This window comes from Algibacter sp. 2305UL17-15 (genome assembly GCF_040720935.1).
Taxonomy (GTDB): Bacteria; Bacteroidota; Bacteroidia; order Flavobacteriales; family Flavobacteriaceae; genus Jejuia.
On record NZ_JBFDAE010000007.1, the window covers coordinates 173,015 to 230,685 of the forward strand.

A 57,671-nucleotide genomic window follows, 5' to 3' on the forward strand; every position below is an offset into this window, starting at 1 on the left:
TTTAAGACACAAAGGAAAAATGGACATCAATGTTATGGGGCATAATGTTGTAATTTTAAAACAAGGTGTAAATGTTACTGTCTTTGCAGGAAAAGCGGCTACTTCTAAAGCCACAGATTATATACCTGCTGGCTCAGAAGGAGATATCATTGCACACACAAAATTAATTGGTGGCGGACAAACTACTTCCATTGAGTTTGACGCACCCGCAGCTGGCACTTACGATTTTATTTGTAGTTTCCCTGGGCATTATGCGTTAATGAAAGGGAAGTTTATTGTAGAGTAATTTCACTTTTTATAAATAACAAAAAAGCTCGTAAAATTTAAATTTTACGAGCTTTCTTATGAAGCATAGGTTTTATTTTACATACAACTCAAAACTTGAAGATTATATTCTTAATTTGAAGTAAATATTACACCTCCCTTACTCGCTCCTTTTTAGGAGGGACACTCATGCTTTAAAAAAACAATTATATTATTAATAACAGTTTCCCCTCTAAAAAGAGGGGATTAAGGGGTGTGTTATCAAAGTTAGTCATGTCAATTTTATTACTTCACAATCAATTTAGTCCGCATCGTAAAAGCATGCCCAGGAAACGTACACACAATCCAATATTCCCCAGGTTCACTTGGTGATATAAAATATATAGTTTCAGAACCTTCGGGGCCAACTGTTCCAGAGTGCGCCAATACCAAATCGGTAAAAGGGACATAGTTTAAATCTGGGCCATCCAGTCCCAAATTAAGTGCCATTTCCCCAACCTTAAGCGGAGTTTCCTTACCTTGCTTGGTAACCACAACATTGTGAATCATATCGTCATTATTATTCAAAGTCAGTTGTATCTTGCTATTTCTATGTATGGTAATTTCCTCAACATCATATTTTAAGCCGGGAACAGTTCCAATAACTAATTTTTCATCTGCACCGCGTTCTCCCCATTCCGAAGGCATTGTTGTAACCCTTTTTGGTTGCTCTATTTCTTTTTTAGATGAATTGTCAACATGCATTTGCGGAGATTTTAATTCGCCTCCAGGAACTTCATTCAATGTATAGTAGCCTTTGTCATGCAACAATAATTCCCCAGATGCCGATCTTAACTTGGGAATTTCTATCTGATGGATAAACCCTAAACGCATCCCATGCACATTCAGTTTTACCCTTAAACCATCTTCTGAAATTTCAGCTTTATGAACCATGGCATTTTGTTGGTCAATAATAGGGCTACCGTAAATGTCATGATATTTATAATTGAATGTTGAAATTTTATAGTTTGAAATATCTTGCCCCATTTTTTTGTTGATAGGCTTCGTGAATTCCAATTCAAAACCATCATCAAGGGCTTTCATGGTTTTAATCTCAAAAGGTGTTTTTCCTGTCCAAACCAAACGCTGTAACCCAAACATTTTTTTGCCTGTTGAAGCCCAACCACGACTGGTCATTCCCACGAACATGCTATTGTCGTTCCCCCAAATCATTCGTAAGATTCCTGAAGAAAACCCTTCAGCAAACGGAAAAGCTGCACCTTGATATACGCCGTTTACTTTTTCCATAAACACACGCATGATTTTACTGTGCCCTTGGTCGCCAATAAATTGCTGTCCTTCAAAAGGCCCAAATTTCCCATTGGTGGTATCATATAAAATATCAGAAGTAGAAATCCCTAAAATAGTATGTGGAAACCAGATGGCTGGTGCTTTAAGTGCTGGTTCTTTTTTGGCGTATTCGTAAAGCGTAAGTTCAGAATTAGGGTCTATATCCTCTGGTTTTAAAGAAAGTGGAGAATCAGGTTCGTCAGTCCATTTCAATCCAGAAACATGACCAGCAAAATCGCCAAGTTCTAAATGCGTCATGCGTCCAGAACCTACCCAGTCTCCTTGGTTTTCAGTATAAAAAATAGCATTTGCTTCGTTAATTTCAAATCCTGCTGGAGAACGCAGTCCGGTTGCTAAAGGTGTCATTTTTCCCTCTGGTGTAATTTTTATAAGCCAACCACGCCATTTGGCTAAACTTTTACCGCCATTATACCACGATAGGTTTAGGGTCAGAATCATATCCCCATTTTTATCAAACTTAGGGCCATAAGAATACTCGTGATAATTTCCTGAAAGTGGCCAAGAATAAATAGTTTTATAAACATCGGCAATACCATCATTAGTGTTGTCTTCCAATCGGGTCAATTCACTACGTTGCGCCAAATAAAAACCCTTGTTTTTGTAAGCAAGACCAAGTGCTTCATGTAAACCATGGGCATAACGGTTGTAAGTTGGGTTTTTGCTATAAGGATTGTCAATAAGCCAAACCTCGCCTCTTCTTGTAGATACACCCAATTTATCATCATCTGTTAATGCCAAACCGCCAACTTCTAATTTGATGTCTTTTGGAATGGGAACATCAACAATTTTATAATATTCAGCTTCCTTTTCTACTATCGATTTTGACTGCCCAAAAGTGAATTGACCAATACAGAAACATATGAATAAGCGTATTATTTTTTGTGATATTTGCATGATTGTTTCTTTTAATTTACCAGATGATACGATACTTAAATGTTTGGTTTCCCTTCGGAATTTTAACCAATAATTCGTCTTTTCCATTACTAGATCTCACAACTGTTTTAATAGCGTTATGTTCAGGAATTACAATGTAATAGCTTTCGTCGTTAATGATAAACGTATGATCTGGAAGCGGTTTTATGTTAGTGCCATCTGCAATTTTATGCCATAACGTTATAGAGGAATTAGAACTGATTGTTCGCTCTAAGCCTCTTTTTACTTGTGAAGCAGCCACGAAACGATCGGTGATTTCAGCTTCGTCCAATTTATAGGAAAACGTGGGAATGTTTTGAACATCAAACGTATAACCAGAAGATTTAAAACTGAAAGACCCATCACTAACTTTCGGCCACGTATCATCTTCGTCATTTAAAGGTGCATAATCTAAATCGCCATGAGAAGACACTACAAACCCCATAGGTTTGCCCCTTTGGTGTTCGCCTCTGGAATGCCACATTTGTGTGGCATCAAAGAAATCGCCACTCCATACATGCAACAAACTGCCGGTTGCCAAATCTAAAGTGTAATTCATGCCTTCAACCAAACCGACTGAAATACAATGTGTGCGCTTAACGCCCTTATGTCCAATAAAACTACGTTGCGTAAGCGGTGTGTCCTTAACGTCTAAAACGATAGGGTTTATGGGGTTGTTTTTATTCAATATTGAGGTGCCATCTTTTAAAAATGAATAACGCTGCATGCTTGGGCCTTCAACAAATAAATCGAAGCCGTTACGCCAAGGGAATGGTTTATTGTATAATAACTGAAAATGGGCGTTACCCTCCTTCAAATTCACCTTTTCATACTTGGTTGTATTCATGTCAAAATCTGCATTCATACCAATTATAGTATCGTTGCCTATAATTAATACAGTACTTCCGTTAACAGTAGCATCAAATATATAAGTGCCGGTAGTTGGGATGTTTAAAGTTCCAGAATAAACCAATACTTTTTGGTCGTTTCTACCCATATTTTCTAAGGGCGAAATAGCATCTGTTTTATGTTCCTCCAATAATTTAAGACTGTCTAGATGGGTTATGGGAATTTGTTTTACGGTATTGTCGTAAATTTTTAGAACCGCTTCATTTATTTTAATATGTGTGTCGTTATAGCGTTTGTATTTTATGTTTTTAAATGCAACGGCACCGTGGTCTCCTTGAATCATGAGTGGTGCCAATGGTTTTTCGTCGCCAAACGCCGCCGCTCGAGTAGGCCCTGTTACCTCTGCGTTTTCGTGTAATAACATACCATTTAACCGCACTTCTTCAAACCAGGCATTTTTTGTCTTATGTCCTTCGGCATCAAATTTTGGTGCATGGAAAATAACTTTTAAATGTTGCCAAAGTCCCGGTGCCTTTGCTGCGTTTACTTTTGGTGCATGCCCTTCAAAACCTTCTTTGCCTTTTTCGGCATCTTTGTTCCAGCGTTGGTAAATACCACCTATATCATTATATTTTGGCTTGGTAACTCCCCAACTATCAAAAAGTTGAATTTCGTATCTGCCCTGAAAATAAATCCCTGAATTCGATTCTAAAGGCATCATCACATCCAGTTCTAATTCTATATCGCCATGCTCAAAGTTGGTAAAGAGGTTGTCTTTAGTGTTTTCGTTTGGAGTATTTAATAAGATGCCAGTTCCCTTTGTTGAAGTAAAAGTGCCTTTCTTGACTCTGTCGGCCACCGGATTACCAACAATTTGCCAGTTTTTGGCAGTAGGTTTAAAAGCGGACATATCATTTAGTTCAATATGGGTAAAAGGTAAAGTGGTTTCCTCTTTTTGTTCTATGCTAGCGGCGTCTTTAATTGGTTTTTTTTCGTCTTTGGCGCAAGAAAATATCAATAAAAGAGCGATATAAAATAAAATCTTTTTCGTCATTGTATGTAGTTGTTAATTGTAGTCTGAATTTCGACTTCCATAAAAATAAATTTTTTTAAGAACTACTAGTTGTTCATATGTTCTTTTTTGCAACAGGAATGTTCGTTAAAATTTATAATTTAATGATAGCATACCTCTTCTTCTTAAAACAGGGAATACCACAAAACTTGCATCAGGATTTGCCGCAATAAATTCTGGAGTTGCGCCATTGGCATTTGCTCCAAATTCATTCGCTCCAAAAAAGTTGGCTAGTCCTTTTGAATTAAAAAGATTAGTGATGATGATATTAGCCGACAAATGTTCGTTTATTTTATAGCCCGTTCCAAGGTTGAAAATACTATATGCAGCGAGTTCAAAACCATTGGCAACATTGCCTTGTCGTTTGCCCATATATTGCCATTTGAAGAATGCGTAAAAATTGTCTTTTTCAAATTCAGTACTCACATTAAACATGATTTTTGGATTGAATGGTAGTTCATTTCCAGAGTAATCAATAATACTATCATCCTTAGTATTTACAGAACCAGCGGCGTCATAAATATGCCATTTTGTAGCTTTGGGATTTTGTAAAACACCATTAAATTTGAAGGTTACATAATTTATAGGATTAAAGGCGCTTTCCCATTCAAATCCGATCGTTTCAGAAGTATTAAATTGAATTGGTGTGTAAAAAATACTGTTATCATCGCCATCAAATTCAAAATTTGTAATGCCGATATTTTTAAGTTGACTCCAAAATACTGTTCCTGTGAATGATGCGTTTTTAGTCGCTAATTTTAAACCAACTTCAGCTTGAAATATCTTTTGAATTTCTCCTTTTTGATTGATGGGAACATTAGAAAAATTGTTGAAATAGTAATTCAGTTCAGGTGCTTTATGTCCTTTTGAAAACCTGCCGAAAATAGCAGCATTAGCATTGAATTTATAATTAATTCCTGCGGAATAGGATAAATAGGTGTAGTTATATTTGAAATCGTCCGTTACTCCAGTTGGCACATTGATACTCTTGTCATAAGCAGTTGTGTCATCGCCATCTAAACCGCCGTCCAATCCAGCGTTTTCGAATCTGTCTTTACTGCCATTGTGTGCTACATTTTCAAATCGCAATCCTAAATCTAAATGAATTTTATCTGAAACTTTCCAACGGTCATTTACAAATGAAGCTACTTGAGTGACTTTAGCTTCAGCATTTACATAAAATAAACCGCCATAATTGCTCAACCCATTTTCATCGGATAATGCCAAAACGGGTTGCCCCGGATTTTCTAAAGTTACTTGTAATATTTTAGGATTTGGTTCGTAAGTCACAAAAGCAAAACTACCTTGGGTAAACAGCGACGTATTGGCATAAGCAGCAACAAACCCTGTTGAAAAATCATGGTTTTCCCAGTTCTTTTGAAGTGTGAATTCGTTCATCCATTCATCTGCACCCATATCTTTATACCATGCCGAAGTGCCCATAATGGCGTCGTTTGGTAATCTTCCATCGGTTAAATAATTGATAGGTTCTCCCGATAATATCCCACTATTATCAAGTCTTGCCACTTCATTACCAGAACGTGCATTTTTGAAAACGACTTGTCCAATAGGGAAATCGGCACCACTAATAAAATAGGCCAAAGGATTATTCAATGACACAAAAGCATTACTAATCGAGGTTTGCCAGTTCGCATCTTTAGTTGAGAATTTAAACTTATTTTTTAAGGTTAATCGGTTTCCTAAATCGTGCTGAAAATCTATACCAAAAGCTAAATCTTTCGCATGAACGCCTTGGCTTGGATCAAAACTATTGGAGTTGTTAAAGTTCCGTCCATCGGGAATACTACCATTAAAACTAGGCATCAATAAAGAAGTCGAATTAAAATCCTGCCCAAATGCTGGTGTTGGATTGTCCCAATTTGTAGCGGCAACTCCTGTATATCTATTCGTTTTATCGTTTAATAATTTTCCGTAGAATTTAATGTACCCTTTATCGGTAGATTTAATCACATTAAATTTGAATTGCCCACCATCACTAAATGTAAAATTTGTATCTCTTGCGCCATCATCTTTTCTGTAATGGCCACCTGCGTTAAAAAACCAATTGTTTCCTAATGGGCCTCCAATATTGGTGTCAATTCTATAAAGTGCATTGTCGCCACCCTGCGCACCTGCCGATAATTGAATGTCGCCGCCAAATTCGTTTTTTGCACCATGTGAGATAAAATTGTAAATACCGCCCGGAGCATTAAGTGCAGTAATGGAAGCACTTCCACCTCGAATGGCTTCCAGTTTTTTGGTGGTTAAATCTACACGATGGAACAAATCTGGACTGTAATAAGAATGTTGTACCAAACTAACGGGAAGTCCATCTTCTTGCAGGGATACATAATACCAACCCATATCATCTTCCGCGGAAGCAGAAACACCTCTTGTGTAAACTTTAGTATAAACTTCTCCTGCCGAAGCATCCGTAAAGGTGCCTGGGATATTTTGTAGCAAACCCGCTGTTCCTTGCGGGTAGGTTTGTTGTATGCTTTTTGAACTGAGTGTGCTAATGGATGTTGTAGATTCCAATTGAGTTCTAGGGTCAAATGTGCCAGTCACCACAACGGTTTGAAGGTTTAGCAAATCGTCTTCTAAAATGAATGAAAGTGTTACATTTTTATTTTGAACAGCGATGTCTTTATTAATTGTTTTGTAACCCAAATGAGAAATTGTAATGGTATAATTTCCGTTTGAAATAGTTTCGATTTTAAAGAACCCCTCGCTGTTAGTGATTGTATTAAAATTTGAAGGCGATAATTTAACAATGACACCTTCCAAAGTATTGCCATTACTATCTGTAATAGTCCCGGAAATTTTATTTTGACAAAATGCAAAAGATGAAAATAATAATGAACAAGTGAAAAGTGATAGTGCTATAAATCTATTCATTAGGGTTGGTTTAGTTTGAATTTAATTTTGAATAAAATTAAACATCCAAACTCGTAAATTTTAGGTTAATAAATGTTCTATGGATTAATTTAGTATATATAACTTAAGTTTTTGTTTATCAATTAATTTGCAATTTTGAAGTGGTTTCAGACCCTTCAGGTTTTTGAAACCTGAAGGGTCTCATTTTTAGAAATATAACCACCATTTACAACGGTTAAACTATTTTTATAATCTACTAAAATTTATCAATTAGAAATTTATACAAAGTAAGTTAAAATAGTTGAGAAAATTAAAATCCAGCAAAAAGGAAAGTCACTTTTAAATTTAAGGTTTGCTAGTTTTTTTTAATTGATATAAAACACTAAAAGCGGCAATAAATAAACCGAGAAATTCGCGAGTACCTTCCAAATAGGGTTTTTTATAAACCATTTCGCCAAAAATTTCTTCCTTGTTTTCGGTTTGCATATACTCTATAAATAGCGAAAAGTGAAATGCGGAATATATTAACAATCCAATAATAACACTAATTAAAATGAATTTAGAAATGGCTTTAAAATTTGAAATTAAATGAATTAAAGCAACTAAAAAGTATATCGAAAACCATAAAATGCCGTCGGGGTCATTTAATTGAATAATGGCAAAAACGACGAATAAAAAGAATAACGCATAGTTTATTATTTTCATGGTTTTGCTTTTAAAATCTGTTGTCCTCATCGGCTTAATTCTCTGATTTTAGAAGGAATAATTTAAAAATTTGAAGTTGCTTTATAAGCATTAATTATGGCTAATTCGCCTTCTTTGCCTTCAATAGAATTGCCATGTTCCATACCTAAAACACCATTAAATCCTTTGTCGTGAATATGTTTGAAGATGTTTTTGTAATTGATTTCGCCAGTAGTAGGCTCGTTTCTTCCAGGATTGTCGCCAATTTGGAAATAAGCGATTTCATTCCAACAGGCATCAATATTCGGAATTAAATTCCCTTCTTGAATTTGTTGATGGTAAATATCGAATAAAATTTTACAGGAAGGCGAATCTACCGCTTTACAAATCTGATAAGCCTGAGGCGATTCGCTTAAAAACAACCCAGGATGATTGTAGAAATTAAGTGGCTCTAAAACCATAATTAAATTATGAGGTTCTAAAATTGCGGAAGCTTGTTTTAGGGTTTCAATTACATGTTCGGTTTGGTAGTTCATGTCTTGTTTCATGTCAACAAAACCTGGGACAACCGTCATCCATTTTGCATTAACGCGTTTTGCAACTTCAACAGATGCTTTTATTTCATCTAAAAAGGCATTGCGTAAATTGCTGTTTCCCGTAGTTAATGTAGGTGCTTTCCAATTGATGGTATGTGCTACAAAAACGCCCATTGTGATATTTCTATCGGTCATGGTTTTTGCCATGGCTTTTTGAGTGTCAATGCTTCTTTTCTTCATGTTATTATCCTCAAAAGCTGTAAAACCTTGATCTGCCATAAAATTTAACTGATCTATCGGATCCTTGCCGGCATGGTGTTGAAACATCCCCAAATGTGGTGCAAAGTTCATTCTAAAATCATGTCCCGATTTTAAAATGGTTTCAGATGTTGAAGTTGCATAAAGATTATGGACTCCAAGCGCTACTAATGAAGCTGCGGTAGTTCCTTTTTTTAAAAATGATCGTCTTTTCAATTGTAATGTTTTGCACGTCGTAAAACGTTTCTTTATTCAGTTAATTTGTCAATTATTTTATCCAAAATTTTTATATCTGATTGATTTTTTAAATAAACAAAATTCGGAGCCATTACATTACCAATTCCTAAAATGCCATATTCAGGGTTAAATAAAATAGGTCCAGTTCCGTCAGTTTCTGCTTCTTGCATTTCGTAATTCACGAATTCTGTACTTGAAAGTGAGAGTGCCTTAAAACCCCCGCCTTTTTTTGGAATATATTTCCATAATGCAAATTTTAATGTTTTAGTTTTTGGAATGTAAAACACATTCATATTTTTACTTTCGTCACCCAAATTTTGATAATTGTATTTAGTTAAAGTATCTCTAATTTCAATTGTCAGTTTATAGTTTTCGGTTTGTTTTATAGAATCCAAGTCAAAAATAAAAAGAGTCCTGTTTTCAGTAATGATTTCTTTTTTTGGATTCGAACAAGAAACTGAAATCAGTAAAATAAATAGTATTTGGAACGCTCTTCTCAAATTTTTCAAATGTTTTACAACTCTAAAATCTCAATATTTTTAAATTCCACAGGATGACTTTCACTTTGTAGAGAAATAAATCCAGACGTTACGGGAGTACCTTCTTTCGCTTTCCAGAAGTCTTCATTATAATCTACAGAACCACCATATTGCGGTTTGAAATAACGCATCACTTCCTCGCCATTTATAAAATGTTTGATGATGGAATCGTTTCTAACTTCAATTTCGACATTGACCCATTGTTCGCCATGAAATGTTTTAGAAGAAGAACTTATGCAATGTTCAGTTTTAAGTTCGCCGTCCATTTCAACATGGGTGCCTGGGGTACATAAATTTGCTGTGGGGCGTTCGTCTGTACCATTGCCGCCCAATAATTGCACTTCAATAGAAACTGGGAAATTTTGATCTAAACCAATTTTCATTGGGTTTTCACAATGAATCATAATACCGCTATTTCTGGTTGCCCAAGCTGCGCCATCGGCAATTTGTTCTCCTGTAAAGCGATAATCCATTCTGAATTTATAATTTGAAAACGGCTTTTTATAATAAATGTGTCCAAAAGAATTATTGAATTTCCCATCGTACCCATCATAGTTCACTTTCATAACACCATCTTCAACTATAAAGGTGTTGTTGTAGTTTTCATTTGCAGGATAGCCTTTTATTTTAACAATCCAATTGTCTAAATTTTTACCGTTGAACAATGGTACCCATTCTTCTTTAGGTGCTTCAATAACTGTATCTTTTTCCGCTTTGTTTTTGCAATTTATCGTTACTGAAACTAATAAAGCAAGCGTGAGTATTTTAAATAGTTTTCTCATAATTTGTTTTGAATGTTATAATGACCATGCTTTTCCGCCTGTGGCTTCTTCAACGGTAATGCAACCTTTTGCAGGCCCGGGAATTGGGTCGTAAGCCAATACTTTTTCGCCGACAAATTCACTTGTTTTGTATGCCCAAATAGATTTACCTCGGATATAATTGAGTGTTTCAAAAATAAGCTTGTCGGTTTCCGATGTTTTGAATTTTTCTAGTTGCGTTTTATCTGCTTTTAAATATTTAGCCAAAAGCGCATCATAATCTTCGGTTTTTAATTTTGAAGGATCTTCTTCCGGTATATTTAAAGCAGTCATGATACTTGCGAAACCTGCTCTAAGTTCAGCCTGATGCTCTTCATTTTCTCCTTTAGCCATAAATAAATCTATAAATTCTGGAACGTTAACTTCCAATGCGCCCGGTGTGTCTTCGGTTTTTGGCAGTATAAGATCTACCAAATTTTTAAGCACAACACCTTCTTCAAGCGATAGAAATATGGGCACCCAGGCTTCAACGTCGCTTTTGCAGCTTTGCAGTAAACTCAAAATACTGGGGGCAGCAAGGGTGTATCCAACTCCTAAACTTATGTTTTTAAGTGCGTCTCTTCTGTTCATAATTAACTGTTTTTAATTTGTTTTGCAGCGTGTTCTGCGGCTCTGGCTGTTAATGCCATATAGGTTAGCGACGGATTGGTACACGCCGATGAGGTCATGCAAGCACCATCTGTTACATATACATTAGGCACGGTATGAATTTGGTTATGCTTATTTAACACCGATGTTTTGGGGTCGCGCCCCATTCTTGCAGTGCCCATTTCGTGGATGCCAATACCTGGCGCATGCACATCATTACGTTCCTTAATATCGGTAAAGCCAGATTTTTCCAACATTTCTACCGCTTGGGCAATCATGTCTTTTCGCATGGCATATTCGTTGGCTTTCCATTCCGCATCAAACGTGATGGTCGGTAAACCCCATTCGTCAAGTTTATTATAATCCAACGTCATTTTATTATCGTGGTTAGGTAAACATTCCCCAAAACCTCCTAAACCCAAACGCCATTCACCGGGTTTCAAAATACGTTCTTTTAATTCTTTACCATAACCTAATTCTGCAATGGGTTCATCATAATCATTCCTACTAGCGCCCCCTTGATAGCCATAACCTCGTATAAAATCTTTTCTTTCAGATTTTTTATCGCCTAAATTTCTGAATCTCGGAAGATAAACCCCTCCAGGAATTCGTCCTTTAAAATAGTTGTCCTCAAAGCCAGAAATTTTACCCGAGGCTCCTGCACCTAAATGATGGTCCATGATATTATGCCCCAATTCACCCGAATCATTGCCAAGTCCATTAGGAAAACGCTCCGATTTAGATTGCAATAAAATAGAAGTTGATGCCATTGCCGAAGCACAACAAAAGATGACTTTAGCATTAAATACCAATTTCTCTTTGGTTTCAGCATCAATGACTCTAACACCAGTTGCTTTTTTCAAAGTATCATCATAAATAATTTCATGTACTATAGAAAACGGACGAAGTGTCATGTTTCCTGTACGTTCCGCAGCGGGTAAGGTAGAAGAATTACTGCTAAAATAAGCGCCAAACGGACAACCTCTTATACATCTGTTCCTGTGCTGACAAACACTTCTGCCCTCATGGGTTTTGTCGCCAGTAATGTGTGCCACCCGTCCATATGTAACAACACGATCATCATAATATTTTGCAATACTTTTTCTAAGATAAGCTTCAACACAATTCAATGGCATTGGAGGCGAAAAAATCCCGTCTGGTAATTGCGGTAGCCCAAGGTTTTCTCCGCATACGCCAATATAAGATTCAACATAACTGTACCAAGGTTCAATATCTTTATAGCGGATGGGCCAATCCACACCGTGTCCATCTTTTTTATTGGCTTCAAAATCTAAATCACTCAACCTGTAACTATGTTTGCCCCACATAATGGAGCGTCCGCCAACATGATAGCCTCGCATCCAATCAAAACGTTTGGTCTCATTGTAAGGATGTTTTATATCATCTACAAACCAATGTTTACTGGCAGCATCGGTTGTATAGCCTGTTCTGCTTTGTTTGTGTTGTCTTTTTAAGTCTTCTGCTGATGGGTCTCCCCGCAATTCAAAATCCCACGGATCCATGTGCATTGTGGGGTAGTCGCCATGTTTTACCATTCTACCACGCTCCAAAACCAAGGTTTTTAGCCCTTTTTCACAAAGTTCTTTTGCTGCCCATCCTCCAGAAATGCCTGTGCCAATTACTATGGCATCATATAATTCTGAAGATTCTATAATTGGATTAGTATTCATTTTTTTATAAAAAAGTTAAACAAGAATTTAATAAAGATTAAGGTTTATTTTTATTAATAATGCAGAAAATAATAAAAATTTTTATAATAAATGGAAAATTAACTATTTTGCAGTTGAGAAATGTTTAAATTCTTTCAGTAGAATAAACATTATAGATTTTATTTCCTTATTTATTTCAATTTTAATAACAAAAGAGACAACTTTTATGAAGCGTAGAGATTTTATTGTAAAAACTTCCCAAACTAGTTTGGCATTATCGGCTTTAGGACTTTATGCTTGTAAAGATTCAAAAGAGAAAAAGATATCGAAACAGGATGTACTTGAAACTATTGAAAAATCGGGAGAATTGTTCTTCAGGATTTCTCTTGCTGAGTGGTCTTTTCACAGGGCTATACAAAGTGGAAAAATGGATAACTTAGATTTTGCTGCAAAATCCAGAAGTATGGGTTGTGAAGGTGTCGAATATGTGAATGGGTTTTTTAAGGACAAGGCAAAAGACATGTCCTATTTAAAAGACATGAAAACCCGTGCCAATTCTGAAGGTCAGCAAAATGTGTTGATTATGATAGATGGCGAGGGGAATCTAGCTGATGCAGATACTTCAAAGCGATTGAAAGCGATTGAAAATCATCACAAATGGGTGGAAGCGGCACATTTTTTAGGCTGTCATGCTATTCGTGTGAATTTGGCTGGTGGACATGAAAAAGAGGAAGCCGTAAAATCTGCTGTTGACTCTTTAGAAAAATTAGCAGAATTTGCGAAAGGTTCAAATATTAATATCTTGGTTGAAAATCATGGTGGTTTTTCTTCAAACGGCGAATGGATGACCGATGTGTTTTCAAAAGTGGAACATGACAACTGTGGCACATTACCGGATTTTGGAAATTTCTGTATTAAAAAAGATAAAGATCGTAAGTGTGTAGAAGCCTATGACAAGTATAAAGGCATGCAAGAATTATTGCCGTTTGCAAAAGCGGTAAGTGCAAAATCTTATGAATTTGATAATGAAGGCAACGAAACCACAATAGATTACCACCGTATGATGAAAATGGTAAAAGATGTTGGCTATAAGGGTTTCGTAGGGATTGAATTTGAAGGCCACGGCATATCAGAGGAAGCAGGGGTAAAAGCGACAAGGGATTTGCTCCTAAAAGTAGGCAAACAACTGTCTTAACACAAACTAACCAAACCAAAATATACATGGAACAGATAAATAAAAATAGATTATTTCTAGCCAGTTGTTTAGCCTTAATTACTACCGCAATGACGTTTGCTATCCGCGCACGTTTAGAAACAGTTTTTGGGCCAGAGGGCGTAGGGCTTACACTCGAACAAATAGGCTATGCTTTTGCGCCTGCTTTTTTTGGGTTTACCATAGCCATGATTATTGGAGGGCCGCTGGTTGATTTGTTGGGGATTAAAAAAATAACGTGGATGGCGTTTTTAACCCATGCTATTGGTATTGTGTTAACACTTATGGCAGATTCTATGACGTCTCTTTTTATAGCCACTTTATTTATAGGTATTGGTAACGGTTTTGTGGAAGCCGCGCTAAACCCTATGATAGCCTCAATGTATCCCAATCAAAAAACCAAAATGCTGAATAGATTTCATGTATGGTTTCCTGGAGGCATTGTAATTGGCGCCATTTTAGGCTGGTTAATTATGGACGTTTTGGGCTTAAGTTGGGAAATTATGGTAGGCACATTATTCATTCCATTGGTTATTTATGGGCTGCTGTTTTTTGGTCAAAAAATTCCTGTTACAGAACGTGTTCAGTTGGGCATTAGCAATAAAAAGATGTTTTCAAGTGTTTTAAAACCACTATTTTTATTCATGGTTGCTTGCATGTTTTTGACCGCTGCTTCAGAATTGGGGACAACACAACGTATCGAATCGCTTCTTAAAGAATCGGTTTCTGCGCCGTTGTTGGTACTCGCATTTATAAATGGTATCATGGCGTTGGGTAGGTTATCTGCTGGTCAAGTAGTCCATAAACTAAAACCTTCGGGTATGTTGTTATATTCTGCTATTTTTACATTTATCGGTTTATGGATGCTTACGGTTACTAGTGGCGGGATGACCTTTGTTGCAGCAGCAGTTTTTGCCATTGGGGTTACATTCTTTTGGCCAACCATGTTAGGGTTTGTAGCCGAATATTTGCCGGAAACTGGCGCACTCGGACTCTCAGTAATGGGAGGCGCAGGCATGTTCTCAGTATCAATTGTATTGCCAATTATGGGAAACCTCATGGATAATGCAAGTGCTTCGGAAGCGTTAAGAACTATGTCTATTTTGCCTGCAATTTTAATTGTGGCATTTTTAGGATTACATATTTATATGAGAAAACAATACAAAATTTCAGAAGCCTAATAAACTATGAGTAGAAAATTAAGAATGGGAATGGTTGGTGGAGGCACCGGCTCATTCATTGGAGATGTCCATAGAAGAGCAGCGGCAATTGATGGCATGATTGAATTGGTGTGTGGTGCATTTAGCAGTACCGCGGAAAAATCCATTGCATCAGGAATAACCTTAAATTTAGAAGAAAGTAGATGTTATGGTACTTTTGAAGAGATGATTCAAAAGGAAAAAGAATTGCCTGAAGCCATCCGAATGGATTTTGTAGCGATTGTAACGCCAAATCATATGCACTTTCCGCCAGCAAAAATGGCTTTGGAAAATGGCTTTCATGTGGTATGTGATAAACCGGTAGCGTTGACTTTGGAAGAAGCAGAAGCACTTCAGAATATAGTTGAAAAAAGTGGAAAACTATTTGCATTGACCCACAATTATACAGGCAATTCCATGGTAAAACAAGCGAAAGCCATGGTCGCCAAAGGAGAATTGGGGAAAATCAGAAAAATACAAGCACAATATCTTCAAGGTTGGTTGTCCACCTCTTTGGAAAAAACAGGACAAAAACAAGCCGCTTGGAGAATTGATCCCAAAAAATCTGGAATTGGCGGTGCTTTAGGGGATATCGGAACACATGCTGAAAATTTAATAGAATACATCACAGGTTTAAAAATAGAAGAAATTGCTGCCGATTTAGGAAAATTTGGGGAAGGTCGCATTTTGGATGATGATGGCAATATGCTGATACGTATGGAGAATGGTGCAAAGGGCAGTATTTCTATTTCGCAAATTGCTTTAGGCGAAGAAAATAATTTGGCAATTAAAGTGTATGGCACCAAAGGAAGTTTGGAATGGCATCAAGAAAACCCGAATGAATTAATAACACGTTGGTTGGAAGCACCTAAAAAAATATTCACCCCAAATGGTAATGGTTTACATGAAGAAGCGTTGGAAGTTTCCAGAATTCCAGCAGGTCATCCAGAAGGGTATTTAGAAGCATTTGCGACGATTTACAAAAAATTCGCAACACATTTATCTGCCATTAATAATGGTGAAACCATAGAAAAACTAGATTACCCAACAGTTGAAGACGGCATCCGAGGTATGAAATTTATTTATGCTGCGGTTGAAAGTGATTCCAATAATTCAGCGTGGACAAAAATTTAAAAACAGAATCCAGACCTGTCAGGTTTTTAAAACCTGACAGGTCTCAAAATAAAATTGGCGTTACCGAGACATCGGGAATCTATAAAAATAAAGTATAATATTAAAGTACTCAGTTTCTCCCCCATGGGGAGGTTAGGAGGGCTTTTAGTTAGGTAGAGATTATGAAAACATTAAAAGGGCCAGCAGTATTTTTGGCACAATTTGCAGGAAGCGAAGCACCATTCAATTCGTTAGATGGGATGTGCAAATGGGCTGCCGATTTAGGGTATAAAGGCATACAAATCCCAACATGGGAAACGAATTTGATTGATATTGAAAAAGCTGCCGAAAGCCAGACCTATTGTGATGAACTAAAAGGAAAAGTAAACTCGTACGGCTTGGAAATTACCGAATTATCGACCCATTTACAGGGGCAATTGGTAGCAGTAAATCCAGCTTACGATACCATGTTTGATGGTTTTGCACCAGAGCATGTTAGAAAAAATCCAAAAGCAAGAACGGAATGGGCGATAGATTTTGTTAAGAAATCAGGAACTGCAAGTGCAAGATTAGGGTTGAAATCCCATGCAACGTTTTCAGGAGCGTTGATGTGGCACACCGTATATCCTTGGCCACAGCGACCAAACGGATTGGTAGAAATGGGCTTTGCGGAATTAGCAAAACGATGGACACCGATTTTAAATCATTTTGATGAAAAAGGGGTTGATGTGTGTTATGAAATCCATCCGGGCGAAGATTTACACGATGGGATTTCATTTGAGCGTTTTTTAGAAGCTACAGGAAACCATAAGCGAGCAAATATATTGTACGACCCTAGTCATTTTGTGTTACAACATTTAGATTATTTGACGTTTATAGATTATTATCACGAAAGGATTAAAGCATTTCATGTAAAAGATGCAGAATTTAATCCGACCGGAAAACAAGGAGTTTACGGCGGTTATTCCGATTGGAAAGATCGTGCAGGACGTTTTAGATCTTTGGGCGACGGACAAGTAGATTTTAAAAGCATTTTTTCAAAACTAACGAAGTATGACTGTGATGTTTGGGCGGTTATGGAATGGGAATGTTGTATAAAATCATCCGAACAAGGCGCAAGAGAAGGTGCCCCATTCATTCAAAAACATATTATTGAAGCGGCAGAACGCAGTTTTGATGATTTTGCAGGTGGAGATATTGATGAAGGGCATTTGAAATCAATTTTGGGAATTTAAACTGAACTACAAATGAAAAGAATTTTAATTTTGTTAATAGGCCTTTCGCTTTTTTCCTGTAATCAAAAGCAAAAAGAATCAAAAGAGATTTCAAAAGATCAGACAGATGAAGTGTTAGTAGAGCCAACAACTCCAGAAGAAACCGAATTCTACGAACCAGTACCGCCAACAGTAAATCCAACGGGACAAAACGGAGTGCCTAGTGATGCTATTGTATTGTTTGATGGCACTAGTTTGGAGGAATGGGTGCGCTCTAAAGATAAGGCTGAAGCAACGTGGATTTTAAATGAACAGGAAAAAAGTATGATTGTCCATCGTGCCGATGATAGCATTAATGCAACTATTCAAACTAAAAAGAAGTTTGGTTCTGTACAGCTTCATCTGGAATGGAAATCTCCTGAGCATATAAAAGGAGACGGGCAAAACCGTGGCAATAGCGGCGTGTTTCTTCAAGGAAAATACGAGGTGCAAATTTTGGATAACAATGACAATGATACTTATGTAAACGGGCAGGTTGGGTCGGTTTATAAACAATCCGTTCCGTTGGCAAAAGCCTCAGTTCCAACAGGGGAGTGGAATACTTACGATATTATTTACCATGCGCCAGAATTTAATGACGAAGGCGAAAAAACTAAATCAGCCACCATAACGGTGATGCACAATGGTGTGTTGGTTCAAGATCATTTCGAAATAAAAGGGACAACCGAATATATTGGTTGGCCCAAAAACAAACCTCATGGCAAAGGACCAATTGTGTTACAAGACCATGATAGCCCTGTGAGTTATAGGAATATTTGGGTTCGAGAAATTAAGTAATAAATAGAAAAATTAAATTTCTAACTATTGGGAGATATTTTTGATATTATCATTGCGGTTCTTGTATTCACGATTTTTATACTTTTAATTCGCTTAGCTTTTACTTACAAAACTAAAAGTGAAAGAGAGTATGAGGAGAAACTCAAAAAAAGTTTAGCAGACGAATATATTATTGACCCAGAAACAGGTGCTAAATTAACATTGGAACAAGCTGAGTCTGGATATTGGGTTGCACATGATAATGAGTTTAATACTGTTTCTGAAAAAGATATTGATAAACTACCTACCGAGGATGAGAAAATTGCCCATATTGCTTTAAACTATTTGAAAGGGAGTAGAAATTACATGAAAATTGAACTGTCTGAAATTCAGTTTAACGTTATAAAAGAGACTAAAATTTTAAACAGTTATGATGATTGGTCTTATTCAAATCCATTTAAATTTGAGAAAGGAATAGTCTTTCTTCCTGTTCCTGAGTTACATGGGAATAATCACTATCAAATTGATTATGCTGAATCTCATGTGATGTTTTGGGTTAATATTAAAAATATAAACGGACATTACCTGTTTCGGGAAAAGACATCTTCTGAGAAGTTTCTGGATTTATTAAGGAACGATGATGAAATAAAATTGCAAAATTACGAGTGCTTTACGTTTAAAAAAAGCTTGAGTTTTATTCTTATAAAACCAATAATTGAAAGTTTTAAAAATGAAAAAGGTCTAGAGGTTGAGCTTCATAATGATAATCTATTTATCAAAAACACCAAACTTGTTAATTTGAGTGATATAGAAAACATCGAAAAAATTATAAAACAAGTTTCTTAAACTCTAAACTGATGATTGTTTAGGGTAATTGTTTGAAATTTCAAGAGATGTGTCATGTATTTTTTTATCAAAACTTGTAATTTTTAAATTTTTTAAAACAAAACCTTGGAAAAAGCGAGATTTACACAATTTTTCTCAAAAACCATATCATTTTTAGGCGTTTATAAAATAAAGCCTTAGTTTTACACCATGGAAAATTTAAAAAATAAAATACGTTACGTGTTCCGCAGGTTGCCCGCAAGCAACCCCCGTCGCCGCTTTTAATCTTCATTTAAAGCAAAATAAGTACGTAATTTTAATTTTTTCATAGTGTCCAAAATTTTTTTCATAGTATATCAAAAGAGAGTTAATTTGTTAATTGACAATAATCCCATGCGCTGTATTTTTCCACGTCGCCCGCAAGGGTGTGTTTAATTTTATTGAACTAGGTGCGTCCAGTTCAGCAACTAAAAAAATAGAAAAGTAATAGACATTCAATACAAACTAAGATATGAAGGTTGTAATAGCTGATACATCACATATAAAATACGCAGAAATTATCTGTGAAACCATTGCGGAATCTGCAGCGGTAAGAGGTACTGGTATTGCTAAACGTACCCCAGAATATATTTCAACTAAAATGGAAAATGGCAATGCCGTTATTGCTTTAGATGGTGATAAATTTGCTGGATTTTGTTACATTGAGAGATGGGGACACGGTAAGTATGTTGCCAATTCAGGTCTGATTGTCCATCCAGATTATAGAGGGGCTGGACTTGCAAAACAAATAAAGCATAAGGTATTTGCGCATTCTAGAAAGAAATTTCCAGATGCTAAGGTCTTTAGTATTACCACCGGTTTTGCGGTTATGAAAATGAATACGGATTTGGGCTATAAACCTGTTCCTTTTTCAGAATTAACAGATGACCCAACATTTTGGGATGGCTGCCAAACCTGTAAAAACTATGATGTGTTGACCCGTACCAATCGAAAAATGTGTTTGTGTACAGGCATGCTTTACGACCCGAAAGCGATAAATAATTCCGAAGCAAAAAAAATAAAAGATAAAGTCTTTAAAAGATTAAAACATATTAAGGAAACCATGTTTCTGAAAAAAGATAAAAAGTAGATTACCGCCTTCGCGGAAATGACAAAAATATAGTGAAATGAAAAAATTAGTAATAGCATATAGTGGCGGTTTGGATACCTCGTATTGCGCAGTAAGTTTATCAAAGGAATATGATGTTCATGCCGTAAGTGTGAACACAGGAGGATTTACAGATGAAGAAATAAAACATATAGAAAGTAACGCTTATAAAATGGGCGTTTCAACCTATAAAAATATTGATGCAATTGCTACGTTTTACCAAAAAGTAGTAAAGTATTTGATATTTGGAAATGTATTAAAAAATAGTACGTATCCACTTTCCGTAAGTGCCGAACGTATCATTCAAGCCATCGAAATCATTGAATATGCAAAAAGCATAGGTGCCGAATATATTGCTCATGGCAGTACAGGTGCAGGAAACGACCAAGTACGTTTTGATATGATATTTCAAACATTGGCGCCAGGGATTAAAATTATCACACCGATTAGAGACCAGAAATTAACAAGACAAGAAGAAATAGACTATTTGAAATCTGAAGGTATTGATATGCCTTGGGAAAAATCAAAATATTCCGTAAACAAAGGACTTTGGGGCACAAGTGTTGGAGGTGTTGAAACTTTAGAATCTGAAAAACCATTACCTAGTGAAGCATATCCATCACAATTAGAAAAAGATGGTGAAGAAAAAGTGACTTTAACTTTCAAAAATGGTGAATTTACTGCTTTAAATGGCAAAGAAAATGCTCCTCAAATAAATATTGAAACCCTAAATGATATGGCTTCTAAATATGCCATTGGTAGAGATATTCATGTTGGAGATACCATTGTCGGTACCAAAGGGCGTGTTGGTTTTGAGGCTGCTGCTGCGTTAATTACTGTAAAAGCGCATCATTTATTAGAGAAGCATACCTTAACAAAATGGCAATTACAACATAAAGAATATGTATCTAGTTTCTATGGGATGCATTTGCATGAAGGCCAGTATTTAGACCCGGTAATGCGGGATATTGAAGCTTTTTTACAGAGTTCCCAAAAAATGGTTTCTGGAGATGTTGTTGTGAGTTTAAAACCATATCACTTTTCTTTAGACGGGATTGTTTCTAAGCATGATTTAATGTCGAGTAAGTTTAGTACTTATGGTGAGGAAAACAAAGCGTGGACAGCGGATGATGCTAAAGGGTTTATTAAAATTCTAGGAAATCAAAATAAAATATATAGACAAGTGAACTCATAATGCGTGTTTAAGGCCTGTCAGTCCCGACGCTTCGGGATTGAATCCCGAGGTTTGGGGACTGGGTTTAAAAAAAGTTAAACTTCATAAAGATCCTTCAGGTTTTAGAAACCTGAAGGGTCTGAAAAAAATATCAAAATGAAAAACATAAAAGCAGGAATAATAGGTGGTGCAGGTTACACGGCAGGAGAATTAATCAGGTTGTTAATCAATCATCCAAATACTGAAATCGATTTTGTGTTCAGCACAAGCAATGCTGGAAACAAGATTAGTAAAGTGCATCAAGATTTAGTGGGAAGTTTAGATTTGAAATTTACCGATACAGTAAATCCAGATGTTGACGTATTGTTTTTGTGTTTAGGTCATGGTAATTCGGTTAAATTTTTATCTGCGAATTCATTTTCGGACCCTACAAAAATTATCGATTTAGGAAACGATTTTAGATTAGAAGCTGATAAGGTTTTTAACGGAAAAACATTTGTGTATGGTTTACCGGAATTACAAAGAGACGACATAAAGTCCGCTAAATATATTGCAAATCCAGGATGTTTTGCAACTGCCATTCAATTAGGGTTATTGCCTTTGGCAGACGAAGGATTGTTGAATAAAGATGTGCATATCAATGCGGTAACAGGAGCAACGGGAGCAGGAACATCATTGTCTGCAACCACGCATTATACTTGGAGAGATAATAATTTTTCGTATTACAAACCGTTTACGCATCAGCATTTAGGGGAGATAAATCAGTCGGTAAATCAATTACAAAACGATTTTTCTTCGGAAATTATTTTTATGCCAAATAGGGGTAATTTTTCTAGAGGGATTTTTGCAACTATTTATACCGATTTTGAAGGTTCTGTTGAAGAAGCAAAAGAAATTTACACCTCTTTTTATAAAGACGCTAAATTTACGTTTGTATCTGATGAGTTTTTACATATGAAACAGGTAGTGAACACCAATAAATGTTTGGTGCATTTACTCAAACACAATGGTAAATTATTAATTACAAGTACTATTGATAATTTATTAAAAGGTGCTTCTGGACAGGCAGTTCAAAATATGAATTTAATGTTTGGTTTAGAAGAAACGACTGGATTAGGATTAAAAGCGACGTATTTCTAGAGCCCACCTAGCTTCCCCGAAGGGGAGGAATGGTTTGTGGCACAAAACGTTGACGGTGTGAAATAATATGAATAAGATCCTTTTCCAAAGAAGAGGAAACACAAGTGAGTAAGTGAAAAATTTAATAACTTAAAATAAAAGTGCTTTATTCCTCCCCCTTGGGGAGTCCCGATAGTTATCGGGGAAGAAGGGGCTTATTGTAATTATGAAAATAGCCATAATAGGTACAGGAAATTTAGGAAGCTCGATTGCAAAAGGGCTTATTGGTAGCAAATCGTTTACAACCTTGTATTTAAGTGATAGAAATACGATACAAGTTGATGCGTATAAAGACGTTAAAAATGTTACTGTTACAAACGATAATACGCTGGCGGTAATAAATAGCGATGTGGTAATTTTTGCCCTTCAGCCTAAGCATATTAATGGTGTCTTAGAAAGTGTGGCATCGAAAATTACAAGCAATCACGTGATAATGTCTGTTGCAGCAGGTGTTGAAATTTCTAGAATTGAAAAGTGTATTGGTAGCGACAAAACGATTATTCGTGTGATGCCCAATACCGCGATTTCTATTGGAAAATCTATGACCTGTTTGGCAGGAAATTCGAAAGGGATTGCGAAGATGGATTTTGCTAAAGGTATTTTTGATTTGCTTGGAACAACGATGGTCATTCCAGAAGAACAAATACAGGCCGCAACAGTTATTTGTGCTAGTGGTATTGCCTTTTGGATGCGTTTGGTGCGTGCAACTTCGCAAGGTGCCATCCAACTGGGTTTTGAAGCTAAAGAAGCGCATGAATTGGCGTTGCAAACCTGTTATGGTGCTGTGAGTTTATTGTTGGAATCTGGAAGACATCCTGAGGAAGAAATAGATCGTGTTACAACACCAAGTGGTTGTACTATCGAGGGTTTAAACGAGATGGAACACCAAGGTTTAAGCTCCTCTTTAATTAAAGGAATTAACGCGTCTTTTGAAAAAATTAATCAATTAAAATAGAATTAAAATGCCATTATTTGACGTTTATCCATTATATAATGTAACTCCGGTTTCGGGAAAAGGCATCCATGTTTATGATGACAAGGGTATTGAGTATTTAGATCTTTACGGAGGGCATGCTGTAATTTCAATTGGGCATGCGCATCCTAATTATGTTAAGGCAATTACGCATCAAGTGGAGACTTTAGGTTTTTATTCCAACGCAATTCAGAATCCGTTACAAGTGGAGTTAGCCGATAAGTTAGAAGCACTTTCTGGTTGTGAAGACTATGAATTGTTTTTATGTAATTCCGGAGCTGAAGCCAATGAAAATGCTTTGAAATTAGCATCTTTTAAAACAGGAAAAAAGCGGGTTGTGGCTTTTAGTAATGGGTTTCACGGACGTACGTCGGCAGCTGTTGCAGCAACCGATAATAAAAGTATTATTGCACCAATTAATGCACAACAAGCCGTAACTATTTTGCCTTTAAATGATATTGAAGGTGTGAAGGCTGAATTAGAAAAAGGAGATGTTTGTGCTGTTATTGTTGAGTTTATTCAGGGTGTTGGTGGTTTAGATCAGGGTTCAGCAGAATTCTTTGAAGCAATTGATAAACTTTGTAAAGCAAACAATACGATGTTTATTGCAGATGAGGTACAATCGGGTTACGGTAGGTCTGGGAAGTTTTTTGCATTTCAGCATTATAACGTAGCGCCAGATATTATTTCTATCGCCAAAGGCATGGGGAACGGATTCCCTATTGGAGGGATTTTAATTCATCCGGATATTGAATCTAAACATGGTATGCTAGGAACGACTTTTGGAGGAAATCACCTAGCTTGTGTTGCTGGTTTAGCGGTTTTAAATACGATTGAAGATGAAAATTTGATAGACAATGTAAATGCCATGTCTGAGTATTTTATTTCGATAGCTAAAACCATTCCTCAGATAAAAAATATTAAAGGAAGAGGTTTGATGATTGGTTTAGAATTCGATTTTGAAGTTGGTGACCTACGCAAAGATTTAATTTACAATTATAAGATATTTACCGGAGGCGCGGCTAATAAGAAGTTGTTGAGGATTTTACCGCCATTAAATATTGAGAGACAGCATATTGATCAATTTTTTGAAGCTTTGAAGAAAGCTTTGTAGAAGCTGAAGATTTTTATCACGCAAAGCCGCAAGGGCGCAAAGAAATTGAGCGTAAAATGAAGGTAAAATAAGTTGATAAATGTTGATTAACGAACAACGATTAACGATTTTTGAATACTGAATACTGAATACTGAATACTGAATACTGAATACTGAATACTGAATACTGAATACTGAATACTGAATACTGAATACTGAATACTGAAAAAATGAACACCCTATTATCCATAGAAAAAAGAAACGCTGTTTTACTTAAAATGGCAGAACTTTTAGAACAAGAACGTCAAGCAATAATTACTATAAACAAGACAGATTTAGAAGCTTACAAAGGCGACGACATTTCGATGTTTGATCGTTTAAAAGTTGATGATTCTAAGGTCGATGAAATGATTAAATCCGTAACACATTTGGCATCGCAAGAAGATCCGGTTGGTGTGGAGCGTTTTAGTTTTAAACACGATAATGGGATGCAAGTCTATAATAAAACGGCATCGTTTGGAACGGTGTTGATTATTTATGAATCGCGTCCAGATGTTACTGTAGAGGCTGCTGGTATTGCATTTAAATCAGGTAATAAAATATTATTAAAAGGTGGGAAGGAATCTTTAAATTCAAACTTAAAAATTGTTGCATTGTGGCATCAGGCTTTGAAAGAAGAAGGCGCATCTACCGATTGGGTAGAATATTTACAATTCAACAGAACCGAAACACAAGCCTTTTTAGAAAAACCAACCCAAAAAGTCGATTTGATCGTACCTCGTGGTGGCGAACGTTTAATTGCTTTTGTAAAGCAACATGCTACTTGTCCTGTAATTATTAGTGGTCGTGGCAATAACTTTGTATATGTGCATAAGGAAGCGGATTTAGATATTGCTTTGGATGTGATTCTCAATGGGAAATCAAAAATATCTGCGTGTAATGCTGTCGATAAAGTCTTAATTGATGAACATCTGCCGAATAAAGAAGAATTTATAAAACGGTTAATTTCAAAATTAAAAGCATTTAATATTGAAATTATTGGCGATAAGTCCACCTCTAAATTTGAAGAAATCAAACCTTTTGAATCTGACGATATTTGGTATCAAGAGTTTCTGGATTATAAAATTCTTATTGGAGAAATTGGGTCTAATGCAGAAACCATTGCCATGATAAATAAGTATTCTGGCGGACATTCATCAGTAATTGTCACAACAAACGAAACTGAAGCTAAACATTTTATGGAAAATGTAGATACTGCTGCGGTCTATCATAATGCATCCACGCGTTTTACAGATGGCGGACAATTAGGACTGGGTGGCGAATTGGCGATCAGTACAGATAAATTACACCAACGCGGGCCAATTGGTTTACAGCATTTGGTAACCAATAAATGGTATGTTCACGGAAACGGACAAATAAGATAAGGTGCAGGCCCATAATGGGCATTTAAGAAATAAGTCAGTATTCATCAATATCAACGAAAGATAAACTAGAACTGGTGAAGTTTTAAATAAATGAAAAAGAAACGCATATTACTAAAAGTAGGTTCTAACACGCTTACTAAAGAAACCGATAATATATCAAGAGGGAAAATTGAAGATATGGCAAATCAAATTGCAAAACTTCAAGAAAGCTGTGAGTTTATTATTGTGAGTTCTGGCGCTATAGCGGTTGCCAAACAGTTTGTGAAATTGGAAAGTAAACGCAAGGAGATTTTCGTAAAACAAGCTCTGGCTTCAATTGGTCAGCCTCATTTAATCCGTATTTATCAGGAGATTTTTAGAGAGTATGGCTTATTGAGTTCGCAATGCTTATTGTCGTATTCAGATTTTGAAAAGAAAGAAAGCAGAACCAATATTATGAACACGATCAATGTTTTGGTAAATAATAATTACATTCCGATTATTAATGAAAATGATACGGTTGCGACAGACGAAATCAAATTTGGTGATAATGATAAGCTAGGGGCTTTAACAGCTTCACTTTTAAATGTAGATTTGTTTATCATTGCAACCAATACAAACGGTATTTACACCAAAACATCCATGGAAAATGGGACACCTAAAACGATTGAAACCGTTTTAGATTTTGATGAATTGAGACAGCAAGTAGTGAATTCTAAATCATCACATGGTAGTGGTGGGATGCAGTCTAAAATTGAAGCGGCATCGGTGACCAAAAAAGCGAATATAGAAACTTGGATTGTAAACGGGTTGGAAGATGATTTTATAATAAATGCATTTGAAGATAAAGTGCCGTTTACTAAAATAAAATAAAAAATCCCAGACCTGTCAGGTTTTTAAAACCTGACAGGTCTAAAGAAGCGATTAAAAAAAATGAAACATTACACTTCCATACACGATATAGATAACATCAATTCTTGGATTGAAGAAGCGAAGCAATTAAAAGTAAATCCGCTTAAACATCATGAATTGGGTAAAAACAAGACCATTGGATTATTGTTTTTCAATTCTAGTTTACGTACCCGTTTAAGCACCCAAAAAGCAGCGTTGAATTTAGGGATGAACCCTATTGTGATGAACGTGTCAGGCGATGCTTGGGGTATCGAATTTGGAGACGGCACTATAATGAATGGCAATACAGCAGAACACATCAAAGAAGCCGCAGCGGTAGTTTCCCAGTATTGCGATATTATCGCCGTAAGAGCATTCCCGACGTTAACCGATAAGGTTAAAGATGAAAGTGAACATGTACTAAAATCATTTGTGAAATTCGCTTCCGTACCTATTGTAAACATGGAAAGTGCTACTGGACATCCATTGCAAGGATTAACCGATGCTATTACAATTTCAGAACATGCAAAAGTTGCACGTCCAAAAGTGGTTTTAAGTTGGGCACCGCATATTAAGGCTTTACCACATGCGGTAGCAAATAGTTTTGTGCAGGCGATGCAAAAAATGGATGTGGAATTTGTAATCGCAAACCCTGAAGGTTATGATTTAAACCCTGAAATTACAGGAAATACAGAAGTTTTTCACAATCAAGAAGCAGCATTTAAAGATGCCGATTTTGTCTATACTAAAAACTGGAGCAGTTATTCCGATTACGGAAAAGTTTTAAATAAAGAAACAGACTGGATGATTACCAAAGACAAAATAGGCGATGCTAAATTCATGCATTGTTTACCTGTAAGACGAAATGTTGTTGTGGAAGATGCGGTTTTGGATAGTGAGAGCTCTTTAGTAATTCAACAAGCCAATAATAGGACTTTTGCTGCACAATTGGTACTTAAAAAGATATTGGAAAGTAATAAGTAAGTTAACGTCATTGCGAATGAGGAACGATTGAAGCAATCTCTTCAAAAGAAACAGATTACTTCGTCATAAAAACTCCTCGTAATGACAAATTGAATTAGAATGGAAAAACTGTCAATTATAAAAATAGGAGGAAACATCATTGAAGATGATGCAGCCTTAAGCGCATTTCTAAAATTATTTTCAAACTTAAAAGGGCGAAAAATTTTGGTACATGGCGGCGGAAAACGTGCCACACATATCGCTTCTAAATTAGGGATTGCATCTAAAATGATAAATGGCAGACGCATTACGGATGCCGAAACCTTAAAAGTAATCACTATGGTTTACGGTGGTTTGGTTAACAAAAATGTGGTAGCGAAACTGCAGGCTTTAAACACCAATGCCATTGGATTGACTGGAGCGGATATAAATAGCATCAAATCTGAAAAACGACCGGTTAAAGAGATTGATTATGGTTTTGTTGGCGATGTTAAAAAAGTTGCTCACAAGGCTATCGATAAATTAATTCAAGCCGATTTCACACCAGTATTTTGTGCGATTACACACGATGGAAACGGACAACTCCTAAACACAAATGCAGACACGATAACGTCGCAAGTAGCAGTTGGGATGAGTAATTTATACGACACATCAATTTATTATTGTTTTGAATTGAATGGTGTTTTAGAAGATATCAACGATAAAAATTCAGTAATTAAACATATCGATTCCAAAATCTATAAAGAGCTGTTGGGTAAAGGTGTTATTGCAGATGGCATGCTGCCCAAATTAGAAAACTGTTTTGATGCTTTACGACATGGTGTCAATACGATAAACATGGGAAACACCGCGATGTTAACTCAAGAAAATGATAATTTCACTAAAATAACCTTATAACATGAGGCTAGAAGAATTAACAAACGATGCAATTTTACTTCTGAAAAAACTGATTGAAACACAATCGTTTTCTTCCGAAGAAAGCGTTACTGCATCACATATTGAAGATTGGTTTAAACGATATAATATTAGTTTTAAACGTACCAAAAATAACGTTTGGGCGATCAATAAACATTTTGACAATACTAAGCCAACACTATTATTAAATTCCCACCATGATACTGTAAAACCAAATTCAGCTTACACAAAAGATCCTTTTAAGGCAATTGTAGAAGATGGAAAATTATACGGTTTAGGAAGTAATGATGCAGGGGGGTGTTTGGTGTCGCTGATTGCAACATTTACTCATTTTTACAATCAAAAAGACTTAAAATACAATTTGGTCATTGTCGCTTCCGCGGAAGAAGAAAGCAGCGGTCCCAACGGATTAAATAGTATGTTGCCCATAATTCCGAAAGTTGATGTAGCGATTGTTGGAGAACCTACTTTAATGAATTTGGCAGTAGCTGAAAAAGGCTTGGTCGTTTTTGATGCAGTCATCGAAGGTACACCAAGTCATGCAGCACATCCAAACGATAATAACGCCATTTATAAAAGTATTGAAGCGTTAAAATGGTTCAAGGATTTTAAGTTTGAAAAGGGATCTGAAGCTTTAGGAGATGTAAAGTTAACGGTCACTCAAATTAATGCAGGGTCGCAACATAATGTGGTGCCAGGTCATGTAGATTTAGTGATTGATGTTCGTGTGAACGATGCTTATAGTAATAAGGAAGTCGCTAAGATTTTGCAAGAAAACGCACCTGTTACAAGTATCAAGCCACGTAGTTTGCACTTGAATTCATCATCAATTCCAATGGAACACGAATTAGTAAAAGCTGGTATAGCAATGGGAAGAACCACATACGGGTCGCCAACATTATCAGATCAGGCATGGTTGTCTTGTGCATCATTAAAGTTAGGACCTGGGGATAGTACACGTTCGCATTCAGCAGATGAATTTATTTATTTGAATGAAATTGAAGAAGGGATACAGATTTATGTGGAATTGTTGAATCGGGTATTAATTCCTGCGTAGGCAGGAATCTAAAATAGACCTGTCAGGTTTTATAAACCTGAAAGGTCTGGAAAGAGAAAATCTCCTATAAGGTTTCTAATCCCGATAGCCATCGGGACTTGTAGGTGTAAAATATTAACAATTAAAAATGAAGGTAGGGATTTCTGCCTTCGCAGAAATTTATGAAACTCTGGGACAAAGGCATATCAATAGATAAAAAAATAGAACAATTCACGGTTGGGAACGACCGGGAAATCGATATTCATATTGCAAAATACGACGTTATTGCATCAAAAGCGCATGCTAAAATGTTGGAAAGCATTGGCATTTTAACTTCAGAAGAATTAACAAAACTGCTGGGCGGTTTAGACGTTTTAGCCAATCAAATAGAGGCAGGTACGTTTGTGATTGATGACCAATTTGAAGATGTACATTCTAAAATAGAATTCGAACTCACAAAGTCTTTAGGCGACGTCGGAAAAAAAATCCATACCGCACGTTCTAGAAACGACCAAGTTTTAGTGGCTTGTCATTTGTACTACAAAGAAAATTTAAAGTTGATTCAAAAGAAAACAAAAACACTTTTCGATACGCTTTTAGGTTTAGCAGAAACGCATAAAAATAAAGTGCTTCCAGGCTATACACATTTGCAAGTAGCAATGCCATCATCATTTGGACTATGGTTTTCTGCCTATGCAGAATTGATGATTGATGACGTGTATTTTTTGAATGCAGCACTTAAATCGGTTGACCAAAATCCATTAGGTTCAGCAGCGGGTTATGGAAGTTCTTTTCCAATTGATAGGGAATTAACCACTAAAGAAATGGGTTTTGCAACCATGAAGTATAATGTGGTAGCCGCACAAATGGGGCGTGGTAAAAACGAACGAATTATTGCCGCAGCTTTCGGTGGCTTATGTGGAACTTTATCTCGTTTTGCAATGGATGTGTGTTTGTATATGAGTCAGAATTTCGGTTTTGTGTCCTTTCCAGATGAATTGACTACGGGGAGCAGTATTATGCCCCACAAAAAAAACCCAGATGTATTTGAATTGATTCGCGGTAAGTGCAACAAGATACAAGCCCTACAAACCGAAATGATTTTGATCACCAATAATCTGCCAAGTGGTTACCATAGGGATTTTCAATTGTTAAAGGAAAATATGATTGCTGCTTTTGAAGAGTTAAAAGATATTCTAGATATTTTTAATTTCTCTATTCAACAAATTATTGTGAAGGATATTGATGTACATAGCGATTTATACAAATACCTTTTTACAGTAGATAATATCAATACTTTGGTCGTTGAAGGACAAAGTTTCAGGGAAGCGTATCAGAAAATAGGCGGACAAGTACAAGATGGCACCTATGTTCCAGATACGTCTAAAAAGCATACACATGTGGGGAGTATTCATAACTTGTGTTTGGATAAGATTCGCGATAAGTTTCCGGACTAGTTTTGGTAAAATCATTCAAAAAAACCAGGACGTAAAGTTCTTGTTCAGTTTTTAGTTTTTTACATGCCTGGGTTATATTTATAATTCGTATAGACACGGTTGCATTAAAACTAAATTAAAAAGAAGACTTCCTTTTCCACGCACCTTGTTATTACGGGTCATGCCTCTTTAAAAACAACTTTAAAGCTAAAAACGACTACAGACGAAAATTGGGGCTTAAAAGTTATCATCAAGTAAAAAGCAGATGTGTCTAATGTTGGCGATATATACATGCAGGCAGAAATGTTTGTGGGTAAAGATCCAGATGGTTTCGTACGGTGGTATTGTTCCGATTATGTGGATTTAAATCCAAGGGAGTCTAAAACCATAACCGTAGATCTAGCTTGGACACCTTGGGCGTTTTCGCCACAACTTCATATAGTTGGTATGCGTGGGATTCCAGAGAAATTAAAAACAGATATTGATGCCATAGATGAAATATCATTTTGCTCCCGTTATGCCATTACAAACAACCAGTTTACCATTGATAATGTGAGCGCGGTTGGTAAATTAGAAGTACGAGAAACTACTTATGGGATGTATGAGTACCGAAATGGAAGCGAAGAGTAGATGCAAATATGATGATACGTTTTCTTAAAGCTACCCTAAAAATCACTAACTTTAGTCATTATGAAACAATTTATAACACTTTTTTTAAGTACTACTTTTATTTGGGTTTTTTTATTTACCACAGTTTGTTGTCAGTCATTACAAGCGCAAAAAACTGAAGTTAAACAAGTTTATGTTCTTGTGCATGGAACTTGGGGAGGAGGTTGGGCTTTTAAAGAAGTCGATTCGTTAATGACCTTTAAAAACGTAATTGTATATCGTCCAACATTAACAGGACAAGGCGAACGCGCGCATTTGGCATCCAATACGGTTGGTTTAGATACGCATATTATGGATATTGTAAATACGGTGCTTTTTGAAGATTTACACAATATTATTTTAGTAGGGCATAGTTACGGCGGAATGGTAGTTGCTGGTGTTGTCAATAAAATTCCAGAACGGATCAGTAAGCTTGTTTATTTGGATGCTGTGGTACCCGAAAATGGCGAAAGCTTAGTTACTGCAATGGGAGAGAATACACCACAAGGTCTTCTAGTAGAAGATGGTTTTTTAATACCGAAATGGGTGGCCAAAGATGCCAAGGCTCCCAAGGATGTACCGCACTCTTTAAAAACTTGGACAGACAAAATTGTTTTAGACAACCCCGATAGATTAAAAATACCAACAACCTTTATTTTGACTGTGGAAAAAGATAAAGACCCAAAAAAAGATGGATTTGCATCACAGGCAGAACGTGCTAAGAGTAAGGGATGGCCTGTTTTAATGTTGGAATCAGACCATAATGCACAATGGTCTGCGCCGAAGGAACTCACAGAGATGCTTTTAGAATTGGGAAAGTAGAGGATTGATTGCACTACTTTTTCATCAAAAAGAAAACGTTTAGGTGTCATGCAATACCGCAACCGCAGCCCCAATAATCCCTGCATGATTGCCTAAATGTGAGGCTTTTACTGGTGTTTCAACCGTAATCCACTTTTCAAATTTATCAAAATGTTTTGAGGTGCCCCCACCTAGTATTATCAAGTCTGGACAAACAATAACCTCCACTAATTCTAAAAAGGTATTAAAGCGTTTGCCCCATTTTTTATAGCTTAAATTTTTACGTTTTTTGACTGAAGCAGCTGCCCATTTTTCAATCTTTCTATGTTTCTTATAGGGAATTTGCCCAAGCTCAAAATTAGGAATCAATTTTCCGTTGTAAAATGCACCACTCCCCAACCCTGTACCAATCGTAATCATAATGACCAAACCGCCTTCGCCTTTGCCAATACCGTAATTCATAACGGCGTATCCCGCAGCATCGGCATCATTAACAACGGTAACGGGTAGTCCGGATACTTCCGAAAAAAGGGTTTTTATATTGACATTCAACCAACCTTTGTTTAAGTTACTGGTTGATTTGCAGATACCGTGTTTTGTTATTGTTGGAAAACCACATCCTACGGGCCCGTCATAATTAAAATGATCTATAATGTCCTTAAAAACCCTGGCCATGTCATCGGGTTTTCTGGATTTTGGAGTAGGGATTCTAAACCGCTCTGAGGTAAGCTCTCCTGTTTCGGAATCAACTAACGCTCCTTTCATTCCTGTTCCGCCAATATCTATACCTAATATTTCCATAAGTTTTATTTAAAAGTGTTCTTTCAAATTTACTAAAAGTATTTTGATTGATTTTTGAAGCTGATTGTAACTTATTGAAATAGGGATTGTCTATTTTAATATGCATTTTAGGAGTCTATCACCCTTCTGTATTTATTTTTAAATTTTAGAAAAAATCTTTCATAGTATTTGAATGAAAAATGAGACATCAAAATTGTAATTATTAAGCATGAAATGTTTATTAATATAATCGTTGGCGCATCTCCAATAGTATCCGAGATTTTAAATTTTTGAATCGGGAATAACACAAGGTGCAAAACAATAATGTGATACATATAAATACCGTAAGATATTTTTCCCATATAGTTTATGTTTTTGTTTGTGACAATTATTTTTTTCTCATTGGCTAGGTATAGTATTAATAAAGAAAAGGTAATAGTTACGAATAAGTTTGATAAGACTTTAGAGTCGAAAATAAACCAATCAGTAAAAAAGTATAAAATGGAAAGTATGTAGGTCGCGTATTTTAAAAATGGTTGAAATAAAAATTTAAACTTTTCCTGATGACGAAAAATAATTGCTATTATGCCTCCAATGGAAATATTAAAATAATAAAACAAATACTTTTCGAGATTGATAAAAACCTCTATGTGGAATAAAATAAAATAGATAACCGTAAAAAATATTAAACTCTTAAAAAACCATTTTTTTGGCATGAGGTAAATAAAAGGAGCGATAAATAGATAAAACTGTTCTTCAATACCTATAGACCATAATATGAGCAAGATAAAACCCGGGTCATATACTATTCTAAATACATTGGGTAAAAAACCGGCATTCCAAGCTATGCCTTCCCATAAACTATATTCTGCTCTTTGAGGCATTCCTATAAGAGGTATGATATAAATATAAAAGATTAATCCGAATATTAATACCAAATAATAGACGGGGTAGAGCCTTAAGATTCTACGTATATAAAAATTCTTTATGTTTATAGATCCGTATTTTAATTTTTCATCATAGAGCATCCCAATGATTAAAAAACCACTTAAGCTAAAAAAGACAAGAACGGCATCAAACCCTCTTTTAATGATAGGGAGGTCATCATAAAATGGAATTCCAAGGGGTTCTGATAGACGTGGGATGTGGCATATTACTACTGAAATTGCTAAAAAAGCTCTCAAAGCATCTAGGTTCGGTAATTTTTTGTTTGCCATTTATAGGGTTTATTATTAAAAAAAATGTTATTTCAGATGCTATTCAATTTTCAAAATTAAATAGAAATTGGGAGATTATAAAATGAGAACGATTTAATAAACACCTAATGGTTTTTATTTACTAGATGATATTTTTACAAGCGTAAAAACCTATATGCAATCAAGTTGAAATGCGACTTTAAATCTCAAAATCTCAGTTTTATTTCCAGTTGGGGATTGTAGAGGAAGGTTACAGCGAGGTGCGAGCGAGTCCAGAAGGGGTGCGCCAAAATAAAAAAGCATACTGATTATAACGCACTCTTAAGGGTTTTCCTCTACAAAGTGTTTGGTTTAATATGGTTGGTAACCAACTCAAAAGAATTAAATAATTGTGGACTGCCCTAAATGAATATTAGTAAAGTTCAAATTAGTTTCTTCTGGATTGTTTATAAAATCTTCAATAAAATCGCCTACTTTACTTGTAGAGATATTATCGTATTTGGTGTTTAAATCTGGTGTGGTAATATGAAGTTTCAACGATTTGTCAACAGCTTCGCGAACCAAAGCAGCTTCATCGGCCAAATCAAAATGATCCAACAACATAGCGGCAGATAAAATTGAGGCAATAGGGTTTGCAATGCCTTTGTTTTTAGCTTTTGAAAATGCACCGTGAATAGGCTCGAACATAGCATGTTTATCGCCGCGAGAAGCTGATGCCAATAACCCAATAGAACCTACGATAACACTAGCTTCTTCCGATAGGATATCGCCAAACATGTTTTCGGTTAAAATAACATCAAACTGTCTCGGGTTCATTATTAATTCCACCGCGGCATTATCAATAAACATATAATCCAACTTTACATTTGGATATTGTTTTGCCAATTCTTGTACCACACGACGCCATAATCTTGAAGTTTCTAAAACATTGGCTTTGTCAACCAGCATTAATTTGCGTTTTCTTGATTGTGCTGCCTTAAATGCTGCATGGGCAATACGCTCAATTTCAAACCGATGGTACTCACATAAATCTGATGCGGTATTCCCATCTTTACTTAATTTTCGTTCACCAAAATAAATACCACCTGTCAGCTCTCGATAGATCAAAATATTGGTGTCTTTAATCTGTTTTACCTTAAGCGAAGATTTGTTCAATAAATCGTCGTAAGCAATAACGGGTCTAATATTGGTATGTAAGCCTAATGCTTTTCGGATGCCTAAAAGTCCTTGCTCTGGACGAATCTTAGCATTTGGATCGATATCGTAAGCGGTATCACCTATGGCGCCAAATAAAACAGCATCTGCTTTTTTACAAAGGTTTATAGTTGCTTCTGGTAGCGCGCTTTTGGTCGCGTCAATAGCTGCGGCTCCAACCAATCCGTATTGAAAGGTAAACGTATGCTCAAATGCCAATGCAATAGCTTTTAGCACCTTAACTGCTTCAGAAATAACTTCCGGTCCTATGCCATCTCCTGGCAAAACGGCTATCTTTAATTTCATTAATTTAACTTTTTATCATTCTCTCGCCAGCCTGTCGGCAGACAGGAAAGCAGGAATCTCAATTTAATTAAGAATGGTACTGCAAAGTAAATCGCTTGGGTTTAGTAATGAAATTTATTCGATTAAGAGGAAACAATTTCTTTGTAAACCTTACTGCTTTCAATAATTTTATGAATATCGTTATCGTCAACTTCTTTTTTATTATCGGCAAAATCCAAGAAATTAGTATAGATTTCATCCAATTGCAATTTTGTTAACTCATATCCAATATTTTTGGCTCTGTAGGCCAAAGCGGCCCTTCCGCTTCTTGCGGTCAAAACAATTGCAGATTCGGTAACACCAACATCCTTTGGGTCGATAATTTCGTAAGTTTCACGATTTTTTATCACACCATCTTGATGAATTCCAGAACTGTGCGCAAAGGCGTTTGCGCCAACAATAGCCTTATTTGGTTGGGTGTAAATTCCCATGCTATCTGATACTAACTGGCTCACGCCATACAACATTTCGGTTTGAATTCTTGTGTCTAAATTCAAATCGGGGTGTTGTTTTAAAATCATCACTACTTCTTCCAGCGCCGTATTTCCAGCGCGCTCGCCAATACCGTTAATGGTACATTCTATTTGGCGTGCACCGTTGATGACACCTTCGATAGAATTAGCAGTTGCCAAACCTAAATCGTTATGGCAATGGCAAGATAAAATGGCCTTATCAATGCCTTTTACGTTTTCTTTTAAGTATTTAATTTTTGCACCGTACTCGCTTGGTAAACAATACCCCGTGGTATCAGGAATATTTAAAACCGTTGCTCCAGCTTTAATCACCGCTTCGCAAACACGCGCTAAATATTCGTTGTCGGTTCTACCAGCATCCTCCGCGTAGAACTCAACGCTTTCTACAAATGATTTTGCGTACTTAACGGCACTTACAGCACGTTCTATAATAGCTTCTTGAGTAGATTTGAATTTGAATTTGATATGGGAATCCGAAGTGCCAATACCTGTATGGATTCTCGGTGTTTTAGCATATTTTAAAGCTTCGGCTGCTACTTTTATATCGTTTTCAACAGAGCGGGTTAAACCACAAACCGTTGCATTTTTTACTATTTTTGATATTGCTTCAACAGATCTAAAATCACCAGGGCTAGAAACAGGAAAACCCGCCTCAATAATATCAACCCCTAATTTATCAAGCTGTTCTGCAATAATTACTTTCTGATCTGTATTTAACTTACAGCCAGGGACTTGCTCGCCATCTCGAAGAGTGGTGTCAAAAATTTGAACGTGATTATCAGACATTTATTAGAATATATTTTCTTATTGTTCTACGAATGTATAATTTGGTTTCGTAAAAAGGACTACTCCAATATTTTTTTTACGATGTTTAACCTCTGTGTATTCTATTTAAACAACTGAAAATCAGATTTATAAAACTGATTTTATGATTATGACAAAAGAGCAAAAAGATAATTTATTTATTTTGGTAAAATCGCTTTCAAAATCCGAAAAGCGACAGTTCAAACTCTATGTGGGTCGTTTGGGGGTAAATGAAGACTCTAAATTTTTAATGCTTTTTAATATTTTGGATAAACTTAAGTCTTATGATGAGGCTGCTATCTTGAAAAAAGGCATTGTAAAAAAGCAGCAGTTATCGAACTTAAAGGCGCATTTATACAAACAGATATTAATCAGTTTGCGCTTAAATCCTTCGCACCAAAACATCAGAATCCAAATTAGGGAACAACTCGATTTTGCGACAATTTTATATCATAAGGGCTTGTACAAACAGAGTTTAAAAATTCTAGATAAAGCAAAAAATTTGGCGATTGCCAATGAAGAAAAAAATGCAGCTTACGAGATTGTAGAGTTAGAAAAGGTTATTGAGTCTCAGTACATTACAAGAAGTATTAGCAATAGGGCAGATGAACTGACAATTCAGGCAAAAGAGTTGAGCTTGCAAAATGTTTTGGCAAGTAAACTCTCTAATTTATCACTACAATTATATGGTTTGTTTTTAAAGACTGGTTACGTAAAAAATGATGAAGACCATCAAATAATAACGAAATATTATAAAGATAGATTGCCCAAATATGATATTAACAAATTAGGTTTTCGCGAGAAATTGTGGTTATACAAAGCAAAATTATGGTACAGTTTTTTAACGGTAGATTTCCTGTCCTGTTATAAATATGCCTCTAAATGGGTGGATTTATTCTATGAAAATAAAAATATGATTGTATTGAATCCTGTCTTTTTTTTGAGAGGAAATCATTACTTGCTGGAGTCGTTATTTTATTTGCGTCAGCACGAAAAATTTAAGGACACACTCTCCAAATTTGAAGATATTACCAAAGAAGATTGGTTTCCGCTCGACGATAATAACGAAGCATTAGCATTTCTGTTTATCTATAACAACAAATTCAATCTTCATTTTATCGAAGGAAGTTTTCAAGACGGTTTGCCATTAATAGATACGGTTTTAGAACAATTAATAAAATACAGCAATCGTATAGACGAGCATCACGTTATGGTGTTTTATTATAAAATTGCGAGCATGTATTTTGGAGCAGGCGAAAACAAAAAGTGTATTCATTTCTTAGAAAAAATTATTAGTAACAAGTCTTTACAAATGCGCGAAGATTTATTGTGTTTTTCAAGAATTTTAAATCTTGTAGCACATTACGAAGCGGGCCTGGATTACAACTTAGACGTCTTGATTAAAAGCACTTATAAGTTTTTAATTAAAATGGAAGATTTATATGAAGTACAAAAAGAATTCATCAAGTTTTTAAGAGGTTTAGGAGATATTTATCCGCACGAAGTAAAAGGAGAATTCATTAAACTCCACAAGAAATTAAAGGAGTTTGAAGATGACCCCTATCAAAGTCGTGCCTTCCTGTATCTAGATATTATTTCTTGGCTGGAGTCTAAAATCGAGAACCGACCTATTGGCGCTATCATACGAGAAAAGTTTCATGTGTCAAGTAGTTAGTGTTTTGTTTTGGGCGTAACCTATACCCTGAATTTAGTTCAGGACCTAAGTCGGGCTTTCGGCAGTCTCCCGATTTACATTGGAATCAAACATGCCGTTCAATCTCTTACGTATCTATCTGCATAAATTGTTTCTTTAAGCTGTCTTAAGGTGTATTTATTAAAATATCTCCTCAAAAATTTGGATATTAACGTTTCAGATTCAATATTTGCATTCACAAAGTTCAAAAACTTATTGAAATGTTATCAAGAAAGGTGGAGGGATAGACCCTTTGAAACCTTAGCAACCCTTTAAACTTATTAAAGAAGGTGCTAAATTCTACTTAAATTACCGATTCATTTATCGGTGTTTGGATAGATAACCCCAAGAAAATTACGTTGTGTAATTTTAATACTTCTTTATAACATTTTTCTATTAAGTCCAAAAATGATCTAAGATGCTTTTTGCATTAAGGGTTCAATTGAATTTGTCATTCTCGCAAATGTGGGAATCTTTAAGTTTAACTAAATTAAGATACTAGAAAAATGAGCGATCAAAAATTAGCAACAAACGCATTACATGCAGGGCATGACGTGGCAGCAAATGGTGGAGCAAGAGCAGTTCCTATTTACCAAACAACTTCTTACGTTTTTAACAATTCAGACCATGCAGCAAACCTATTCTCATTACAAGAATTAGGGTTTATTTACACACGTTTAAACAACCCGACCAATCAAATTTTACAAGATCGTTTGGCTGCTGTAGAAGGTGGTATAGGAGCAGTTGTATTTGCCTCAGGAACTGCAGCAATAGCAACAGGGTTGTTAACCTTGTTAAAAGCTGGAGATCATATTGTAGCATCAAGTAGTTTATATGGCGGAACTTATAATCTATTGAGTGTGACACTTCCAAGATTGGGTATTACAACAACATTTGTAGATGCTTCAAATCCTGATAATTTTAAAGACGCAGCACAGGATAATACCAGAGCATTTTTTGTGGAATCTTTAGGAAATCCAAAACTGGATGTTTTAGATTTAGAAGCAATTGCAGCACATTCTAAAGCCGCAGAAGTTCCTTTTATAGTGGATAACACAGTTGCGACACCAGTTTTGTTAAACCCAATTGAACACGGCGCAAATATTGTAATCCACTCGTTGACAAAATATATTGGCGGCCAAGGAACATCTCTTGGTGGTGCTATTATTGATGCTGGTACTTTTAATTGGGCAAACGGAAAATTCCCAGAATTCACAGAACCTTCAGCAGGATACCATGGCTTAAAATACCACGAAGTATTGGGAGCAGCATCATATACTTTCAAATTAATTTTAGAAGGTTTAAGGGATTTTGGAGGTGCTATGAGTCCAACAAATGCATTCAACATTATTCAAGGTTTAGAAACGTTACCTGTTAGAATCAAACAACATAGTGAAAATGCTTTGGAAATCGCAAAATGGTTAGAAGCACAAGATGAAATAGCTTGGGTAAACTATCCCGGATTAAAGAGTAGCAAATACAACGCCTTAGCAAATAAATATTTACCCAAAGGACAAAGTGGCATTGTAACTTTCGGACATAAAGGTGGTTTTGATGCCGCTAAAAAAATAGCTGATAACACGAAATTATTCTCTTTATTAGCCAATATTGGAGATACAAAATCTTTAATCATCCATCCGGGAAGTACAACACATCAGCAGTTGGATGAAGCAGAACAAGAATCGGCAGGTGTATCTGGGGATTTAATTCGTTTGTCTGTTGGTATTGAAGATATCAACGATTTGAAAGCAGATTTGAAAGCGGCTTTTAAAACGGTTTAATAAAATTTTAGACCCTTCAGGTTTTTAAAACCTGAAAGGTCTTGATAAAAAATAAATAAGCAAACCAGACCTACTCCCGACGATTCGGGATTAAAATCTCGCAGGTCTAGAAAAACAATAGTGAGTATTCCTCCCCTTCGGGGAGGTTAGGAGGGGCTTTTATGAAACATCCATTACAACATATCATCATTCCAAATTACACCACCGAAAGTGGTGCGCTTAACCCTGAAATAAAGTTAAGTTACCAAGTGTTTGGTAAACCTTTGGGCACTGGACCTATCGTTTTGGTAAATCATGCATTAACGGGAAATAGCGAAGTGGCAGGAGAAAACGGCTGGTGGAAAGATGTAGTTGGCGAAAATAAAGTCATAGACACAAAACTATACACCGTTTTGGCTTTTAATATTCCTGGAAACGGATTTGATGGTTTCGTCATTGATAATTACAAAGACTTTGTAGCAAGAGATGTCGCAAAATTGTTTCTAAAAGGTTTAAAAGCATTAGATACAGGTCAGGTTTTTGCAACTATTGGAGGTTCTTTAGGTGGTGGGATTGCATGGGAAATGGCCGTTTTGCAGCCCGATTTTACCGAACATTTAGTTGTCGTGGCAACAGATTGGAAATCTACCGATTGGCTAATTGCCAATTGCCAAATTCAAGAACAATTTCTATTGAATTCCAAACATCCAGTTCACGATGCAAGAATGCACGCCATGTTGTGTTATCGCACGCCAGAGTCTTTTAAAGCTCGTTTTCAACGGTCTAAAAATGATGATTTAGAGATTTTTAATGTCGAAAGTTGGTTGTTGCACCATGGAAAGAAATTACAGGAGCGCTTTCAATTATCGGCTTATAAGTTGATGAATCAGTTGTTAAAATCCATTGATGTGACAAAAGGCAGATCGACCAATTTTAATGTGCTTGAAAATATAGAAGCGAATATTCATATTGTAGGTGTGGATTCCGATTTGTTTTTTACTGCGGAAGAAAACAGGGAAACCCACAAACAACTCGCGTTAACACACCCGAATGTAACCTATAATGAAATTCATTCGGTACACGGGCATGATGCTTTTTTAATGGAATACGACCAATTGGAAAAAATTATTGAGGGCATTTTTGTGCCACATTCTAAAAGAAAACAAATGAAGGTATTAAAATTTGGAGGTAAATCTTTAGCCAACGGAAAAGGTTTGGAAACAGTACTTTCAATTATAAAAAATAAGGTTGAGGCAGGAGAACGTATTACAGTTGTAGTTTCTGCAAGAGGTTCAGCGACAAATGATTTAGATGCTATTCTGAATAAAGCTTTGAAAGGAGAACCGTTTAAAGAAGATCTGGAAGCTTTTAAAAACTACCAAACCGAACCGTCAAAACATATTGACTTTTCAGAAGAGTTTTCAACTTTAGATAAATTGTTTGAAGGTGTAAGTCTGTTAAGAGATTTCAGCAAAAAAACGAAAGATAATATTTTGGCGCAAGGGGAATTATTATCGGTTAAGCTCATATCCAATTTATTGAACGAACAAGGCGTAAAAGCAAAAGCTACCGATGCTCGTGAGTTGATAAAAACAGATGAAACTTTTGGTAATGCACAACCAATATCAAAAGTTTCTAAAGAAAACATTAAAGCTTACTTCGGAAAAAATAACGATGTCATAAATGTAGTTACTGGCTTTATTGCTTCAAATTTAAAAAACGAAACGACTACTTTAGGAAGAAATGGAAGTAATTATACCGCAGCCTTAATTGCTAACTTTTTAGACGCCGATGAACTTCAAAATTACACACACGTAAGTGGTATTTATACGGCAGACCCAAGTTTAGTGCCAGATGCAAAACAAATTAGAGAACTGTCCTTTAGTGAAGCAAACGAATTAGCAAACTTCGGAACTTCGGTGTTACATGCAAAAACCATTATTCCGTTAGTTGAAAAAAATATTAATCTTCGGATTTTAAATACATTCAATTCAGATGATGAAGGGACGCTAATTACTGCAAAACCAAGCACAAAAGAAGTAACCTCATTATCAATTTTAGATAACGTAGCCCTATTGAATTTAGAAGGTCGTGGGCTTTTAGGGAAAATTGGCGTGGATGCCAGAATATTTGGTGCATTGAGTAGGCATGGCATTAGCGTAAGTATAGTGTCGCAGGGTTCTTCCGAAAGAGGTATCGGTTTAATTATCAATGCAGACCAAGCCACTCAAGCAGTTATTGCTTTAGAACGTGAATTTGAAAGTGATTTCTATTCGCAGGATGTGAATAAAATTGATGTTATTGATGATGTTTCGGTAATTTCTATTATTGGGATTGAATTGAGTTCATTCCATAAACCATTTAATGCCTTAATCAAAAATCAAATTACGCCATTGCTTTTCAATAACACGGTTACTGGTAAGAATGTGAGTTTGGTGGTTCGGAAATCGCAATTACATAAGGCTGTAAATGTGATTCATGGCGAAGTTTTCGGAATTTCAAAAAAGATAAATATTGCTATTTTCGGACATGGTGGTGTTGGTGGCGCACTAATCAATCAAATTTTAAAATCGAAAGGAGATATAGAAAAACGTAAAGCCATCAACTTAAATGTGTTCGCCATTGCGAATTCTAAAAAAATGGTGCTTGATAAAAATGGCGCGAATTCCAATTGGGAAACTGCCATAAAATTAAGTAGTTATGAGAGTTCTATTAATGACATTATTACTTACGCCAAAAACCATCATTTAGAGAATTTAATTGCTGTTGATAATACGGCTAGCAATGAGTTTTATAACAATTATATACCGCTAATTGAAGCTGGTTTCGACTTGGTATCATCTAACAAAATTGCAAATACCATTTCTCACGATTTCTATACAGATCTTAGAAAACAGTTGAAAGATAACAATAAGGAGTATTTATACGAAACTACGGTTGGCGCAGGTTTACCATTAATAGATACCATTAAGTTATTGCATGAATCTGGCGAAAATATCACAAGAATTAGAGGTGTGTTTTCGGGAACGTTAAGTTATTTATTCAATAATTTTTCGGTGGAAGACAAGCCGTTTAGTCAAATTATTCAAGAAACGGTGGATAAAGGATTTACAGAACCAGATCCTCGCGAAGATTTTTCAGGAAATGATGTGGCGAGAAAGTTGTTGATTTTGGCGAGAGAGTTAGATTTGCAAAATGAATTTGAAGATGTTGAAGTTTTGAATTTAATTCCAGAAGCGTATCGTGATATTTCGGTTGAAGAATTTTTAGCACAATTGAATGTTTTAGACGAACAATATCAGAAATTGAAAGATGACCAAAAAGAAGGTCATGTGTTGAGATATGTTGGCGATTTGTCTGGAGATTTATCTCAAGACAAAGGGAATTTAGAAGTGAAATTAGTATCTATTCCAGAAGATAGTACGTTGGGACATGTAAAAGGTTCTGATGCTATTTTTGAAATATTTACAGAAAGTTATGGGGAACAACCTATTGTGATTCAAGGAGCAGGAGCAGGTGCTGAGGTTACAGCACGTGGGGTTTTTGGGGATATTTTGAGGTTGAGTAAGCATATTAATTAGTGTTGTCATTCCCGCGAAAGCGGGAATCTAAAATATCCATCAGACCTGTCAGGTTTTGAAAACCTGACAGGTCTAGAGAACAATGAGGCCTGTAGAGATAGAATAAACCTTGTAGGTTAGCTAACAGATAAGATAACGCTTTTAGGTTTAAAACCAAACCCCAGCAGACTTGCGCATTAGGGATTGAACGACATGTTTGAAATCCCCGACGCAGGAGGGATTGAGTAGTGAAAGCCCGACCACGCCCCAAAGCGTGGGAATGCCCAAATAATAAAAAATTAAAAATAGTAAAGTTGAGACCTGTCAGGTTTCTAAAACCTGACAGGTCTGAAAAAGAATAAAAATGAGCAAGAAAAAACACTTTGAAACGGAAGCGATAAGAACGCAGATTGAAACATCTCAATTTTCAGAACATTCAGTTCCATTATATTTAACATCGGGATTTGTTTTTGATGATGCTGAGGACATGAGAGCCTCGTTTGCAGAGGAAAAGCAACGCGATTTATACAGCAGATATAGCAACCCGAACGTGAACGAATTTGTGGATAAAGTGTGCTTGATGGAAGGCGCGGAAGCAGGTTTTGCATTTGCAAGTGGCATGGCTGCGGTGTTTTCGACATTTGCGACGTTGTTGGATGCGGGAGACCATGTGGTATCGTGTAGTTCGGTATTTGGGGCAACCCATGGGTTGTTTACTAAATATTTTCCGAAGTGGAATATTGAGTGTTCGTATTTTAATATTAACGAGGTCGAAACTATAGAAAGTTTAATTCAGCCTAATACAAAATTTATTTATGCAGAAACACCGACAAATCCTGGGGTTGATGTATTGGATTTGGAGTTTTTGAGTGCTATTTGTAAAAAACATGATTTGTTGTTGGTTATTGATAATTGTTTTGCAACACCATATTTGCAAGCGCCAATTAAATATGGTGCGGATTTAGTGATTCATTCGGCTACTAAATTAATGGACGGTCAAGGACGTGTACTTGGTGGTATTACAGTCGGTAAAAAGGATTTGATTCGAGAAATTTATTTGTTTTCCAGATTGACGGGGCCTTCCATGAGTCCGTTTAATGCTTGGGTGTTGTCTAAATCTTTAGAGACTTTAGCGGTACGTGTTGAAAAACATTGTGAAAATGCCTTGAAATTAGCTGAATTTTTAGAAGCGCATCCTAAAGTAAAATGGGTGAAATATCCATTTTTGAAGTCACATCCCAAATATGATATTGCCAAAAAACAAATGCGATTAGGCGGTAATATTATTGCTTTTGAAGTGGCAGGTGGTTTAGATGAAGGTCGCGCCTTTTTAAATGCTATTAAAATGTGTTCGCTATCAGCCAATTTAGGAGATACCAGAACTATTGTAACGCATCCTGCAAGTACGACGCATGCAAAAGTAGAGCAAGACGTAAAAGCAGCTGCGGGAATTACGGATGGTATGGTGCGGGTTTCTGTTGGATTGGAGCATGTGGATGATATTATCGAGGATTTGGAGCAGGCTTTGGGTTAATTCCTGATGAGAAAATTTATGTCAGTTTGAGTGATTTTTGCAAAAAATCGTATCGAAAACAAATAAATTTTCACCTTTCAAGCTTCTCGATACATCACACTTATGGCGTGATACTCGAAGTGACTTGGATACTTATGTAGAGATTTGCGCCAAAATAAATTGAAAATGACAAACAACAAAACCATATATCAAGTAGATGCTTTCGCCAATGTTGCCTTTCAAGGTAATCCGGCAGGAGTGATGCTAGTTGATGGTTCATTATCTGATGAATGGATGCAAAACATGGCTTTAGAGATGAATTTATCTGAAACCGCTTTTGTTATTCCTAAGGAAGATAGTTTCGATATTCGATATTTTACGCCTACAACCGAAATTCCATTATGTGGACATGCAACTTTAGCTTCGGCTCATATTATTTATCAACTCGGTTTGAAAGATGAAAATGAAACTATTCATTTTAAAGCTAAAGGAGGAAATTTAACAATTACTAAAGAGGAAGATTTTATTGTGATGACTTTTCCGAAGTATCCATTAACCAAAACTAAAATCCCAAAAAATTTTAAAAGTAGTGTTGGCTTTCAACCTGTAGAAATATATTCCAGTTCAAATAATTGGATTGTTGCAGTTGCTAAAAATCAAAATGAAATTGAACAATCTAACCCTAATTTTGAAGCTTTAAAAACAAATGGTTTAGGGCATTTAATGGTTTCTTCCGAAGGAAAAGAATCTAATATTGATTTTGTTGTGCGATGTTTTGCACCTGCTTCTGGGATCAATGAAGATCCTGTTACTGGTTCAGCATATTGTGCGCTTACTCCTCTTTGGTCTCAAAAACTACAAAAAACAGAAATGTTTTCTCTTCAAGTATCTGAAAGGGGTGGCGAGGTAAAGACTAGTCTCAAGAATAATAAAGTTGAAATTAAAGGAAAAGCGATTACCGTTTTTGAGGCCAAGTTGAAACTATAATTTCTCTATCTTAGCCCCATGCTATCCAAAAAAACAAAATACGGCTTAAAAGCCCTCACTTATATTGCAAGAAGCACGGGAGAAAGCCCTGTTCAAGTGAGTGAAATAGCTAAAAGCGAACGTATTCCGCAGAAATTTTTAGAAAGTATCTTATTGACTTTAAGAAAAGCTGGTGTTTTAGGCTCTAAAAAAGGAAAACATGGCGGGTATTATCTTAGAAAAGAACCTACGGAAATATTAATGACCGAAGTCATGCGCGTACTCGAAGGTCCAATTGCCATGGTACCGTGTGTTAGTTTAAATTACTACGAAAAATGCGATGACTGCCCCGACGAACATAAATGTAGCGTTCATAAATTAATGATTGAAGTACGGGATAGTACGCTTAAAGTATTTAGAAATACGACTTTAGCAGATTTATCAGGTGTTTAATTATTAAATATTTTCATAATTTTATTCATTTCTGTTAGTTTTCTTCAATTTATCGTCCAATTAATTCATTATTCTAAAAAATCATTGAGGGAGTTTGTAATGTCAAAAAAAGTATTACTTTTGTAATCCCTACTAAGTTGATAGGATTAATATAAAATAACGACAAATGATTGCGCAAATGTTATTAAAAGGTAAAGAAAAGTCCACTTACAAAGATGATAGTGTTGGGGAAAAACCAATACGCAGTGTAGCGAAGGCATTAAGCTGGAGAGTCATCGGGACTTTAGATACTTTGATTGTGTCTTATATTTTAACAGGAGAAATTTCAATTGCGGCTTCAATTGCCTCAATAGATTTTTTAACTAAAATGGTATTATACTTTTTCCATGAGCGTATTTGGAATTCAATTAAGTGGGGAAAATAAATAGTTAGAAGGATGTTTACAGAAAGTCAAATAGAAAAATTAAATAAAAGCTTTGAAAAAGCAGCGCCATCTGAAATTATTCAGAAGGCGTTTGAACTTGATAAAAAAGCAGTAGTTACTACCAACTTCAGACCTTATGAAGCAGCTATTTTACATGCGGTCAGTAAAGTAGAAGCTACTATTCCCGTGGTTTGGTGCGATACGGGTTACAATACACCGCAAACATATAAGCATGCAGAACAAGTGATTAAAGATTTAAACTTGAATGTGTCTTTGTATGTGCCAAAGCAAACATCATCACATCGTGATGTGGTAATGGGAATTCCAAGCGTAGATGCTCCAGAACATGTCTTATTTACCGAACAAGTAAAGTTAGAACCTTTTAAAAGAGCAATGGAAGAACACAAACCAAACGTTTGGTTTACAAACTTGCGTCAAGGCCAAACTGCATTTAGAAATAGTATCGGGATTTTTAGTTTAAGTAAAGATGGTGTTTTAAAGGTGAGTCCATTCTATTTTTGGTCTGATGAAAAATTAGATACTTATTTAGAAGAGAACAACTTGCCAAACGAATTCAAATATTTCGACCCAACAAAAGCATTAGAAAATAGAGAGTGTGGATTGCACGCTTAAAAAAAAGTAAGCAGTTTTCAGTTAGCAGTACGCAGTAAAAAAACAAGAAAAAACATTTGTGATTCGTGGCAAATGGAAAAATCATAAAAATGAAAAAAGACACATCAAATATCAATTCATTAGAAAACGAAGCGATATACATTATGAGAGAAGTAGCAGCACAGTTTGAAAAACCTGTATTGTTATTCTCGGGAGGAAAAGATTCAATTACTTTGGTAAGACTTGCGGTTAAAGCATTTTATCCTGCAAAAGTACCTTTTCCATTAATGCATATTGATACAGGACATAATTTTCCTGAAACGATTGAATTCAGAGACCGATTATGTAAAGAATTGGGATTGGAATTAATTGTTAGAAACGTACAGGATTCTATCGATGAAGGAAAGGTGAAAGAAGAGTCTGGACGTTACGCCAGTAGAAATATGTTGCAAACCACAACACTTTTAGATGCTTTGGAAGAATTCAAATTTGATGCTGCTATTGGTGGCGCAAGACGTGATGAAGAAAAGGCAAGAGCTAAAGAACGTATTTTTTCTGTTCGTGATGATTTTGGTCAATGGGATGAAAAAAACCAACGTCCAGAATTGTTTGATATGTTGAATGGAGATATAGACCATGGTCAAAATGTTCGTGTATTCCCAATTTCAAACTGGACAGAATTGGATGTTTGGTCTTATATAGAAAAAGAAAACATTGAAATTCCATCCATTTATTTCGCACATAAACGTAAAGTGTTTTTAAGAGACGGTATGATTTGGTCTGCAGAAGATGAAGTGGTTTACAGAGACGAAAACGAAGAAGTAATTGAAGAAATGGTGCGTTTTAGAACTGTTGGAGATATGAGTTGTACGGCAGCTGTATTGTCAGATGCAGTTTCAATTTCTAAAGTAGTAGAAGAAATTAGAGATTCTACAATTTCAGAACGTGGCGCAAGAATCGATGATAAACGCTCTGAAGCTGCGATGGAGAAACGTAAGCAGCAGGGGTATTTTTAGAAAAGCCCCCTAACCCCCAAATGGGGAAACTAGCACGTTTGCGGAAATAAAAATAAAAAGCTATCCTGCAAGGTTCTCGTGCTGAACTTGTTTCAGTATCTAAATCTTGTATGTATAAAAAAAATAATAAATTAATTGCTCCTCTTGAGTAATAGTTCCTCCCTTTTGGGGAGGTTAAGAGGGGCTTCTTAACAACAATATTCTTGCTTTACCCGAGTAAGAATTTCCCGCCTTAGCGGGATTAGGAGGGGCTTTATTATGGAAGTATTAAAAATAGCAACAGCAGGAAGTGTAGATGACGGAAAAAGTACGTTGATAGGACGTATTCTTTACGATACAAAATCATTAACTACGGATAAGTTAGAAGCCATTGAAAAAACAAGTAAACAACGTGGTTATGATTATTTGGATTTTTCATTAGCTACCGATGGTTTGGTTGCAGAAAGAGAACAAGGTATTACCATTGATGTCGCACATATCTATTTTTCTACTAAAAAGAAAAGTTACATCATCGCAGATACTCCAGGTCATGTTGAATATACGCGTAACATGGTTACCGGAGCTTCAACATCACAAGCATCTATCATTTTAATTGATGCTAGAAAAGGTGTGATTGAGCAAACCAATCGTCATTTCTTTATCAATAATTTATTAAGAATTAAAGATGTTGTGGTTGCCATTAATAAAATGGATTTGGTTGATTATTCTGAAGAGGTTTACAACAAAATCAAAGCTGATTTTTCTGAATTGATGAGTAAAAGAGATTATCAAGACCAAAAAATAACATTCATTCCGGTGAGTGCTTTAAAAGGCGATAATGTTGTAAACAAAACAGATAAAATGCCTTGGTATAAAGGCGAAGCTTTATTAGAGCATTTGGAGCAATTGGATAAAGCAGATATTTTTAATGTGGGTACGCCTCGTTTTCCTGTGCAGTATGTTATTCGTCCAAAAACGGAAGATTTTCACGATTATAGAGGCTATGCTGGAAAAGTGTATGGTGGCGATTTAAGTGTTGGTGATGATATTATCGTATTACCATCAAAAACACGTTCAAAAATTAAAGATATATATTTCTATGATGAAAAGTATGAAACGGCTTCAAGACGTTCATCGGTTACCATCACTTTAGAAAATGATATCAATGTAAGCCGTGGCGATATGATTGTTAAAGAAAACGATTTACCAACTATAGATAAGCAATTTACTGCCAATGTATGTTGGATGGATTCAGATCAATTAACTGCTGGAGGAAAGTACATCGTGCAGCATGGAATAAATAAAGTGTTGGCAAAAGTAGATCGCATTAATCATAAAATTAATCCAGATTACTCAGGTTTTGAAAAGGATGTAACAGGTTTATCAATCAATGATATTGCTTCGGTAACATTCAAATTAAACAAACCAATTTTTTACGATCAGTTTAAAAATCATAGAACTAATGGTTCTTTCATTTTAATTGATCCACAGTCAAATAATACGGTAGGAGCTGGTTTTATCCAATAAGGAAGCCCCTATCCCGATAGCTATCGGGACTCGAAGGGGGAATTAGCTAGTTTGTGGTTTAATGCTCCTGCAAGGTTTCAAAAAACCTTGTAGGTATATAAAATAAATATTAACAAAATTCTTACTTTACCCGAGTAAGAGTTTCCCGCTAACAGCGGGATTAGGAAGGGCTTGTATATGCAAAGTTTTAGAACAGAGTTTGAAAATCCAATTGTAGAAAAAGATATTATTGAATTAGCCAATAAAATCGAGCTTTTTCACAATGGGAAAATAGATGAGGAAAAATTTAGAAGCTTACGTTTAGCGCGTGGTGTTTACGGTCAGCGTCAAGAAGGCGTACAAATGATTCGTATAAAATTACCTTACGGAAAAGTAAAAAGCAATCAGCTACATAGAATTTCTGATGTTTCTGATGAATATTCAAGAGGAAGATTGCACATTACAACCCGTCAAGATATTCAAATTCACTATGTGGATTTAAATAGGACACCAGAGTTATGGGCAGAACTTGAAAAAGATGATGTTACACTTCGTGAAGCTTGTGGAAATACCGTAAGAAACGTAACAGCTTCAGAATTAGCAGGAATTGATGTTGATGAACCTTTTGATGTTTCGCCTTATGCGGATGCGTTATTTCGTTTTTTCTTAAGAAACCCAATCTGTCAAGAAATGGGACGTAAATTCAAGGTGTCTTTTTCATCTTCAGATGAAGATACAGGGTTATCATACATGCACGATTTAGGATTTATAGCTAAAATTGAAAATGGAGTAAGAGGCTTTAAAGTAATGATTGGTGGTGGATTAGGTTCACAACCTCGTCATGCGGATGTGTTATATGATTTCTTGGAAACTGATAAAATCATTCCAGTAATGGAAGGGACTTTAAGAGTTTTTGATCGTCACGGAGAGCGTAAAAGTCGCGCCAAAGCGAGAATGAAATTCTTAATTAAAGATATAGGTTTAGACGCTTTTAAAGCGTTGGTTGAAGAAGAGCAAAACGCTATAGAATTCAAAACAGTTACAATTGATGCTGATACTTATGTGGCTTCAACACCTGTTGAGATTACTGAAATTCCTCTAGTAACTATTAAAGACCAACAAGCTTTTGAAACTTGGAAGTCAACTAACTTAATTCCTCAAAAACAGGATGGTTATGTGGCTATCGGAATTAAAGTTTTATTAGGGGATTTTTATACGGATAAAGCGCGTTTATTGGCAGATTTAGTTGAAAAATATGCTGCTGGCGAAATCAGATTATCGTTACGTCAAAACATTGTAATTCCTTTTGTAAAAAGAGAATTAGTACCGTTTTTCTATGCCGAATTAGAGAAATTAGGTTTCGTAGAAGCTGGTTATAATAAAGCGATAGATATTACGGCATGTCCAGGTACAGATACATGTAACTTAGGAATAGCAAGTAGTACAGGGATTTCTGTAGAATTGGAACGTATGCTTAAAGCTGAATATCCACAATATTTAAAGAACGAAGATTTAGTCATTAAAATTAGTGGATGTATGAATGCTTGTGGGCAACACAATATGGCAAATATTGGTTTCCAAGGAATGACTGTTCGTACTCCAGACAAGTTAGTTGCTCCGGCATTACAAGTATTGCTAGGTGGAGGAAATTTAGGAGATGGAAACGGTGTTTTTGCTGATAAAGTTGTGAAAGTGCCTAGTAAAAGAGGCCCTGAAGCGTTAAGAAGAATCTTAAATGATTTTGAGGCGAACGCTAACGGGAAACAGTTTGTTGAGTATTATAAAGAACAAGGCGAAAAGTATTTTTACGACTTCTTAAACGATTTACAGGATGTTGAAAATTTAGAGCAATCTGATTTTATTGATTGGGGTGAAGAAGAAAAATACGTTAAAGAGATTGGTATTGGTGAATGTGCTGGTGTTGTAATCGATTTAATTGCAACATTGTTTTTAGAGAGTGAAGAAAAAATCGGAAATGCCAAAGAATCCTTTGATAACAAAGTGTATTCAAGTGCTATTTATCATGCGTATAGTTCTTTAGTAAATTCCGCGAAAGCGTTGTTATTGGCTGAAAACAAGAAGACGAATACACATGCTGGCATAATCAGTCAATTTGATGAACTGTTTGTAGCAAGTGGCAAAATAGATTTAGGTGTTTCTTTTTCAGAATTGATTTATCAAATCAATAAATTTGCACCAACTGAAGCATTTGCTTCAAAATATATTGAAAATGCGAATGAGTTTTTAGATAAAGTAAGAGGTTACAGAGAAGCTCAAACCAAGCTTGAAAAGAAAGCCGTTTAAATGGTATTCTAAATATAATGAAGGCTCTTTTAAAAGAGTCTTTAAATTAAAATGAATAAAAGAATTACACATAAAGATATAGAGAATCCAGTTCCCCCTTTGGGTCCCGATAGCTATCGGGTTAGGGGGCTTCTAACTGTTGTAGGTGCAGGTCCAGGTGATGAAGATTTAATAACCTTGAAAGCAATCAAGGCTATTGAATCTGCAAATGTCATTTTGTATGATGCGCTAATCAACGAATCGTTACTTAAATATGCTTCGGAAGATACCGAGCTTATTTTTGTTGGAAAGCGTAAAGGGTGTTATGCATTTCAGCAGGAACAAATTAATGAACTGATTGTTACCAAAGCCAAAGAAAAGGGTCATGTAGTGCGATTAAAAGGTGGTGACCCATTTATTTTTGGTCGTGGTGCTGAAGAGATTGACTATGTAAGAGCATTTGGTATTGAAACGTATGTTGTTCCTGGTATTTCATCAGCATTGGCTGTTCCGGCTTATCAAGGTATTCCGTTAACAAAACGAGGGTCTGCAGAAAGTTTTTGGGTAGTTACAGCAACTACAAAAGACCACGCCTTATCAGCTGATGTTGAATTGGCAGCAAAATCGACAGCAACAATCGTTATTTTAATGGGCATGCATAAGTTGAGTGAAATTGTTAAAGTGTTTTATGCTGAAAATAAACGAAATACTCCCGTAGCAATCATTCAAAATGGAACTCGTGATAATGAAAATGTAGGTATAGGAACCATTCGAAATATTCAACAGGTTGTAAAAGAAAAACAACTCGCAGCTCCAGCAATTATAGTTATCGGAGATGTTGTTAAAGAGCGAGCAGTATTGGATTCAATTAGGAAAGAAGTTGAACAGGAATAAATGAAAAAAGGAGTTGTAAATAATATTGAAAGTTCAAATCCAGTTCCCCCTTTGGGGGCGGAAGGGGAGGAAAGAAATAATTTATATCCTATTTTTTTGAAAGCCAAAAGCTTAAATGTTTTGATTGTTGGAGGAGGACATGTAGCCGAAGAAAAATTAACGTTCCTTTTAAAATCGAGTCCAGATGCACATGTAACTATGGTGTCGCCAATGTTTAGAGACGGAACGATAGAGTTGGCCGAAACGGGAGACGTTACTTTAGTTAATGATGCATACAAAAAAAAGTATTTAAAAGGAAAGCATATTGTGGTGGCAACGACAGATGTTCCTGAAGTTAATGTTCAGGTTTGGAAAGATTGTCGCGCCGAAGCCAAATTAGTAAACGTTGCCGATAACCCACCATATTGCGATTTTTATATGGGCGGTATTGTAACCAAAGGAAATGTAAAAGTAGCAATTTCAACAAACGGAAAATCGCCAACAACAGCGAAACGTTTACGCCAGTTTTTTGAGGATGTTATTCCTGAAAATGTGGATGATTTAGTGAAGAATTTAAACGAGTACAGAAAAACAATAAAAGGTGATTTCGAAGAAAAAGTGGAAACATTAAACGAATTCACAAAGGGATTAATAGAGAAAAAATAATGAATAAAGACCTGCCTGGTTTTTAAAACCAGACAGGTCTAAATTAGAAACAAAATGATAAAAACCGATATACTTATCATAGGCGCAGGACCAACAGGGTTATTTACTGTATTTGAAGCAGGATTATTGAAATTAAAATGTCATTTAATTGATGCACTACCACAACCAGGTGGGCAATGTTCTGAGATTTATCCTAAGAAACCAATTTATGATATTCCTGGGTTTCCAGAAATTTTAGCTGGAGATTTAACCAGAAATTTATTGGAACAGGGCAAGCAATTCGAGCCTGGGTTTACCTTAGGTGAACGTGCCGAAACGATAGAAAAACAAGAAGATGGTTCTTTTATAGTGACCACAAATAAAGGGACAAAACATCAAGCGCCAATAGTGGCGATTGCAGGTGGTTTAGGATCTTTTGAACCTAGAAAACCAGCTATTGATGGTATTGCAGATTATGAAGACAATGGTGTGGAATACATTATTAAGGACCCGGAATTCTATAGAAATAAACGCGTTGTAATTTCTGGCGGTGGAGATTCTGCATTGGATTGGAGTATCTTTTTAACCGATGTTGCTAGTGAAGTCACTTTGATTCATAGAAGAAATGAATTTAGAGGCGCGCTGGATTCTGTTGAAAAAGTAGGCGAGCTAACTAAAGAAGGAAAGATTAAATTAATTACACCAGCTGAGGTTACGGAATTACACGGTAATGGTGCAATTGAAGCTGTTTCTGTAACACCAAAAGAAGGAGAAGCATTTCAATTAGAAACAGATCATTTTATTCCTTTATTCGGATTGTCTCCAAAATTAGGGCCAATTGGAAAATGGGGACTGGATATTGAAAAGAATGCGATTAAAGTTGATAATTCTTTGAACTACCAAACAAACATTCCTGGAATATTTGCGATTGGTGATGTGAACACATATCCTGAGAAATTAAAATTAATTCTATGTGGTTTTCATGAGGCTACTTTAATGTGTCAAGCGGCGTATAGAATTATAAACCCAGGAAAAAGATTGGTATTGAAATATACAACGGTTAGTGGCATTGATGGTTTTGATGGGTCAAGAAAAGAAGCGCCAAAAGCAGTTGTTCAGGCTATTAGCTAAAAGTGTATAGTTTAGAGACCCTTCAGGTTTTCAAAACCTGAAGGGTCTAAAAAATTGAATACGAGTATGAGTTCCCCTCCTCGGAGGGGCTAGGGGTGGGTTTAATAGAAACAGAGCCTAACATGTACTTTAAAAAACAAGCTAAAAGTCTAGATTGAAAACAGACTTTAGCGGAAATCCCGACCTAGGTCCTGAACTAAATTCAGCATATTGGGAATGCCCAAAATAAAAATGATTAAAAATATAATCCTGCAAGGTTTCAAACGTCTTGTAGGATTTAGTGTTTCATAAAGGGGAGATTTAAAAGGATAAGTTTTACTTTTATGCACTCGAAATTTTACAACAAATAGCTATATGAAAAGTTATAACGTTTGCTTAAAAGATACCGCAAAAACATTCACTAAAAGATTGTTTTATTCTTTGTTTGATTGTGATCAGGAAAAAGTACATGAGGATTATTTAGAAGAAACATTTATTGAAATAGTGTCTAAATTAGAGATAGAAAATGGTAGCGAGATTTGGGCAACTTTTAAAACTGAACTTCCGGAAATAAGACGAAAACTAGATCTAGATGCTATTGCATTTGAGAGAAATGATCCTGCTTCACATTCTTTAGCTGAGATTTATATGGCATATCCGGGTTTTTATGCGATTTCAATTTACAGATTGAGTCATGCACTTTATAAATTGGGTGTTCATATTTTACCGAGAATGATGAGTGAGTTTATTCATGGTATTACAGGTGTTGATATTCATCCGGGAGCAACCATTGGTGAGTCGTTTTATATTGACCACGGCACCGGAATTGTGATCGGCGAAACGTCTATAATTGGAAAAGGCGTTAAGATTTATCAAGGTGTAACTTTAGGTGGTATTTCGGTATCTAAAAGTTTGGCATCTACAAAGCGACACCCAACTATTGAGGATAATGTATGTATTTATGCGAATGCTACTATTTTAGGCGGCGATATTGTAATTGGAGCAAATAGTATCATTGGTGCTAACGTTTGGATTACGGAATCTGTTCCAGAAAATTCGTTAGTAACCTACCAAACAGAAATTAAAATAAGACCAAGAAAAAATGGAATTCGAAAATAGTATTATTGGTCAAATAGGGAATACGCCCCTAGTTGAAGCAACACATTTGATTTCAAAAAAAGGCGTGAGATTGTTTTTGAAGTTAGAGGGCAATAACCCAGGCGGAAGCGTAAAAGACAGGCCCGCTTTTAACATGATTAATGAAGCCTTAAAACGGGGCGACATTAAAAAAGGAGACACCTTAGTTGAAGCAACAAGCGGCAATACAGGCATTGCATTGGCTTTTATTGCGAATTTGTTGGGTTTGAAAATGGTGTTGATTATGCCGGAAAATTCTACCGAAGAACGCATAAAGACCATGCGCGCATATGGAGCTGAGGTAATTTTAACATCTTCGGATATTGGTATTGAAGGGTCTCGGGATGTGGCTTTTAAATTAAGGGATGAAAAAGGATATACACTTTTAAATCAGTTTGAAAATGATGATAATTGGAAAGCACATTATAAAACCACAGGCCCTGAAATTTGGAAAGCTACCAATGGGGAAATAACCCATTTTGTGTCTGCCATGGGAACAACAGGGACTATTACGGGCGTTTCAACATATTTAAAAGAAAAAAACAAGGACATCACAATAGTTGGGGCACAACCCGCTGATGGCGCAAGAATTCCAGGAATTAGAAAATGGTCGCCTGAATATGTCCCAAAATTTTTCGACCCAAAAAAAGTGG

Annotated in this window: 49 protein-coding genes and 1 riboswitch (2 of these 50 running past the window's edge); of the genes, 36 read left to right on the forward strand and 13 right to left on the reverse strand. The window is 35.9% G+C overall.

Features of this window, described 5'->3' with window-relative positions; genetic code table 11:
- Nucleotides 1-286, forward strand: partial view of an azurin gene (locus tag ABXQ82_RS09595; protein ID WP_367058398.1) — the 3' portion only. 227 nt of this gene lie to the left of the window's left edge; only the last 286 of its 513 coding nucleotides appear in the window; the start codon falls outside the window, past its left edge; the stop codon is at nt 284-286.
- Between the two features lie 263 nt (nt 287-549).
- Here ABXQ82_RS09595 and ABXQ82_RS09600 read toward each other — a convergent pair whose 3' ends face one another.
- The 9 genes from ABXQ82_RS09600 to ABXQ82_RS09640 form a co-directional block, all read right to left on the reverse strand.
- Nucleotides 550-2,508 carry a sulfocyanin-like copper-binding protein gene (locus ABXQ82_RS09600; protein ID WP_367058401.1) on the reverse strand — a complete coding sequence of 653 codons (1,959 nt, stop codon included), beginning with the start codon at nt 2,506-2,508 and terminating at the stop codon, nt 550-552.
- A gap of 16 nt (nt 2,509-2,524) precedes the next feature.
- Nucleotides 2,525-4,429 carry a DUF1080 domain-containing protein gene (locus ABXQ82_RS09605; RefSeq protein ID WP_367058404.1) on the reverse strand — a complete coding sequence of 635 codons (1,905 nt, stop codon included), beginning with the start codon at nt 4,427-4,429 and terminating at the stop codon, nt 2,525-2,527.
- 105 nt (nt 4,430-4,534) lie between these two features.
- Nucleotides 4,535-7,345: a TonB-dependent receptor gene (locus tag ABXQ82_RS09610; RefSeq protein ID WP_367058407.1), complete on the reverse strand. Its 2,811-nt coding sequence runs from the start codon at nt 7,343-7,345 to the stop codon at nt 4,535-4,537.
- 324 nt (nt 7,346-7,669) lie between these two features.
- Complete coding sequence (locus ABXQ82_RS09615; protein WP_367058410.1) at nt 7,670-8,029, reverse strand: transmembrane 220 family protein; 360 nt, start codon at nt 8,027-8,029, stop codon at nt 7,670-7,672.
- Between the two features lie 62 nt (nt 8,030-8,091).
- On the reverse strand, nt 8,092-9,018 hold the full coding sequence (locus ABXQ82_RS09620; RefSeq protein ID WP_367058413.1) for a TIM barrel protein: 927 nt from the start codon (nt 9,016-9,018) through the stop codon (nt 8,092-8,094).
- Between the two features lie 32 nt (nt 9,019-9,050).
- Nucleotides 9,051-9,539, reverse strand: a complete 489-nt coding sequence (locus ABXQ82_RS09625; protein WP_367058416.1) for a hypothetical protein — start codon at nt 9,537-9,539, stop codon at nt 9,051-9,053.
- A gap of 14 nt (nt 9,540-9,553) precedes the next feature.
- Complete coding sequence (locus ABXQ82_RS09630) at nt 9,554-10,360, reverse strand: DUF1080 domain-containing protein (protein WP_367058419.1); 807 nt, start codon at nt 10,358-10,360, stop codon at nt 9,554-9,556.
- A gap of 15 nt (nt 10,361-10,375) precedes the next feature.
- Complete coding sequence (locus tag ABXQ82_RS09635) at nt 10,376-10,969, reverse strand: gluconate 2-dehydrogenase subunit 3 family protein (RefSeq protein ID WP_367058422.1); 594 nt, start codon at nt 10,967-10,969, stop codon at nt 10,376-10,378.
- A 2-nt stretch (nt 10,970-10,971) separates the two neighbouring features.
- Nucleotides 10,972-12,678, reverse strand: a complete 1,707-nt coding sequence (locus tag ABXQ82_RS09640; protein WP_367058425.1) for a GMC family oxidoreductase — start codon at nt 12,676-12,678, stop codon at nt 10,972-10,974.
- Nucleotides 12,679-12,883: 205 nt separating this feature from the next.
- Here ABXQ82_RS09640 and ABXQ82_RS09645 point away from each other — a divergent pair, with 205 nt between their 5' ends.
- From ABXQ82_RS09645 to ABXQ82_RS09735, 19 genes are all read left to right on the forward strand, one after another.
- Nucleotides 12,884-13,852: a sugar phosphate isomerase/epimerase family protein gene (locus ABXQ82_RS09645; protein ID WP_367058428.1), complete on the forward strand. Its 969-nt coding sequence runs from the start codon at nt 12,884-12,886 to the stop codon at nt 13,850-13,852.
- Nucleotides 13,853-13,878: 26 nt separating this feature from the next.
- Nucleotides 13,879-15,051 carry an MFS transporter gene (locus tag ABXQ82_RS09650; RefSeq protein WP_367058431.1) on the forward strand — a complete coding sequence of 391 codons (1,173 nt, stop codon included), beginning with the start codon at nt 13,879-13,881 and terminating at the stop codon, nt 15,049-15,051.
- A 6-nt stretch (nt 15,052-15,057) separates the two neighbouring features.
- A complete protein-coding gene (locus ABXQ82_RS09655; protein ID WP_367058434.1) occupies nt 15,058-16,203 on the forward strand; it encodes a Gfo/Idh/MocA family oxidoreductase in 1,146 nt (381 codons plus the stop codon).
- Nucleotides 16,204-16,364: 161 nt separating this feature from the next.
- Complete coding sequence (locus tag ABXQ82_RS09660) at nt 16,365-17,417, forward strand: sugar phosphate isomerase/epimerase (protein WP_367058437.1); 1,053 nt, start codon at nt 16,365-16,367, stop codon at nt 17,415-17,417.
- A 12-nt stretch (nt 17,418-17,429) separates the two neighbouring features.
- Nucleotides 17,430-18,233 (forward strand): DUF1080 domain-containing protein, encoded by an 804-nt coding sequence (locus ABXQ82_RS09665; protein WP_367058440.1) that lies wholly within the window; start codon nt 17,430-17,432, stop codon nt 18,231-18,233.
- 27 nt (nt 18,234-18,260) lie between these two features.
- A complete protein-coding gene (locus ABXQ82_RS09670) occupies nt 18,261-19,058 on the forward strand; it encodes a hypothetical protein (RefSeq protein ID WP_367058443.1) in 798 nt (265 codons plus the stop codon).
- A 490-nt stretch (nt 19,059-19,548) separates the two neighbouring features.
- Complete coding sequence (locus tag ABXQ82_RS09675) at nt 19,549-20,166, forward strand: GNAT family N-acetyltransferase (protein WP_367058446.1); 618 nt, start codon at nt 19,549-19,551, stop codon at nt 20,164-20,166.
- Between the two features lie 37 nt (nt 20,167-20,203).
- Entirely contained in the window at nt 20,204-21,379 is a 1,176-nt protein-coding gene (locus ABXQ82_RS09680) for an argininosuccinate synthase domain-containing protein (RefSeq protein ID WP_367058449.1), read from the forward strand.
- 135 nt (nt 21,380-21,514) lie between these two features.
- The gene (gene argC / locus ABXQ82_RS09685) at nt 21,515-22,498 is read left to right on the forward strand and encodes an N-acetyl-gamma-glutamyl-phosphate reductase (protein ID WP_367058452.1); all 984 of its coding nucleotides are present in this window, start codon (nt 21,515-21,517) and stop codon (nt 22,496-22,498) included.
- Nucleotides 22,499-22,703: 205 nt separating this feature from the next.
- Nucleotides 22,704-23,492, forward strand: coding sequence for a pyrroline-5-carboxylate reductase (gene proC / locus ABXQ82_RS09690; protein WP_367058455.1), 789 nt, complete (start codon nt 22,704-22,706; stop codon nt 23,490-23,492).
- A 7-nt stretch (nt 23,493-23,499) separates the two neighbouring features.
- Complete coding sequence (locus tag ABXQ82_RS09695; RefSeq protein WP_367058458.1) at nt 23,500-24,624, forward strand: aminotransferase class III-fold pyridoxal phosphate-dependent enzyme; 1,125 nt, start codon at nt 23,500-23,502, stop codon at nt 24,622-24,624.
- A gap of 209 nt (nt 24,625-24,833) precedes the next feature.
- On the forward strand, nt 24,834-26,027 hold the full coding sequence (locus tag ABXQ82_RS09700; protein WP_367058461.1) for a glutamate-5-semialdehyde dehydrogenase: 1,194 nt from the start codon (nt 24,834-24,836) through the stop codon (nt 26,025-26,027).
- 90 nt (nt 26,028-26,117) lie between these two features.
- Nucleotides 26,118-26,879, forward strand: a complete 762-nt coding sequence (proB, locus tag ABXQ82_RS09705; RefSeq protein ID WP_367058464.1) for a glutamate 5-kinase — start codon at nt 26,118-26,120, stop codon at nt 26,877-26,879.
- Nucleotides 26,880-26,939: 60 nt separating this feature from the next.
- A complete protein-coding gene (locus tag ABXQ82_RS09710; RefSeq protein ID WP_367058467.1) occupies nt 26,940-27,881 on the forward strand; it encodes an N-acetylornithine carbamoyltransferase in 942 nt (313 codons plus the stop codon).
- A 99-nt stretch (nt 27,882-27,980) separates the two neighbouring features.
- Nucleotides 27,981-28,757 (forward strand): acetylglutamate kinase, encoded by a 777-nt coding sequence (argB, locus tag ABXQ82_RS09715; RefSeq protein ID WP_367058470.1) that lies wholly within the window; start codon nt 27,981-27,983, stop codon nt 28,755-28,757.
- Nucleotide 28,758: 1 nt separating this feature from the next.
- Nucleotides 28,759-29,832, forward strand: a complete 1,074-nt coding sequence (locus tag ABXQ82_RS09720) for a M20 family metallo-hydrolase (RefSeq protein ID WP_367058473.1) — start codon at nt 28,759-28,761, stop codon at nt 29,830-29,832.
- Nucleotides 29,833-29,993: 161 nt separating this feature from the next.
- On the forward strand, nt 29,994-31,268 hold the full coding sequence (gene argH / locus ABXQ82_RS09725; protein ID WP_367058476.1) for an argininosuccinate lyase: 1,275 nt from the start codon (nt 29,994-29,996) through the stop codon (nt 31,266-31,268).
- Between the two features lie 246 nt (nt 31,269-31,514).
- Entirely contained in the window at nt 31,515-31,877 is a 363-nt protein-coding gene (locus ABXQ82_RS09730) for a hypothetical protein (protein WP_367058479.1), read from the forward strand.
- Nucleotides 31,878-31,937: 60 nt separating this feature from the next.
- Nucleotides 31,938-32,717, forward strand: coding sequence for an alpha/beta fold hydrolase (locus ABXQ82_RS09735; protein WP_367058482.1), 780 nt, complete (start codon nt 31,938-31,940; stop codon nt 32,715-32,717).
- 39 nt (nt 32,718-32,756) lie between these two features.
- Here ABXQ82_RS09735 and ppgK read toward each other — a convergent pair whose 3' ends face one another.
- The 4 genes from ppgK to ABXQ82_RS09755 form a co-directional block, all read right to left on the reverse strand.
- Nucleotides 32,757-33,497, reverse strand: coding sequence for a polyphosphate--glucose phosphotransferase (ppgK, locus tag ABXQ82_RS09740; RefSeq protein WP_367058485.1), 741 nt, complete (start codon nt 33,495-33,497; stop codon nt 32,757-32,759).
- Nucleotides 33,498-33,604: 107 nt separating this feature from the next.
- Nucleotides 33,605-34,693, reverse strand: coding sequence for an acyltransferase (locus ABXQ82_RS09745; RefSeq protein ID WP_367058488.1), 1,089 nt, complete (start codon nt 34,691-34,693; stop codon nt 33,605-33,607).
- A gap of 360 nt (nt 34,694-35,053) precedes the next feature.
- Nucleotides 35,054-36,172, reverse strand: a complete 1,119-nt coding sequence (gene leuB / locus ABXQ82_RS09750) for a 3-isopropylmalate dehydrogenase (RefSeq protein ID WP_367058491.1) — start codon at nt 36,170-36,172, stop codon at nt 35,054-35,056.
- A gap of 122 nt (nt 36,173-36,294) precedes the next feature.
- A complete protein-coding gene (locus ABXQ82_RS09755) occupies nt 36,295-37,470 on the reverse strand; it encodes a 2-isopropylmalate synthase (RefSeq protein WP_367058494.1) in 1,176 nt (391 codons plus the stop codon).
- Between the two features lie 148 nt (nt 37,471-37,618).
- Here ABXQ82_RS09755 and ABXQ82_RS09760 point away from each other — a divergent pair, with 148 nt between their 5' ends.
- The 16 genes from ABXQ82_RS09760 to cysM form a co-directional block, all read left to right on the forward strand.
- Complete coding sequence (locus ABXQ82_RS09760; protein ID WP_367058545.1) at nt 37,619-39,163, forward strand: hypothetical protein; 1,545 nt, start codon at nt 37,619-37,621, stop codon at nt 39,161-39,163.
- Between the two features lie 239 nt (nt 39,164-39,402).
- A riboswitch (SAM riboswitch) is annotated at nt 39,403-39,527 on the forward strand.
- A 160-nt stretch (nt 39,528-39,687) separates the two neighbouring features.
- Nucleotides 39,688-40,962 carry an O-acetylhomoserine aminocarboxypropyltransferase/cysteine synthase family protein gene (locus tag ABXQ82_RS09765; protein ID WP_367058497.1) on the forward strand — a complete coding sequence of 425 codons (1,275 nt, stop codon included), beginning with the start codon at nt 39,688-39,690 and terminating at the stop codon, nt 40,960-40,962.
- 161 nt (nt 40,963-41,123) lie between these two features.
- Nucleotides 41,124-44,522 carry a bifunctional aspartate kinase/homoserine dehydrogenase I gene (gene thrA, locus ABXQ82_RS09770; RefSeq protein WP_367058500.1) on the forward strand — a complete coding sequence of 1,133 codons (3,399 nt, stop codon included), beginning with the start codon at nt 41,124-41,126 and terminating at the stop codon, nt 44,520-44,522.
- A gap of 343 nt (nt 44,523-44,865) precedes the next feature.
- Nucleotides 44,866-46,035: an aminotransferase class I/II-fold pyridoxal phosphate-dependent enzyme gene (locus ABXQ82_RS09775; protein WP_367058503.1), complete on the forward strand. Its 1,170-nt coding sequence runs from the start codon at nt 44,866-44,868 to the stop codon at nt 46,033-46,035.
- Between the two features lie 165 nt (nt 46,036-46,200).
- The gene (locus ABXQ82_RS09780; protein WP_367058506.1) at nt 46,201-47,001 is read left to right on the forward strand and encodes a PhzF family phenazine biosynthesis protein; all 801 of its coding nucleotides are present in this window, start codon (nt 46,201-46,203) and stop codon (nt 46,999-47,001) included.
- Nucleotides 47,002-47,019: 18 nt separating this feature from the next.
- Nucleotides 47,020-47,433 carry an Rrf2 family transcriptional regulator gene (locus tag ABXQ82_RS09785; protein WP_367058509.1) on the forward strand — a complete coding sequence of 138 codons (414 nt, stop codon included), beginning with the start codon at nt 47,020-47,022 and terminating at the stop codon, nt 47,431-47,433.
- A 166-nt stretch (nt 47,434-47,599) separates the two neighbouring features.
- A complete protein-coding gene (locus ABXQ82_RS09790; protein ID WP_367058512.1) occupies nt 47,600-47,857 on the forward strand; it encodes a DUF2061 domain-containing protein in 258 nt (85 codons plus the stop codon).
- A gap of 12 nt (nt 47,858-47,869) precedes the next feature.
- Nucleotides 47,870-48,490 carry a phosphoadenosine phosphosulfate reductase family protein gene (locus tag ABXQ82_RS09795; RefSeq protein WP_367058515.1) on the forward strand — a complete coding sequence of 207 codons (621 nt, stop codon included), beginning with the start codon at nt 47,870-47,872 and terminating at the stop codon, nt 48,488-48,490.
- Nucleotides 48,491-48,579: 89 nt separating this feature from the next.
- Complete coding sequence (cysD, locus tag ABXQ82_RS09800; RefSeq protein WP_367058518.1) at nt 48,580-49,485, forward strand: sulfate adenylyltransferase subunit CysD; 906 nt, start codon at nt 48,580-48,582, stop codon at nt 49,483-49,485.
- A 258-nt stretch (nt 49,486-49,743) separates the two neighbouring features.
- Nucleotides 49,744-50,991: a GTP-binding protein gene (locus ABXQ82_RS09805; protein ID WP_367058521.1), complete on the forward strand. Its 1,248-nt coding sequence runs from the start codon at nt 49,744-49,746 to the stop codon at nt 50,989-50,991.
- A gap of 177 nt (nt 50,992-51,168) precedes the next feature.
- Nucleotides 51,169-53,274 (forward strand): HEPN domain-containing protein, encoded by a 2,106-nt coding sequence (locus tag ABXQ82_RS09810; RefSeq protein WP_367058524.1) that lies wholly within the window; start codon nt 51,169-51,171, stop codon nt 53,272-53,274.
- Between the two features lie 51 nt (nt 53,275-53,325).
- Nucleotides 53,326-54,147, forward strand: coding sequence for a uroporphyrinogen-III C-methyltransferase (gene cobA / locus ABXQ82_RS09815; RefSeq protein ID WP_367058527.1), 822 nt, complete (start codon nt 53,326-53,328; stop codon nt 54,145-54,147).
- Entirely contained in the window at nt 54,148-54,792 is a 645-nt protein-coding gene (locus tag ABXQ82_RS09820; protein WP_367058530.1) for a bifunctional precorrin-2 dehydrogenase/sirohydrochlorin ferrochelatase, read from the forward strand.
- Nucleotides 54,793-54,846: 54 nt separating this feature from the next.
- Nucleotides 54,847-55,902, forward strand: a complete 1,056-nt coding sequence (locus ABXQ82_RS09825; RefSeq protein ID WP_367058533.1) for an NAD(P)/FAD-dependent oxidoreductase — start codon at nt 54,847-54,849, stop codon at nt 55,900-55,902.
- Between the two features lie 354 nt (nt 55,903-56,256).
- Complete coding sequence (gene epsC, locus ABXQ82_RS09830; RefSeq protein WP_367058536.1) at nt 56,257-57,000, forward strand: serine O-acetyltransferase EpsC; 744 nt, start codon at nt 56,257-56,259, stop codon at nt 56,998-57,000.
- Nucleotides 56,984-57,671, forward strand: partial view of a cysteine synthase CysM gene (gene cysM, locus ABXQ82_RS09835; protein WP_367058539.1) — the 5' portion only. Its footprint extends 203 nt past the window's final position; 688 of the gene's 891 nt are visible here — the first part of the coding sequence; it begins with the start codon at nt 56,984-56,986; its stop codon lies beyond the right edge, outside the window. The genes epsC and cysM overlap by 17 nt, the downstream gene beginning before the upstream one ends.

Coding starts and splice junctions, on each gene's coding strand:
- ABXQ82_RS09710 (WP_367058467.1), top strand. CDS start 26,940: ATGAAACATTACACTTCCATACACGATATAGATAACATCAATTCTTGG.
- ABXQ82_RS09645 (WP_367058428.1), top strand. CDS start 12,884: ATGAAGCGTAGAGATTTTATTGTAAAAACTTCCCAAACTAGTTTGGCA.
- ABXQ82_RS09775 (WP_367058503.1), top strand. CDS start 44,866: ATGAGCAAGAAAAAACACTTTGAAACGGAAGCGATAAGAACGCAGATT.
- thrA (WP_367058500.1), top strand. CDS start 41,124: ATGAAACATCCATTACAACATATCATCATTCCAAATTACACCACCGAA.
- ABXQ82_RS09820 (WP_367058530.1), top strand. CDS start 54,148: ATGAAAAAAGGAGTTGTAAATAATATTGAAAGTTCAAATCCAGTTCCC.
- ABXQ82_RS09805 (WP_367058521.1), top strand. CDS start 49,744: ATGGAAGTATTAAAAATAGCAACAGCAGGAAGTGTAGATGACGGAAAA.
- ABXQ82_RS09765 (WP_367058497.1), top strand. CDS start 39,688: ATGAGCGATCAAAAATTAGCAACAAACGCATTACATGCAGGGCATGAC.
- ABXQ82_RS09810 (WP_367058524.1), top strand. CDS start 51,169: ATGCAAAGTTTTAGAACAGAGTTTGAAAATCCAATTGTAGAAAAAGAT.
- ABXQ82_RS09825 (WP_367058533.1), top strand. CDS start 54,847: ATGATAAAAACCGATATACTTATCATAGGCGCAGGACCAACAGGGTTA.
- proC (WP_367058455.1), top strand. CDS start 22,704: ATGAAAATAGCCATAATAGGTACAGGAAATTTAGGAAGCTCGATTGCA.
- ABXQ82_RS09745 (WP_367058488.1), bottom strand. CDS start 34,693: ATGGCAAACAAAAAATTACCGAACCTAGATGCTTTGAGAGCTTTTTTA.
- ABXQ82_RS09700 (WP_367058461.1), top strand. CDS start 24,834: ATGAACACCCTATTATCCATAGAAAAAAGAAACGCTGTTTTACTTAAA.
- argB (WP_367058470.1), top strand. CDS start 27,981: ATGGAAAAACTGTCAATTATAAAAATAGGAGGAAACATCATTGAAGAT.
- ABXQ82_RS09680 (WP_367058449.1), top strand. CDS start 20,204: ATGAAAAAATTAGTAATAGCATATAGTGGCGGTTTGGATACCTCGTAT.
- ABXQ82_RS09615 (WP_367058410.1), bottom strand. CDS start 8,029: ATGAAAATAATAAACTATGCGTTATTCTTTTTATTCGTCGTTTTTGCC.
- ABXQ82_RS09795 (WP_367058515.1), top strand. CDS start 47,870: ATGTTTACAGAAAGTCAAATAGAAAAATTAAATAAAAGCTTTGAAAAA.
- ABXQ82_RS09665 (WP_367058440.1), top strand. CDS start 17,430: ATGAAAAGAATTTTAATTTTGTTAATAGGCCTTTCGCTTTTTTCCTGT.
- ABXQ82_RS09720 (WP_367058473.1), top strand. CDS start 28,759: ATGAGGCTAGAAGAATTAACAAACGATGCAATTTTACTTCTGAAAAAA.
- ABXQ82_RS09630 (WP_367058419.1), bottom strand. CDS start 10,360: ATGAGAAAACTATTTAAAATACTCACGCTTGCTTTATTAGTTTCAGTA.
- ABXQ82_RS09780 (WP_367058506.1), top strand. CDS start 46,201: ATGACAAACAACAAAACCATATATCAAGTAGATGCTTTCGCCAATGTT.
- argC (WP_367058452.1), top strand. CDS start 21,515: ATGAAAAACATAAAAGCAGGAATAATAGGTGGTGCAGGTTACACGGCA.
- argH (WP_367058476.1), top strand. CDS start 29,994: ATGAAACTCTGGGACAAAGGCATATCAATAGATAAAAAAATAGAACAA.
- ABXQ82_RS09635 (WP_367058422.1), bottom strand. CDS start 10,969: ATGAACAGAAGAGACGCACTTAAAAACATAAGTTTAGGAGTTGGATAC.
- ABXQ82_RS09600 (WP_367058401.1), bottom strand. CDS start 2,508: ATGCAAATATCACAAAAAATAATACGCTTATTCATATGTTTCTGTATT.
- ABXQ82_RS09785 (WP_367058509.1), top strand. CDS start 47,020: ATGCTATCCAAAAAAACAAAATACGGCTTAAAAGCCCTCACTTATATT.
- ABXQ82_RS09610 (WP_367058407.1), bottom strand. CDS start 7,345: ATGAATAGATTTATAGCACTATCACTTTTCACTTGTTCATTATTATTT.
- ABXQ82_RS09605 (WP_367058404.1), bottom strand. CDS start 4,429: ATGACGAAAAAGATTTTATTTTATATCGCTCTTTTATTGATATTTTCT.
- epsC (WP_367058536.1), top strand. CDS start 56,257: ATGAAAAGTTATAACGTTTGCTTAAAAGATACCGCAAAAACATTCACT.
- ABXQ82_RS09695 (WP_367058458.1), top strand. CDS start 23,500: ATGCCATTATTTGACGTTTATCCATTATATAATGTAACTCCGGTTTCG.
- ABXQ82_RS09755 (WP_367058494.1), bottom strand. CDS start 37,470: ATGTCTGATAATCACGTTCAAATTTTTGACACCACTCTTCGAGATGGC.
- leuB (WP_367058491.1), bottom strand. CDS start 36,172: ATGAAATTAAAGATAGCCGTTTTGCCAGGAGATGGCATAGGACCGGAA.
- ABXQ82_RS09650 (WP_367058431.1), top strand. CDS start 13,879: ATGGAACAGATAAATAAAAATAGATTATTTCTAGCCAGTTGTTTAGCC.
- ABXQ82_RS09640 (WP_367058425.1), bottom strand. CDS start 12,678: ATGAATACTAATCCAATTATAGAATCTTCAGAATTATATGATGCCATA.
- ABXQ82_RS09760 (WP_367058545.1), top strand. CDS start 37,619: ATGACAAAAGAGCAAAAAGATAATTTATTTATTTTGGTAAAATCGCTT.
- ppgK (WP_367058485.1), bottom strand. CDS start 33,497: ATGGAAATATTAGGTATAGATATTGGCGGAACAGGAATGAAAGGAGCG.
- ABXQ82_RS09790 (WP_367058512.1), top strand. CDS start 47,600: ATGATTGCGCAAATGTTATTAAAAGGTAAAGAAAAGTCCACTTACAAA.
- ABXQ82_RS09675 (WP_367058446.1), top strand. CDS start 19,549: ATGAAGGTTGTAATAGCTGATACATCACATATAAAATACGCAGAAATT.
- proB (WP_367058464.1), top strand. CDS start 26,118: ATGAAAAAGAAACGCATATTACTAAAAGTAGGTTCTAACACGCTTACT.
- ABXQ82_RS09735 (WP_367058482.1), top strand. CDS start 31,938: ATGAAACAATTTATAACACTTTTTTTAAGTACTACTTTTATTTGGGTT.
- cobA (WP_367058527.1), top strand. CDS start 53,326: ATGAATAAAAGAATTACACATAAAGATATAGAGAATCCAGTTCCCCCT.
- ABXQ82_RS09655 (WP_367058434.1), top strand. CDS start 15,058: ATGAGTAGAAAATTAAGAATGGGAATGGTTGGTGGAGGCACCGGCTCA.
- cysD (WP_367058518.1), top strand. CDS start 48,580: ATGAAAAAAGACACATCAAATATCAATTCATTAGAAAACGAAGCGATA.
- ABXQ82_RS09660 (WP_367058437.1), top strand. CDS start 16,365: ATGAAAACATTAAAAGGGCCAGCAGTATTTTTGGCACAATTTGCAGGA.